This is a genomic window from Salibacter halophilus (assembly GCF_008806325.1).
Taxonomy (GTDB): Bacteria; Bacteroidota; Bacteroidia; order Flavobacteriales_G; family Salibacteraceae; genus Salibacter; species Salibacter halophilus.
In genome coordinates, this window is the sequence record NZ_WACR01000013.1 from 57356 (window position 1) to 102218 (window position 44863).

The window sequence follows — 44863 nt, forward strand, 5'->3', positions numbered from 1 at the left end:
AGCACTTCGCGTTTTAAAAGCTGCAAATCATAAACCCACGGTTCTGATCATGGGAATGATCGATAATGATGAGTTAGAATGGGCTTTGAGAGGAGGTGTCCACTTTTACGTTTTTGAACTCGACCGGCTTGAGCACGCCTTGCGACTGGCGAAAAAGATTGATATAAAAGCCAATATTCATATCGAGTTGGAAACCGGTATGAATCGCACCGGTTTTGAACCAGATGAATTGACATCTGTCGTAAAATTGCTAGAAGATTACGAAGGTCATTACGTTTTACAGGGAATGTGTACGCATTATGCCGGAGCAGAGAGTATAGCCAATCATGTTCGCGTGAAAGAACAGCATAAAACTTTCCTGAAAATGAAAAAATGGTTTTCACAGCAGGGAGTTGAAGCTGAGGAATATCATACGGCTTGCTCAGCAGCATCAATTCGTTATCCTAAAATGTTGATGGACCGCGTTCGGATTGGAATTTTGCAATATGGTTTTTGGCCCAGCCGAGAAACATTTATCCATTACGCAGCTCAACGCGATTTACAGTCAGATCCACTGAAACGCCTCATTTCGTGGCGCTCAAAGGTAATGGATATCAAGCATGTGAAGGCAGGCGAGTTTATAGGTTACGGGACGAGTTTTTTGGCTCAACGTGACATGAAAGTTGCGACAGTTCCGGTTGGTTATTTTCACGGTTTTAGTCGCTCGTTGAGTAATCGTGGTCGCGTTCTGATCAAAGGTGAAAGAATAAACGTTGTGGGAATGGTCAATATGAATGCATTGATGGTTGACGTGACTTTGGTCGATGGTGTTGAAAAAGGAGATGAGGTTGTGCTTATCGGTAAACAGGGAGATTTAGAGATCTCAGTATCGGCATTTGGAGAGATGAGCGTTCAGTTAAATTACGAGTTACTCACGCGTTTACCGGCAGATATTCCCAGAAATATTGTAAATTGAACCCCTAAGAAAGGATTACTTATGGCTTATTTGAAGCTATTTAGAGACAAGTTAAAACACAATTATCAATACCTAGATAAACTTTTTAAAGACAACGATATTGAATGGGCTGTTGTTACGAAAGTTTTATGCGGTAATCGCGATTACATTCATGAAGTTATCAATCTAGGAACTCACGAAATATGTGATTCACGGATTTCTAATCTGAAGGTTGTAAAAGAAATTGATCCTTCGGTTCAAACGATATACATCAAACCACCGGCTAAAAGAAGTATCAGTACGATTGTGCGCTATGCTGATGTCAGTTTCAATTCTGAGTACGAAACAATTAGAATGCTCAATGAAGAAGCAAAGAAGCAGGAGAAAACGCACAAAATCGTGATCATGATCGAGCTTGGAGATTTGCGCGAAGGAGTAATGGGTGCAGATTTGATGGACTTTTATGGCAGGATTTTCGAACTTTCAAATATTGAAGTGGCCGGAATTGGATCAAACCTGAATTGTTTACACGGAGTAATGCCTTCGCAGGATAAACTCGTTCAGTTGAGCTTGTATGAACAGTTGATTGAGGCGAAGTTTGATCAGAAAATTCCGTACGTTACAGGCGGAACTAGTGTTGTGATTCCGCTCCTGATGAAAGGTCAGGTTCCGCAGGGTATCAATCACTTTAGAGTGGGAGAGATGCTCTATTTTGGGAATGACCTTTTCTCTGAAGAGCCTGTGGAGGATATGTATCAGGATGTCATCAAGCTCTACGCTGAGATCATTGAATTGATGGAAAAGCCCAAAGTGCCAATCGGGACAATGGCAGCTAATCCGTCAGGCGAAATGACAGAGATCGATGAAGAGGATTACGGTAAAAAATCTTACCGCGCGATCATCGATTTGGGCTTACTCGATGTATCACCTGACTTCCTCGTTCCGGACGATCCCAACATTGAAATCACAGGAGCTAGCTCAGATATGCTCATTCTCGAATTAGGCGAAAACAAACAAGACTTTCAGGTAGGAGATATTGTTTCGTTTAATCTAAAATACATGGGAGCTTTGAGTCTGCTCAATTCTGATTATATCGATAAGTTGTTGGTTTGATGTATTTTGTAGGTGTTGAATATTTTAAAATGATTCTTGAAACTTTAACGTCTATAGGTACTCTTGGAGCAGTCTTAATAGGAGGCTTTGCAATTTACTATTCAAATAAAAATAGTAGACGCGAAATTAGAACCCATAAGCTCGAAGAGATTTTTGAACTGTCTGAATCTTTAAGTATAAATTACTATGTATTTAAAGATTTATATTTTGATATCGAAGAATTGAAAAACAGGAATAATATTGAAATCCAAACTTATAATGATTATTATAAGATTCGTGATAAGAGATTGACTTTAAATGATAAAAACAAAATCCAATCAGATTTAATAAGATTTGAAGTACTAGCAAGGTGCTATACTAGAGGCTATCTCTTGAAAGAATTATTAGATTATAAAGATCTAATGCACACTTTTTTAGAGTATGTCTTTGTAGGGGGAAGTTTGAGAAAAGAAATAAAATGGAAAGATGGATTCCCTAACTTTAAAGATTTTCATCAACACCAAAATGTTCTTAGAGAAGCTCTTATCAATCAAATCAATAATTAATAATCATTGTTTTTTTATTGTTTTTCACAAAACATCCTAAAATAAAACCGCTAATGTAAAAGCTGCTGTTTGAGCTTGCGAGTAGTGTATATTTGGCAAAATGCAAGAAATGCGCAAGACATACATTGCACTGCAACTCGGTGGTTGGTTGCTCTACATCATCCTGGCCATTGTGACCAACATGTTGCAGGGTCAGCTCGTGACAATCGCTATGCTCTTTCAATATCTCATCGCTTATTTGGTGGGAGTATTGAGCTCGCATTTATACAGGAACCTGATCATCAAACTCAGGTGGACAGAGCTTCGCCTTTTGCCTTTGATTCCACGGGTAATGGTCGGATCCGTGAGTTTTGCATTTCTGTTCCAGCTCCTTTACGTCATAGCGAACTGGCTATTCTTCGGATCTGAGAGTTACAACTTCGTAGAAATTGCGATTCAAATTCTCAATTGGACAGTGCTTTTTGTGTTGTGGAGTGTGATCTATTTTGCTTTTCACTTCTTCCAACGCTACAAAAGCGAAGAGATCAAGAACCTCACATGGGAGGCACACAAGAATGAAGTGGAGTTGAACAAACTCAAGTCACAACTCAATCCACACTTCATTTTCAATTCTATGAACACGATCAGAGCCCTCATCGATGAAGATCCAGTAAAAGCGAAGAAGTCTGTCACACAGCTTTCCAATCTTTTGCGAAACACCTTACTCATGGGACGCAAGAAAACAGTGCCTTTTTCAGAAGAATGGCAACTCGTTCAGGACTATGTGGATTTAGAGAAAAAGCGTTACGAAGAGCGGTTACATTTTGAAGCAGATATCGATCAAAGGGCAATGAAGTTTGAGGTTCCGGGAATGATCGTGCAAACGATGGTAGAGAACTCTATCAAACACGGAATTGCTCATTTGCCTGAAGGAGGTGAAATCAAGCTCAAAGTTGAGGTGAAAGATGGCGAACTACATGTTTGTATTGTGAATCCCGGTAAGCTGGGATCTGACCAAAAATATATAGATAAAAGGACTGGTTTTGGAGTGATCAATACCAGGCAGCGACTGAACTTGCTTTACGGTGAAGATGCTGATTTTCAATTGAGAAACGGAGAAAATGAAACTGTAGAAACCTATATCAAAATCCCCAATAAAACCCTAAGTATATGAAGTACAGAGCGATAATAATTGATGATGAGCGCCTTGCAAGGCAGGAGTTGAAATCGGTTCTCAAAAACCAGAAAAAGGTAGATGTTATCGATGAAGCGGCTAATGCAATTGAGGCTAAAGATAAAATTGAAAAGCTATCTCCTGATTTGATTTTCCTCGATATTCAAATGCCGGGAAAAAATGGTTTTGAATTACTGGAAAGTCTGGATTACACACCGGAGGTGATTTTCGTTACGGCTTATGATGAATTTGCTCTGCGCGCTTTTGAAGTGAGTGCTTTGGATTACATACTGAAACCAGTGGAGGAAGAGAAATTCTTGAAGTCTCTCGAGAACAAACTCGACCAGATGGAGCAAAAGGATGAAATCAAAACAAATGAAAATGAGTCTGAAACGCTCGGTGAAAATGATCAGGTTTTTGTGAAGGACGGGGATAAGTGTTGGTTTGTAACGTTAAAAGATATCAGGCTGTTTGAAAGTGAAGGAAATTACGTTCGTGTTTATTTTGACAATAACAAACCGCTTATTTTAAAATCGTTGAATGCACTCGACAAAAAATTGAGCGATAAAGTGTTCTTTCGGGCTAATCGCAAGCATATTATCAACCTCAAATGGATCGATAAAATTGAAACGTGGTTTAATGGCGGATTGCTCGTAATCCTCAAAGATGAGAAGCGTATTGAAATTTCGAGAAGGCAGGCAGCCAAGCTGAAAGAGAAGATGAGTTTGTAAGTTACTTTTCAGCATATGGGTCAAATAGTTTGAGGTTGTCAATATTCAGGTTTCTCACTATTCGGTCATTCCATTTTTCCATTGCCTCTTTGTCTTTTCCCAGATTCACATCATCCATGTATTCCTCTGTCGTTTCTTCAGCGATTTGTGAATGCTTTTGATAAATGCGTTCTACTTCATTGATTTCTTTTACATCTTCTAACTCTTTTTCCATCTCAATTCGTTGCATTTCATAAAGATCGAAGAACATATTTATGAAAGCCATCGCTTTGCTATCGAGTTTCATTTTGTAAAAGCTTTTGTATGGATCGAAGATAGTAGCTGTTCTAATTGACAGCGAATCAGCAACAGGGGTGACATCGACATAGAGTTGAGCAGTTAACTGATAGAGGTTTTCCAGAATAACTGGTTCGTAAGGATCCTGTTCATGAATTTCATCTGGTTTGCTTTTGAGCAAAATACGCTTTTGATTCCATTTGGTGTAATTGTGTTCAAAAAAGCCTGTTTTCCTCAATGCACTGTGAGGAGCATGGTTTTCCTTTGGTTTAAATAGTGTAATCGTATTGATGAAAGCACTGTCATTGATGAATTGCTCCACTTCTTCCTGATTACTCAATTCGAAGTCTCTCAACTCTGTCCAAAAAAGAGTATCATAACCGATAACACTCATTTTTCTGAAATCGTTGGTCTGGCTTTCAAAATTGAAAAAGGGTAAGTTGAATTGTTCATCGAGATCATAAGCGTATAGGACGGCATTCGTATTGACGATATATCTTCTTCCTTTTCTGTTTTTGTATAGCAGTTGATAATCAAAATCGATCGATTTTATGAATTGGCGATCGTTGACAGACTCAAATGTTTTGGCAATACGCATATCAATTTGCTCAATTTCATTATTCTTATGCAGCGGAATTAGTGGATGAGTTGATGCTTTGCTGATATTCAGATTTACTTTCTTGAGCACCATAGAAGTTGAATCGATCCAGGCTGTTCCTGAGAAAGAGCTCTTCTTATTTCTCTTCGGTTCGTAATCGATCACATAAACAATGTGCCCGTTTTCATCTTTGTATCGTTGTGATAAAGAAAAGCTGAAGTTCCTTCTCAGCAACCATTTGTGGTATTCGAACGGACTTGAAGGAAAGTAATTATCATCTTCAAAAAGTTTGTTGAGGTAAATGGCCTTTGATGTTTCTAATGAAACAAAATAGAGGTTATTAAAATGTCGCATCCCGATTCTGCCTGCTTTTAAATTCAGATTATCGACATCATAACCTTTGAAGTTTCCGTTGTAATACCCTTCAAATTGCTCGACTTTCCGGTTGTTGATTTTCGTTTGCAGAGCGAGATAAGTCTTACCAGTAAGCTCTTCGTTGTGTTCCTTTTTAGAAGCTTCTGCAATTAGTTCGATCAGAACCGCATCATCTGCTAAGATTGTGGCTTCCCTGAGCTTGGTCGATGTTCGTTTGAGTCTTAAAGTATCCCGATTAAGCAGTTCTTCGGCATTTCCGGTAAACCTGCTGTACCCGATAAAAGAAATAACAATTGAATCAGAACCACTGGAGACGGGGATTTCGAAGTATCCATTCATATTGGATATTGTTCCCGTATTGTTGGTTTCATTTACGATGTGGGCATAAGAGATGGGCTGATTATTCGTGCCATCGACAAGGAAACATCTAATCTTTTGACCGATCGATATGGATGGAATTAATAATAAGACTGCGATCACTACTTGCCTAAACATGTTGTGAACTTACTGATAAAAATGTTAGCGTGCATGTTTTAATGAAAAGTGTTACGAACTCTATACAAGAATCACAATCCCTGCACCTCCATTAAAGGAAAGCCTCTTTCACCTTTGTCGTTGTAAAAGTCGATAAAATGGAGTTTGTAATAATAACCTTCTGCATCCTGTACGATAAAATTCATCCAGTCGTAAATGATGTAAGAACTCGCTTCAAAATTGTAAAATTTCCAATCGTAGCCAATGGCATCTAATCTTGAAGAGAACTCATAAACGTTCACCATCTCCCGATTGATTTCACTAAAACTCGATGTTGTATCAATCGCCACACTCGTATTGTTTTCATTTATCAGTGTACCGGTTACGAGATAAGGCATATATTCCGGTTCATAGAAAATGTGTGTATATTGCGTAAACAATAAATCGTATTGTGAGGATTGAGGAGGTAACACGATATCTCCGGTTTTGAGGGATAGTAACTTTCTGTTGTAGCGGTTGTCTTTGTCAATTGTAACAGTTTGTCGGTCAGATCCATCAAGTTTGGCATACTTTATCGTGTACCTGTCATCTGTTTTACTCAATGAAACTTTTCTTTTACCTCTCATATTTCCCATTGCATCAACACCCAGATCAACAATCCATACTCCTTCTTTTGAGTCCCAGTTTGCGAGAGCTAAACTATCAGGGTTGCCGGATGGATGATCTGCGAATAACTCGGGTTCGTCAATGGAGTTCACTTCATCAAAAGTTTTGTTTTCAACTAATCCGGCTGTCATAGCCATTGATGAATTTAGTGTGATTTTCCAGGATGAGTCTGCACAGGAAAAGCCCAATTCCCAACTTGTTTTATCAGCTACCTTTATAACTGAGTTTGTCCCTAAATCATACCAAACCTGACTGTTGTAATCAGATCCGAGGGGAATTTGAACTGTCTCAACTCCGCCACGGTCATGAGGTTCTACAGGAACTTCTTCGCGTTCACACGAAAATAAAGCGATAATGCCGAGGAGTATGAAAAATAAGGATCTGACCATTACTTGCTGATATTTATTTTGATATTTCCCACGTAGTATCTTCCTGTGCTTACCTGCATTGCGTTTCCTCCGGTAGAGTGGGCTCCTCCAGAACTGGTAGCAGCTATGTTATCAACATCAAAAATGTTTTGAGCTCCAACACCAATTGTGATGCGGTTTTCCCAGAGCTTTTTCGTGAGCATAAAGTCTAACATACTGTAGCTTTTGATCTCAGTTTGGTAAACGTTATCGTTTTCATCAAGCGCTACACCCTGCATTGCACCGTTGTATTTGTAAAAGAGTGCCAGACTCAAATCCCATTTTGGTATCGTGTATTGCGTGTTTCCGGTAAACTCTGGATAGTAGTTGTATTCATCGGCTTCGTACTCTTCACTGAGTTGGTTGTACTGCCCGATTAGAGAAACAGTACCGTTAAATTTCCAGTGCTCGAGCATCAATGAGCCTGAAAAATTGAGTCCGTGAGTTTTGTATTCTCCAACGTTGACATAACTGTATTCTATGCTATTCACGTTGGCGAGCGTGATGCGCTCCTCGATGAGGTTATAGAATCCTTTAGCTTTAAGCTGCAGGATTTTTTGATCCCAGAGTGTTTTGTAACTGGCAGATGATGCAAAATTATGTGATCTTTCAGCTTTTAAATCATCGTTACCCACAATGTTGTGGTTGATATCTACAAAGTAGAAATACAGTTCTTTGAGTGAGGGAGCTCTGAATCCGCGGGCATATGAGCCGCGATAAGTGAATTTTCCACTGCTGTAACGAGCATTTACTGATGGCGTTACAGGTGACTCGTAAGCTGTGTTGTATGAATATCGGAGTCCGGGTCTTAAGGTCAATTCCGAATTCAATAAATGAATTTGAGAGGAAGCAAAAACTGCATAATCACCCATCTGCTCAGCATCCTCAAATCGCTGGCCGGTAGCCCATTCTTGACGAGCATCAAAACCTCCCTGGAATGATAGGTTTTGGTTCTGACTGTAAGTGAAAGTTCCTCGGCTCATTACAGCGTTAAAAGTTGAGGTGTCCTGAGAGCCGGGAGAAGCTACCAACTCTTTGTCGAGAGTGGTCAGATCCGTGACATAGGTGTTTTTTTGACGCTTGTAAATGTTCAGTGCCGAAATCCATTTGAGACTCAACTTATCTGAAATCTCTCCATTTAAAGCGATTGAGTTATCGAATCGGGTAGTGTAGTAGAAATCATCGAAAGCTGTTTCATTGTAGGGCTTCCTGGGCATTCCTTTGTTGATGATTTCCTCATCGAAATATTGAGAATTCACTCTTAAATTGAAGTTCCCAATTGGGTATTGAACAGCTACATTTCCAATGTATTGCTCGCGAGGATTCCAACTTTGCACTCTGCCTGCATCAGCTTTTATTTCACCAGTTTCAGGCATTACAGGGTCTTCTTTACTCCAACCGTCAAAGTAGTTTCGTCTTCCTGTCAATGATATTCGACCTTTCCCGATTTTTTGACTCACTTGTGCTGAAGCATTAAACGTTCCTATTGACTCTACCTGTGAGTTGATATTGATTTCAGTATTGTTTTGGTATTCTTTTTTTGTGATGAGGTTGATGGTTCCCGCAAGTGCATTAGTTCCGTAGTTAACGCTGAGCGGACCTTCCACAATTTCAATTCGCTCGATATTTTCCAAATTGATTTGAGAGAGATCGATATTACCATCCTGCCTGCCGATAATTGGAACACCGTCAATCATGATATTGACATTTTGGCCTGAAATTCCTTGCATACTCAGGCCTGACCCTAAAACAGGATCTTTTGAAATACGAATGTTGGGCTCGTTTTCCAGTACATCTTTGAGCGTGACAGCAGCCATTTTCTCCATTTTTTCTCTCGTCACAATTCTAACATTGTGAACAGTTTTTTCGGTACTTTCTTTTCCGTACTGACCTGTAACCACAAACTCGTTGAGAAGTTGACTTTCAGGGTTGAGCTCAATCGTGTAGTCTCCGGGATATGCAAGTGTGTCATTCACTTTTCCATAGCCGATATAAGAAACTGAAACTGCCACTTTTTGCAGTTTGGCCAGGCTCGAGTCTGAAATAACAGCTTTGCCGTCAACATCAGTGAGTACAGCTTTTTTCTTGTTGGCATAAATACCACTGTACAGAATGTGAGCGTTGGGCAATGGAGCCCCACTCTCAGCGTCAAGTATATGGAGAGATACCTGAGCCGACAGTGGAGCAGCCAACACAACAGCTGATAAAAAAGAGAAAACGAGTCGATTCAACATGATTAGCTGAGCTTGTGTTCTGATTCGACTTCACTTACAATTTCTCTCCAGGATTCTAATTCCGGAATACCCGGTTTACGCTTACCAAAGAACTGAACAACCTGGTCTTCGTCTTTATTGAAACATTCTATGGCTGTGACCATGCCGTCTTCAGTTGGCTTACGTACTACCCAGGCATCTACAATTCCATCCATGTTGATGTGCAGGTTGAAATCAGGATCCATTACGTTGTACCACGGGCCGCGTTCGAGCAGCTTTTTGACTTCGCCTGTATGTATTTGAATCATGCCTTTATTGCCAACAAAAACCATGATTGATACATTGTTTTTAACTGCTTTTTGTAAAATGGATTTGATTGCATCTTTGTCCATTTTAACTGCGTAGTTCCCTTCTGGAGCGAGGCGAAGTGCTTGTTTACGGGCCAGGTTATGTTTTTTGAGCAATCCAAAGAAATGATGAGTATCATTCAACTCAGTCCATCCTTTGCGGAAAGAGGCTAAATCTATTTCATTATCAGGTTTCTCAACTTCTTTTTCCTTTTTAGGCTCAACCACAATTGAGCTCTCCTGATCCTTTGCTCTATATTTTTCAACCAATTTTTGATAAGCGTTTTCATCGCTTTTATCAGTGAGGTAAATCTTGTGAACAGCTTCACCGTCATTAGCAAAAAACTGAATGCTTTGACGCTTCATGCGTCCATTGTCATCCGTTACGGCAAAAGCAAACTTCCACGATGCAAAGAAAATACGCAGGTCAATGTCATCTCCAACGAATAATCCAACATGCGGATTATCGAGTGTTGGATTCAGGTATTCACCTTTGCGTTCGTGGACTACTTCATTGTTGCGAGTAAGTGCCATTACCTTTCCAAGTGATTCAATTTCATTTAAAATATCCTGAAATTCAGGCTTCAAAAGAGTGACATCTTCTCCAACTCTCGTAGCGAGTAATTCAGCTTCAGTAACTCCCAGTTTTGAGGCCGCGTTACGGATGCGCAATCCCGGTTCAGTTTGAATTAATTCTTTCCATTGATCTTTCAATGTTGCTGTTGTGTTCATAATTGATATTGTTTTGAAGTTGAGTTATTTATTTTTTCATGAGCCGTTGCGGGACACCCGAAATAAACTGCAGGTGCATTGTGGTAAGGGTGGTGTTCAACCCGCACGGGAAAGTCGTAGGCCGTGAGTAAATTCTTTTCGGTCAGAGCCCTGACTGGCGTGTCAAAGGCAATGAGCTCTCCATTTTTTAAAACCGCAACTTTATCGGCATAAAGCGCGGCTAAATTGATGTCGTGAATTACGAGAAGCGTAGTATTTCCCTGTTTTGTAAATTCGGTAACACGATCTAAAAATCTATGCTGATGTTTAATGTCTAAGTTGTTGAGTGGTTCATCGAGCAAGAGTAGTCCGGGACCATTAATCTCGTGAAGTTGAGCAAACGCACGTGCTATTTGAACGCGCTGCTGTTCACCACCACTCAGCGAGTTGTATGATCGATCGATCAAATGTTCAACTTCTGCCTGACGTATAGCCCAGTCCACAGCTTCAAAATCGTGTTTTGATGGTTGTTTTTGAAAGTGCGGATAACGCCCCATCAACACAACTTCCCTAACTGGAAACTCCATTGTCATGTAGACTTGCTGAGCTACAACCGCGCGTTTTAAAGCCTGTTCCTGTGGCGACAGGTTTTTGAGGTTAGCTTCATTCCAAAAGACATCACCCGATGCATCGTGAAGTTGGTTACTCAACGATTTTAATAATGTTGATTTTCCAGCACCGTTCGGGCCAATGATAGCAATCAACTCACCGAGTCCAGCCTTGAAACTGGTGGGATGCAAAAGTTTTTTTCCGCCAGGAGTGGCAAAACTGATATTTTGTACATCAAGCATATTTCGCCTTTCTTTTTTGTTGGATGAGTAAATAGAGGAAAACAGGTGCTCCGGTCAGAGCCGTGATAACACCTATCGGAACTTCAGCCGGTTGGGCAATAGTTCGTGAAAGTGTATCGGCCCAGATGAGTAAAAGTGCTCCTCCCAGGGCAGAGGCAGGAAGAAGAAATCTGTTGTCGCTCGAAAAGCTGATGCGTAATATGTGTGGCACAGCCAACCCGATAAATCCGATGATTCCGCAAAATGCAACTGTGGCACTCACAGCAAGTGTTGTAAGTATAATCACCCTAACTTTTAAGCTTTGCACATTTATCCCGATATGCAGTGCTTCACTTTCTCCCAGGGCCATTGCGTTGAGCCCCTTACTAATCGGAATGAGGAAAATGAGACATACCGTAGTGATAGCAGCTACAATTCCTGCACTTTGCCAGGTTGCTCCACCAAGACTGCCGAGAGTCCAAAAAGTCAGTGAACGCAATTGCACATCATCGGCTAAAAAGGTCATTACTCCGGTTATTGCTCCGCCAAGAGCATTGATGGCAATTCCGGCAAGTAGCATTGTGGCTAAATCTGCACCGCGTTTTGTATGAGAAATAGTGAAAATCAACCAGGCTGTGATTGCTGCTCCAATAAAAGAGGCAATTGACAAAAGAGAAACGCCCCACATTGTGTACCATTGAGGCAAAATAGCTGATAGCACAACAATGAATACAGAAGCTGTGGAGGCAGCTCCTGATGAGATCCCTATGATTGAGGGATCAGCAAGTGGGTTTCGGAATATGCCCTGCATAGCCGTACCGCTGATGGCTAATCCGGCTCCCACAAATGCGCTCAGTAGCACACGTGGCAAGCGGATTATCCAAAAGACGGCTTCGTGCTGGCTTTGACCGTTACTGATACCTAATTTGGTGAGGAGGATATCAAGTATTTCAATAATGGTAATTTTAACGGCTCCCAATCCAGAAGCTACGAAGATAGAAGCCGTTACCAGCAAGGCTAAAATGGTGAGCAATATGGAGCGTTTGCCCGATGTCATTATATTTCACTTAGTTTTTGATTGAGTTCAAGAGCTGCTTTTCCAACGCGCGGACCAAAATTTGACAACAGTGCACCGTCCATCACGATAAAGTTTTTGTTCTTTCCGGCTGTTGTTGCCTTCATTCCCGGGAGTTTAAGAATACCTGCGCTGCCATTGAGACTTCCGGCCCCGCTGTTGAATAAGAGCACAGCATCAGGATTTGCTTCAACTAAAGCTTCTGATGTGAGGGGCTGATATTCCTCGATTTCAGTTATTGCATTTTCGCCACCGGCTATTTCAATGATCGTGTTCATGGGTGTTTTGGTACCACCGATCATTGTTGTCCCGGCTCCGCGAGCATAGATGAAAAGTACTTTAGGCTTTTCTTCAAAGTTGTTGAGCTTTGTCAAATCAGTTTTGATTGAACTGATGATTTCGCTACTCTTTTCAGGCTTATCAATTGCTTCACAAACATCTTTTACAAGTTTATTTGTCCCTTCAACTGAGTAGTCACGTTCAGGGAACATGATAAGTTCAACGCCTGACTGTTTAAGTTGCTCGCGAACCTCAGGTTTAATATTTCCTTCATTACCAAGTACGTGAGTTGGTTCTAACGAGAGAATCCCCTCAGCCTGGATTTTCATGTTATGTCCAACTTTGGGGAGTTTTTGTACTTCCTGTGGATAATTACTGGTGACGTCAACACCAACAATTTTATCTGTTTCTCCTGCAGCAGCAATGATTTCAGTAATGGCACCGTTGAGTGTTACGATACGCATTTCCTGCTTTTTAGGCTCTGATTGTTGTTTCTCTGTTGTTGATTTTTGGTCAGATCCATTCCCGGAGCCACATCCAAAAAGGATGAAGCTCAGGAATAGAGTGATTGATGTCAATACTCTCATTGTACAATTACTTTTTGTGTTCTTGTTTCGTTTCCGATTTTGATCTTAGCGAGGTATAATCCGCTGGTTAGTTGAGAAGTTGAGATGGTTGTATTTGGCTCAACTATCTTGTCGAGTACAATCTTTCCGGTCATATCAATTAGTGTAAGCTCAACCGGTTCTGACTGTGAATCAGTTTTTAAACGAAGTGATTGACCAGGTGCAACCGGGTTAGGGTAGAGCGTTGTTTCAGATTCACCAGCAAATGATTCAAATCCTGTTGCTCCCAGTTTTTCTTTAGTAAAGTAGAAATTACCATTTGACGATCCGCCAAAATCACTGAAGATGAGTTTCCAGTAATTTCCCATTTGATCTGTGCAGAAATAAACAGTACTATCAGCAATGACATAGCCTCCAGAATTGAAGTCATAGGATTTCCAGTCGTAGCCCATGATGTTCATCTCAGTTGAGAATTGTGCAGATTGGTAATCTTCGTATGATTCAGGATCATTAACTGGGTAAACTTCTGCTGCTTCAATTCCCTTGTTTTGCAGTACGCCAGTTACCGGATAAACACCAAACCCCTGTATTGGGGCTCCATATTTAGTAAATGTAATATCCCAATCGAATCGATTTGGTTCACGGTTGAGCGTTTCATCATTTGTTATTGAGTAGTAACCGAAGTTTCTCTCACTGAAAGCTTGTTTGTCAATCATGCGTGTGATTGAATTAGAACCATCGAGATCAGCAAGTTCAAAACTGTAAACACCGCCTGCTAGTTTCAGCATTTTGAAAGCCTTGAAGTTTCCTGCTGTATTCTGAATAACATAAATGCTATCTCCCGTAACGTGGTGAGTTGTCATGTTGTAAACTCCCCAACCCAGATCGAATTGATCATTAGGATCTGCCGAGTTGTTAAATGCTCCATGCGCCCAAGATGTGTCGCTGTTCAATAGAGCAGGCCAGTTAGAAATTCCGGTTGTGTCGAGGTTTGATCCCCATGCAGCTGTGTCAGCAGTTGGATAAATCCATAGTTGTGTACCGCCTGCGTGGTTGATGCGAATTGAAGAATTGTATCCATTAATTTCAAAAGCTAAATCCCAGTTATCAACTTGTTCAGATTTAACTTCTCCATTTTCAAAGCTGTACCAAACCTGATGGGTATAGCTGGCATTTACAGATACTGAATCTGTAATACTTTGAGCTTTGGTTCCCACTGTGAAGATGGTGAGTGCTGTTAATAATGTAAATATCGATTTCATGACGTGACTATTTGTTTTTATTTGGATTGATTCTAAACAGTCACAAAAGTGATTGCATTCGTAAATTGATGCAATACCTAAAACACGGTATTTAGACTAATTCTAAATAAATACCTAAAAGTTGGTATTGATAATGTTTAGATTTGAAAAAATCTGATATGTGTAATGGATCATGGTTTAACGCAGTTTACAATCGATAGGATAAGAGAAATACTTGGTAGGTATCCGCAAGTTCAAAAGGCAATTTTGTTTGGGGATAGAGCCAGAGGTGATTATGGAGACAAAACAGATATTGAACTAGCTCTGGAGGGAGATGATATTGATATTAGTCTCTTGTTCATGATCGACAATGATCTCGTTGATTTGCTGCTGCCCTATGAAGTTGATTTAATTAGGCTTTCAAGAGTTAAAAACACTGAACTTAAGGAGCATATTGAAGAGGAGGGTGTTTCACTATTTGAAAAATAAGCTTTTAAACAAACATCTTTAACGAAGACGGTTTAATTTTCACTTCAACAGGGCTTTCCGCTTCAATTGGTTCGCCATCGAGGTGAGCGTGATGAAAAGTGGTTTCAATTTTAAAGTATTGGCCTTTTAGCGTTACGGCATTTTTGCTCTTGTCAAAGCTTTTTCCAAATAGTCTCAAAACAGCTGTGAGTAACGTGATCTTTGGTGCATCTTTCACGATAACCAGGTTGAGCAATCCGTCCTGCATATTGGCTTTTGGTGCAATACGAGCATTGTTGCCAAATTGGTCACTATTTGCAATTACAGCCAAAAACCCTTTCACTTCTAATTGTTCATCCTCTGCTGTTACCTTAAACTTAGCCGGTTTAAATTTTAAAAAGTGCTTGCTAACAGCTCTTAAATATCCGGTTAAACCTCTTGAAGCATACCGGTCAAATTCATGACTGATCAATCCGTCAAAACCGATGCCAGCCAATCCTATGAATGGTCTATTATTGAGCAAAGCAGTATCAATTCGTTGGAAAGTAGCACTGTAATTCAAGTGTTCAATTGCCTTCTTGAATTTCACAGGAATCTGCAGGCATCGAGCAACACCATTTCCTGATCCTTTTGGTAGAATAGCCATAGCAGTTTCGGTATCGGTCAGAACCGAACCGATTTCGTTAACAGTGCCGTCACCGCCAACAGCTATTACAAGGTCGTAGTTGTTTTCTACAGCTTCTTTTGCCAACTCTGATGTGTGTCCGCGGTACTTTGATTCTACGATGTCGTATTTGAATCTGCTTTTATCAAGGTACCGATCAATGTCACGCTCAGATTGCAAAGCATCTTTATGTCCCGAGTTGGGATTCACGATTATTTTGGTTATGAATGTTGTCATCTCAGAACCAGGTTATTGGAAATTAGTCTGTCGTTGAATTGTTGAATGACAGATTTTAGCGTTTTTACCATCTCAGGTTTTTGTATGCCTTTTTTAACCAGGTTTTCCTGAAGGAGCGGATCGTTTTTGTAGTCGAAAATTGCTTTTACTTCTTTGCCGTCAAAACCAACGATGTAGCGGTTATCTATGATGTGGTAATTGTTATTGATGTACCCAAATGCATATCTGTTTTCCTCTTCAAAAACATTGTATCCAAAACGGATAATATCCCCTTGATAATTAGATAAATGAAGGATTGAAGGCATGATATCAGTGTGTTGGATGATTCCTTTTTTCTTTTTTCCTTCTTTTTTAGGATGGTAAAAAGCGATTGGGACACGGTACGAACCAACTCTTTTTCGGTAGAATTGTTCTTGCGGAATACTGGTGTGATCAGCAGTTAAGATGAACCAGGTATTTTCAAACCAGCTCGCTTTACGGGCTTTTTCAAAAAACTTTTTGAGAGCATGATCAGCATAACGAATACTGTTTTTTAGCGGTAAATCTTCTCCGTTGAATTTGGTTTTGTACTGCTCAGGGATTTTAAAAGGGTGATGACTGCTCAGGGTAAACATACAACTCATAAATGGCTGCTTTTCTTTTTCTAGCTCATCAGCGTAGAACTGGAGAAACGGTTCATCAAATATTCCCCAGTTTCCATCGTAGTCGCCTTCGTAAGGGTATTCATCTCTACCCACATATCGGTTAAATCCGGCTGCATAAGCAAATGCATCAAAACCCATTGTTCCATTATTGCCTCCGTGGAAAAAAGAAGTAGAATACCCCATTTCACCTAAAACTTCTGGAAGAGCAGTTACAGAATTCCCTCCGTAGGCAGATTGAATATAAGGTGTTGTCATCAAAGCCGGAACATTGGAGACTATAGCAGGCATTGCTTCAACCGATTTTCGCCCGTTGGCATATCCGGCTTCAAAGCGAATGGAGTTATTGATCAGCGAGTCTAAAAAAGGAGTGTAGGTAGGCAGGTTCCCGTTCAGGGCACCAACGTATTCTTCAGAAAAACTTTCGAGAATGAGTATGACGAAGTTAGGATTTTCGCCACTCGATTTGATGTGTAGTTTGGTATTGAAATATGAATCTGCCTGTTCTTCAGAAAAGTAATGTTGTGTTTCAACATTCGATTTGCCAACTGTTTTCATGATGGCAAAAGGAGTGTTCAGAACCAGCGGAATATTTTGTGTTGTAGCGTACTGACTGGCATCCATGATGTTAATCGGAACATATTGTGCGCCACCACGACCAATAAGGACACTAAACGCTATCCCGATTACGAAAATCACTGAGTGAATGATGTAGTAACGGATGCTTGCTTTTGGGTTATCTGCCGGCTTAAATCGGATCTGACCGTAAAGGAAATTCATCACCACGATCAGAACCACTAAGATCAGTGGGATGTACCAGTAATCAATCATGAATTGAGGAAGGAGGTTGACGACATCATCTCCCAGTGTCATGAGTTGGAGGAGGTCAGCGGTACTGCGTTTAAAAGTAAACTTGAAATATTCGAGATCGATGAGGTTGAAGGCGAGGAGTAGTGAATTGATGATGATAAATAACACCTTTAGGAACGTTTGATACCAATTCTTGGATCTAAACGGAAAGGGGATAAGGTGAAAAATAATGAGTGGAGAGTTGAGAATGAAAATTGCTGATAAATCGAACCGCAATCCACCCAAAAAGACACTTGCTGTGACATCCTGAAAATACGATGCGTTGAAAATCCAAAAAAGTACACGGCAAATTGTGAACAGGAGCAAAACAACAGCTAACCGCTTTGCTAATATGCCGATGTGCTTGAGGTATTCAGCCATGCGGCAAATGTAGCTTAATTTGATTTTTCGAGTTGCTCAAATTTGAATTAGAAATGGAGTATATGGCAATTAGTTAAAAATCATTATATTTAGGCGTGCAACTAATCCGCTTAATACCACTTAGCCGATGCATATTGCCATTTATTGGCGGTGTAATTTTGTGCTCATATTTTCCTAAAAACATTTCTACTCCCATTTCTATAGGGCTTGTTCTTTTTAGTTGTTTGCTCCTCTCAATTCTTAAAAAACAAAGACGAGTTTTTGGAATAATTGCGATTCCGGTTTTTGCTCTTTTTGGCTACTTGCTGGCTGAGTCGAGTATTTTGAGGTTTAAAGATAATCCGATTGGAGATCAATTGAGTGATAAAGATACTTTACTAATTGAAATAGTAGAGGAACCCCACATTAAGGAAAACTCCATTAAGGCTGAGGTAGAGGTTTTAGAGATTGTGAAAAATGATAGTTTTTTGCCCGTAACTGGCAAAGCCATTATTTACTTTGATGATACGCTTTCACTCAGCTACGGTGACAAAAGGTTGATCACAACTCAATTAAATGAAATTGAAGGTCCAAAGAATCCCGGACAATTTGACTATAAACGCTATTTGTTTCATCACCACATTTACCATAGCGGTTATGTTTCGGTTGAAAAGGACAGCTTGTTGAGCGAAGGAAATGGAAATCCCATTCAGGCATTTGCAATTTTTGCTCGCCAAAAGTTAATGGAGCAATTAAAAGAAGTCATACCGCAAAATGACGAACATGCCATTGCATCTGCACTTATTTTAGGTTACAAAGACGAACTGACTTCCCAAACACGATCTGCTTTTGCAAGTGCTGGCGCTATGCATGTTCTGGCAGTATCCGGACTTCACGTTGGTATTATCTATTTAGTAATAGAAAAGTTGCTAAAAATATTGCCGGTTCTGTATCGAAAGAAATGGTTGCGTGGATCTTTGTTGCTGGGCGGAATTTGGAGTTATGCAATTCTAACCGGATTATCCGCTTCTGTTATTAGAGCAGCAACAATGCTCACTTTTGTCGTTTTTGCTACAGTCTTTAACCGGCATACAAATATTTACAACACAATAGCCGCATCAGCCTTTTTCATTTTGCTGGTTTTTGGTCCGTTCAGGATAATGGAAGTTGGTATGCAGTTGAGCTATTTAGCAGTTTTGGGTATTATTTTGATTCAGCCGTGGCTGAGTAGTTTCCTCACAATTGAAAACCCAATTTTAAGATGGGTTTGGGAAATAAGTTGTGTCTCAGTAAGTGCACAATTAGCTACTGCTCCATTGGGCTTTTTGTATTTTCACCAGTTCCCTAATTATTTTTTGTTGTCAAACCTGGCCGTTATTCCGTGCGCATTTTTAATTCTCACAACCGGACTGATTTATCTTGCAATTTCATGGGTTTCGGTTATAGGCGGCCTTGTTGGTTTAGCTTTGAAGTATGAAGTTAGGTTTTTGAATTTTATTGTGAATTTAGTTGATCAATTGCCAAACTCTATTCTTGCAGGAATCGACATTACTGTTCTTGAGACCTATTTGATTTACTTCATAATTGCGTCTATGTTGTTTGCCTTTATGGCGCGCAAAAAGAAGGCTTTTTTCTATCTCACAGGACTTTTGATTGTGTTTTTAGGCTATCAAATTGTTGAAAAACACGCTCAATCCAATCAACAGCTTTTTACAGTTTACAGCACACGGTCAGATCCAGCTTTAGCTTTCATAAATGGAAGTAGCGGTAATGTTCATTCCACCGCTTCATTTTTGGGGAATGAAGACCAGTTGCTTTTTCATGTTGACCACCATCTTTGGAAACGCGGATTGCTGAGAGGTAAGTCTGTGAGCGAGAAAAAGGTAAAGCAAGATTCATCCGTTTACGAGTTTGATAATAAAGTGATCCTCCATCTTTTTGGTGAGAGAGAAACGTACCCACAAAATTTGAAGTTTGACTGGGTTGTTATTAGTGACGGAGGGTTTATTCCTGTTGAGTTTTTCACTTCAAACAAGATTGATAAAATCATTCTTGAAGCTACCAACTCGGCCGGCAGGAGCAAGGCTCTGACCGAAATAGCAAATGAAAACAATATTGAAGTTTACGATGTGGCTAAAGAAGGGGCTTTTGTTTATGAGAAAATATAACCAAAACGGATCGTAATCCCGAAAAGTTATAACCAAAATGGATTACGATCCTGTTTAGTTATAAAATCAATTCAATTCACGCATGAATTTGGCAAACTTTTGAACTGCTAGTCCGCGGTGGCTTATTTCGTTTTTTTCTGCTGAAGGCATCTCAGCAAAAGACACTGAATAATCGTCAGGGATAAAAATGGGATCGTAGCCAAAGCCTTCGTCACCTTGCCTGGAGTTGAGGATCTGACCATTACAAACTCCCTCGAAAAAATGGTTTTGCTTACCGGTGACAAAAGCAATGACCGTTTTGAAGCGTGCTTTTCGGTTAGTTTCACTTTCGAGCTCTTTGAGCAACTTGTCTATATTTTGATCTGATGTGGCTTTTTCGCCAGCATAGCGGGCTGAGTAGACTCCGGGAGCACCGTCTAATGCATCAACCTCAAGTCCGGTATCATCAGCAAAGCAGGGGAGGTTTGTTTTATTGTAAATGAATTCTGCTTTTTGGAGTGCATTTTCCCACAATGTTTCGTGATCCTCAGGAATGTCCGTTTCAATATTCACATCTTTAAGTGATAGAATCTCGAATTTATCTCCAAGAATACTCTGAACCTCTTTCAGTTTGTTGGGATTGTTTGTGGCGAATACAATTTTCATGATATCCACTTTGCCGATTTGTAAAATTGATCGATCATTTTAACAACCTGCAGTCCGTCATCTGCTGTAGTCATGATTTCGGCTTGTCCGTTTAAAGCTTCCACTACATTATCGATAACCTTGTCATGATTCGACATTGAGCCCTGGTAAAATCCGTAATTATTGGCCGGACTCGATTGCGGTAGGTGCTTGATGTCAAAACCATTTGTTTGCTGGTAGTCAATAGTGTTGAGGTATTTCCCGCCAATTTTAATGGTTCCGTTATCGCCAATCATTGTGATAGAACCTTCCATGTTTTGATTATAAGCACAGGTACTCACGCTCATATTTCCAACACCACCAGATTTCACTTTGAAATTAAACGATCCGGTATCTTCAAAGTCAATCAGGTTTTGATGACCAAAGTTTCCAATATAACCGTTTACTCCCTCAATATCACCAAAGAAGTAATAAAGGATATCAATGAAGTGACTGAATTGGGTATATAAAATACCACCATCGAGTTCCTTCGAGCCTTTCCAGTTAGAGTTTTTGTAATAAGCTTCGTTTCTATTCCAAAAGCAGTTAAGCGATACAAGTTGAAGATTACCTAAACTCTCGTTGTCGATTAGTTTTTTAACAGCTTGAACTGGAGGGTTGTAGCGGTTTTGTTTAACCACATATAAAAACCGGTTGAGTTCTTTAGCTATTTCTACCATTTTTTGAGCATCCTCAACTGAGGTAGCCATCGGTTTTTCAACTAAAACGTGTTTTCCGGCCTTCATCGATTTGATTGCCAGTTCAGCATGTGTGCCGTTTGGCGTACAAATTACAACTATATCACAGTCAGATCCGAGAAAATCATCGAGGTTTGTGTAGCAGGGAACCTGGTATTCGTTTTCGAGTGATTGGGCAGCATCAGCATAGCTGTCATAGAGTCCAACAGCTGTTGCACCGGGATGATCGATGATATGTTTGAGATGCCGTTGTGCGATATATCCGCATCCCATTATTCCAAAACGAATGGGCTGACTCATTTCTTCTTTTTAATTTCTACTAAATCACGCGTTTCATAAATGCGTTCAATGATTTCCACAACCTTAAGTCCTTCGAGCGCATTTGCTGTAATGGTGTCTTTACCGTTGAGAGTGTTGACAACGTTTTCAATTACGTAATGGTGATTAGCTGCAGACCCTTTGAAAGGACCATAGTCATTTGGCGGATTTGTTGGAGGCAATTCCGGTATATCCATTCCGTCAACATGACAATATTCAATTTCATTCATGTATTGCCCACCAATTTTGATAGATCCTTTGGATCCGACCACTGTTATTGAGCTTTCCATGTTTGTGTCCCAAACAGCAGTTGAGAAGTTGATACAACCAACTCCGCCATTCACAAAGTTGAAATTGACAACACCTGAATCTTCAAAATCTGTTAGGTCATGGTGATTGAAATCGGCAAAGTTGGCTTTGATATTCGTAATGTCACCAAATACCCAATACATTATATCAATGAAATGACTGAACTGAGTGTACAATGTTCCACCATCCAGTTCAAGGTTTCCTTTCCAGCCACCTTTTTTGTAATAGCGATCATCACGGTTCCAGTAGCAATTGATTTGAACCATGTGAATATCACCGAGTTTATCTTCTTCTACAATTTCCTTCAACCATTTTGATGGCGGACTGTAGCGATTTTGCTTCACTACAAACACCTGTTTTGAAACCTGTAGAGCTTTAAAGATTACCTCTTCAGCTTTTGCTTTGCTGAGGCCCATTGGTTTTTCAATCACCACATGGCGCTTGTGTTGAAGACATTCTAAAGCATAATCAGTATGTGAGCCATTAGGAGTGCAAATATTGATAACATCAGGATCTGTTTCTTTTATCATTTGTTCCAGATCTGTGTAAAAAGGCACTTTAGCGGGAACGAGCTCATGTTTGCTGGCCTCCTGGTTTTTATCCATTAATCCAACAAGCTGAGCATTGGGAAATTCATTTATTATAGTTGCATGTCTTCGACCAATGTGACCGAGACCTATTACGGCAAATTTGACTTTTTCCATCTTTTTTAAAGAGATCAATTATTGATGACGCAAATTTAACAAAGCACTAAACAAAAAACATTTTTAAACCACTTTTCTATTTTGGATAGTGAAATCTGTATAGATATTTTGTTATTTTTGAATTAATCATAGATTATTAAAGATTTCTAATAATTAAAACACAATAATAATGGCTCAGACTGATAATTTAACACCAGGTAAACTCGTAACAAAAATTAGAGAAAACCAGAATAAGAATGGTACAATTAAAGCTCTTTTCGCTAATCAGTTTTTAGCAAAGTTCACTTTAAAAGAATTGGAAGGAATAGTTAAAAGCTGTGAGAAAGAAATTGAAAAGAGAGAAGACCAAAAAGTTGATGAACTCACTAAGTTTCTAGAGCAAAAAGGTTATGAAGTGAAAAAGAAATAACTTATTGCTAAATAGATATTTGAAGGCTGCTTATTTAATTGAGCAGCCTTTTTTAATTCTCAGCTTTAAAGAAATCAATAACTGATAATTTTATCAAATGAATGTTGGAGTAATAATGATGAAGAATATCGCTGTAATTATAGCCGAGTTTTGCCATTTTCATCGCACCTTCCTGACTCAATCCAACTCCGTGTCCAAATCCTTTTCCAACGATTAAAATTGAATCATTTTGAGCATCGACACAGAAATGAGTTGATCTTAATTCAAAATGTTTTCTCAAATCATCTAATGCTACTATAGAATCCTGTTGAAATAAATGGGATTGTCTTTTCTCAGGACAAAAGTTTAGCAAGTAGCGTTTAATTGAAAAGGAGGTAGTATCAACACCTTTAAACTTATGTAGATAGGTAAGGTAGTCGCTTCTTGAAATTGTCTTTTCCCATTCAAAATGAGGCATGCAGAGACTAAATGAATCCTCAACACTTTTTAAGTAAGGTCGTGGATAAGTCCAGGTATCTTCAGAGTTGATTGTTTCTCCACCTGAGTTTGAATGAAAAGCTGCTGTCACCAGGTTAATTTCAGCATCAACCATTACGATATCCCTGGTTTCTTTTACCGCCTGCTTTATGGTGTCGTTGTAACCGTAGGTTTTGTAAACCTGAGAGTTTACTCGATCGCACAGATTAAATCCTAGTTTTTCATATTTATCAAAATGCTTGAGTGCGTAGGTTCTTGATATTATTGACTGAACTTTATAAAACTCAGGTTCGTGTCCATTACCTGATTCACTTTGAACAACACCGGCAACATAATTTGCCATTGTGGCTTCGTTGATGATTTTAAGCCTGTTTTGATAGATAGAAATTTCTAAATCATCTTCATAAATACGCTGGATTTGATCAGATGAAACAGGTTTGATTTTGAATCGGCTAAATGGATCGCGTTCTACAAGTTTTACCTGTTTAAAACGGCCGTAAGATTTCGAAAAGTTTTTGACTTCAATCAATCCGTTTTGGATACTGATTTGAAACAGTCCCATCCCATGTAGAGTGGTGACCAGTTTACCGTCACCGTAAACCTGGTAAGCACCGGCATCGGGTCTTACGATAACACTTGCTGGTCGTTCATTCCAAAACAAACCAACTCTAACACGGTCAGAGTGTTGCCCAAATGATCCCAGTGTTATCCAAAATAACAGCGATATAAGAATGAGTGCTCTCATGAAATTTCGAATTCAAAATTAATTTCAATTATCGAGCCGTTTTTAATGAGATCAAAGAGTTTTCAACACTTCGTTGGCTACATTTTCAGAAGCACCAGTACCGCCCAGTTTTTTGCGTAACTTTATGTAATCATCGAGCATTTTAGCTCTGCCAACACCAGTCAGAATACTGTCTAATTCGCTTTTCAGTTTTTTAGGATTGAGGTCACTCTGAATTAGTTCTTTAACTATTTCCTCGTCCATTATGAGGTTTACGAGTGATATGTAGTTGACTTTGATCAAACTGCGTGCAATCCAATAAGAAATTGAGCTTCCCTTGTAGCAAACAACTTGCGGAACATCAAAAAGTGCAGTTTCTAATGTAGCTGTTCCGGAGGTTACCAATGCAGCCTTTGATTGCTGTAGGAGTTCATAAGTTTTTCCGTATAGAACATTTACACCTTTTTTTCGTGTAAATGGTTCGTAGAACTCTGGCGATTGAGAGGGTGCTCCGGCAATGATAAACTGATAATCCGGATACTGTTCTTTTAGTTTGAGCATAATAGGGAGAACCGTTTTTATTTCCTGCTTTCGGCTTCCCGGTAATAAAGAGATAATCGGTTTGTCAGGTAGCTCATTGTGTTCACAAAATGTCTGGAATTTCGGCTTTTCCTCCTGGTATTGCTCGACAGCATCGAGTAGTGGGTGACCGACAAATGTTACATCGTAATCAAACTTTCCATAAAAGTCTTTCTCAAATGGTAAGATCACGAACATGTGATCGACACATTTTTTGATTTTGTGAACACGTGATTGCTTCCATGCCCAAATTTGCGGGGAGATGTAATAGATTGTTTTGTATCCTTTTTCTTTGGCCCATTCGGCAATGCGGAGGTTGAATCCAGGATAGTCGATGAATATTATAACATCGGGATTGAATTCCTCAATGTCTTTTTTGCAAAAGCTTATGTTTTTGAGAATCGTTCGCAGGTTGAGGAGCACTTCTACGAATCCCATGAACGCTAAATCGCGGTAGTGCTTGACGATGGTAGCTCCTTCGTTTTGCATACGATCACCGCCCCAGGCTCTGACCGTAGCATCAGGATCTTTTTTTCTAAGATGCTTGATGAGATTTCCGGCATGTAAATCACCCGATGCTTCACCTGCTATGATATAATACTTCATTTTTTCTTTTTAAACGATGGCTCCCGCGTAATAGTAGATAACGTAAACGATAGCTCCTAAAAAAGTGACCAGTAGAATTCCTTTCCCAATTTGATCCTGTTCGCGTTTTACCATGAAGTGTCTCATGAAAAATGCATTAATACCAATTAAAAAAAGTATGGTTTTTTCAGTAAGTGTATTTGTAATGTAAATGCCAGATGCCTGCATGATAAAGTAAAACAGGGCATAGAGCACAACAGGTAATAGAATACCAATGAGAACACCGGTAATCATTTTGTCTTTTTCAAGCATCTAAAAGTCGAGTTTACTCAGTTTTTTCAATGATGAATAAGCAGTTAAGTCGTATTGAACGGGCACTATGCTCACATAGTTCTGTTCCAGGGCACTGATATCCGTATCATCTTTTTCATCGTAGTTTTCAAAGTGCCCGGTAAGCCAGTAATAGGGTCTGCCAGATGGATCTTCTCTGCGATCAAACTCTTCAATCCAGTTGGCATTGGCTTGCCTGCAAACTCTAATTCCCGCAATTTCATTGATCCCCATATCAGGAATATTAACATTGAGACAAACGCCTTTTTCGAGTCCGTTTTCTAGTATTTGCGGGACAATTTTTTTAGCGTAGTGCTTAGCCGATGTAAAATCAGCATCAATACTGTGATTGGTGAGTGAAAAGCCAATTGACGGGATTCCTTCTAAACAACCCTCAATAGCAGCAGACATAGTACCGGAATAAATGACATTGATACTGGCATTTGTACCGTGATTTATCCCTGATAAGATCAAATCTGGCTTGCGGTCCAGGATTTCATTAACAGCGAGTTTCACGCAGTCAACCGGTGTTCCTGTTGTACTGTAAACAGGAACATCATTTTTACTTTTCAACTCCTGAACTCGAAGTGTAGCATTGATTGTGATGGCATGGCCCATCCCACTTTGAGGTTTATCGGGAGCAACTACTACCACGTCACCAAACTCTTTTGCAACTTCGGTCAGAGCCTGGATTCCGGGAGCTGTTACTCCATCGTCATTGGTTACCAGTATTAGAGGTTTGCTCATACAGCTTACATTATTTTGCTGGCGAAATTAACACAATTAAATGTCCTTTTATATTCGGAGGTTGTTACGATGAGGTTTTATTTCTTTGTCTTCAAAATTATAGGGAATGCGTTTCAAGGTTGGAGATGAAGTACGCTTTTTAAATGAGACCGGAGAAGGAGAAATCACGCGGATTGAAGGAGGTAAGCTCTATGTTGATGTCGATGGTTTTGAATATCCATATTCTCCGGCTGATGTAATCCTTGTAGATGGAGAAAATACGGTTTTTGAGACACGAGAATTCGGATCTGATCGTGGCGGTAACAACACTCATGAATCATCAGAAAAACATGCTGAAACTCCCATAAACATTGCTTTGAAAGGAGCATTGAGCCAGGTTTTTGAACGTGTTAATCCAAAAGGAATTCCCGAGTGTGATTTGCACATTGAAAAGCTTGTTCAAAAACATGAGCACCTCACAAATGGTGAAATCGTTTCACTACAACTCGAATATTTAAAACACATCCTCGACAGTGCCGAGCGCGAAAAAGTACGCGAATTGATTGTTATTCATGGAGTTGGAGAAGGAGTTTTAAAAATCGAAGTAAGGCAATACCTGAGCTCCTTTGCTCACATCACTTATGAGGATGCATCCTTTCAGCGATACGGAAGAGGAGCAACCTATGTAAGATTATACGGCTTGTAGAGAAGGAAATGCGTATTTTTGTATCGCAATCCGAGCCATCGATCTTATAAGATAGGAAAGTCCGGACAGTACAGGGCGGCTCGCTGCTTGTTAAAGGCAGGTGCGTTTTACGTAACGGCAAGTGCAACAGAAAACAAACCAGCCGTGACCTTTGCGTCACTGGTGATGGGTGCAATGGTGAGGTAAGAGCTCACCGGCAATGCAAGTGATTGTGTTGGCCAGGTAAACCCCGGGCACTGAAAGACCATGTAAACCCCGGCTTGAAGGCTGCCCGCCTAAACGGGGAGGGTAGGTCGAGAAGATAAATGATGGCATAGAACAGAATCCGGCTTACGGGATTGCAACATGAAGCCTCACAGTTACTGTGGGGCTTCGCCATTTTGGTAGAGCAGATTTTTAATTCGCTCTGTTTGTTCTTTGTTGTAATCTGAATAAATGGCTGATTTAATTCTCAATTTTTCCTTTTTGGTTAGATGCCAGGACAGTGATATTTCATCACTTGTATTGCGCAGAAGATTGAACTCGACAACGTGTATTTGTTTCTTTAACTCAGGCGAAAGATACCCAAACATTTCATCGTGTTGGAAGTTTTGAATATTGAGATAGTTTTTTGAAACAGCTTCAATCGGCCTCAAAAATGACTGGAAAAGACTTCTAACCGGTTTTTCGTCAATCTCGGTTTCTTTGAATCGGTCGCGAATTTGCACGATGACTATTCCGCTCGTATTTTCTAAGATCCAATCTTCAAAAGTGTTGATATAATGAAGCGTATTCGTGAAGCCGTAGTTATCGCGAATACCAGCATCTATGACTTCAGTCATGGGCTCTGTTGGTAAGGCCACATTGGGGAGTATGTAGAAGAAAGTGGCATTCATTCTAAGAGCACTCAAAAAACTGAGGTTGTCAGGGTTCTGATTGTGAAATAGCTGGCGATAATCCACTGAACCGATCAACTTTTGGGAGGTCGATCCGGATAACGGCTGACTCAAATACGAAACGGGCTGACTCGCAATGTTCAACTTTCGGCCGTCATTTGTAATTGTGGGGGAGAGCAGGAACATCGGTATTTTAGCGAGCTTTTCTTCAGCATTGTAGTCGCCAATTGTCCTGTCCAGTACTCCATTTGTATTTTCATTTAATTGTTGCTCAAAGGCATAACCTCTATCCTTTGTATAAAACTCGCCTTTGTAAGAAAACTTTCTCAATCTCAACAACCAATCGTGAAGTGAAAGATTGAGAATAACGGTGTTGAGTAAATCGGTACTGATTTTATTGACGTACTTTTCATCGTTTAGATCGATTGACGAATCAGAAAAACGTTGCCTGTATAGCTCTCTGTAATAAGCAGCCCCCAGCATACCACCACTTGATCCTGTTATAAATTGTGTTTGGTTGAAGAACTCATCATTTGAAATGCTATCGAGATGTTGAAGCACTCTAAATGTCCACATTGTAGCTCTCAATCCACCACCTGAACAATTGAGTAAAACCAGTTTTGGTTTGTTTTGGTCAGATCCGGAATTATGGATTTTCCAGTTTTCAAGAATTTTACGTGTATTTTCTTTATCCTCATCAATTTTAGTTGAGTCGTAAGCGTACTTTTCAATTTCTTCATTAGAGTATTTGGCAGGCTCCCTGTCATAAGAAAGGCCATAGGCATAACTCTTAAAAGTGAAATCTGGATTTTGAGAGAGATAATTATAGCTGAAGAGAATGATGATGAAAAGTAAAGTTGACCATCCTTTAAGCCAACTGTAAATAGCACTGGCTAACATGAGAATCATTGTGAGAATAAGAATAACACTGGCGGCTGCCGGAAGCATGAAAATAGCCGTTTCACGGTAAAAGCTGAAAAAGATAATCGAAAGTATGAGGAGTATTTCGAAGATTGATGCATTCACATGGTTTTGAGCGAAAACTGTTTTGAGCATTTTAGTATCGTAATGCGCAATGTCTCTGGCCAGCTTAATTTTGGTAGGAGAGTGGAGGTAAGTTACAACGTTCCATTCTTTAGCTCTGCTTAGGTAGCTATACCAACGCTCGGGCTTCGAATATACATTTTGCATTGGTCGCTCACCCTGTGGACGTTTCTTTAGCTGAAAATCACCAAATAGCTTTTGGAAACTTTTGTTTGTATTGAGGAAATAGGCAAGTGTGAGAAAGATGAACAAAAATACTCCCCCAAATAATCCAATTAGTCTAGTGATAACTTCCAGTGGAGTATCCAATTGTTGGAGAACCTGGTAGTTGTAAAGTGTTATGGTGTAGTACGTGAAAAAGGAGAGCGGTATAATAAAAGAATTGAGGCAATATTTGGCAAAAGGTTTACCTAATGTAGCAAGAATTGGGAAACGGTCTCCATTGAGAATGTAACTGGAGATAAAATAGGCCATAGTAAACCCACCAAATGCAAAACCGGTAACGAAGTGAGATAAGAAGTTTACTTCTCCCAGGTATTCAGGATAGAGGAATAAGTTGTGGGCTCCGTATTTTTTGAGAATATTTCCAGAAATACTTCCAAATAGAAAAAGCCAAAAAAGCAGTAAGGCCTGATTCTTTTTGAGGTGGATAAGAACCAGTTGAGAGGGAAAAAAGAATACGACTCTTTTCCAAATATCTTTAAAAAAATTTGGGGAAGCTGCCATTCAAGCAATTTCCCCAAATATAAATAGGATTCATGTACTCAGGAGTACAATGATGTATTTTAATCGTCTAATTTCACATTAGCCCAGTTAGCACCTGATTCAATGCGATTGAGTTGTGTATGTGAAATTAAGAATTTACGTGCTATAACAGATTTTCTAAGTTTCCCCTCTTTTAACATCCGTTTGATCTCAATAACCTGATTTTTGCTCAGTTTTGAGTTTGTCACTAACCCCTTTCTGTGATTTGGCCCCTTAACCTTGTGGTCAATTTGCTCTTTACGAGTAGCCCATTGAAGGTTATCAGCTCGATTATTTGTTTTGTCATAATCGAGGTGAAGAATCAGGCGTTGACCTTCTTTAGGTTTTGGTAGAAAAGTTTTAGCAACTAATCTATGAACGTATTGATTGATAAGTTTTTCCTCTTTTGTTCTAAAACGAACAGCAGGATAGCCTTCAATTAATGTTCCTTTTAAAATTTTACCGCGGCCGTATGCGTAACTTTTTATTCGGCCGAGGTTAGATACCTCATACTTCGATTTTAAATCGATGCCTTTGAGGTTTACCTCTTTCCAAATTTCTCCTTTGAAATCTTTCATAATTGTTTTCCTCCTTAACTTTATAAAGAATCAGATTGTTGAGAGTAGCTGGAGAGAGGGGAAATTCTATTAAAGTTTCGCAAATATAGCTTGGTGAGAGCTTATCAGGTTGTAAATTTTAGTCAGATGTTTTGAATTGATTTTCAATATAATTAATAAATATTTATTTTAAAACATAATTTCACATTAAAAGTTTATAGTTTCAAAAAATCACAAACAAGATATGAAATACTCTTACCTGTAACTTTTTGATTTATATCATTTTGCAAAGGTGCTCCTTCGCAAATATGCAAATATTTATAATTAGAACCGGTACGAACTTTTGAAATATATTGCCTTGCATTAATAATTGATATACCACAAGGTGTAAATGCACTAACCGGCATTCTTTCTATTGAATCCAAATCTAGTTCAATTCCTGTCTCCAACTCTCCTATAAAACTTACGGCATTAAATATTGTTTCGTTCCAACTTAATTTTCCCCTAATAAAAATGTCCTCAAAGTAGGACGTATATATGCTATCATTTTCTCGAAGGTCTGCAATGTTTGTTTCGCTGTTGTAACCTTCGTGTAGGCCAATTACCGCATACTTTTTAAGGAATCCATTTTCCATAGCGTAGCTGAAGCCATTGCCGCTGTGGCGACCTTCTAACTTTCTAAAATCGCTGTGTGGATCGCAATTGATAGTACCAATTGGTTTGTTGAGAGCTGTAGAAACTCCTTTGATGATGGGGTAAGCGTTGTTGTGACCGCCTCCAATTACGATTGGAATTTTTCCGTGCTCAACAATTTCCCGTATTATTTCTGATACAACATCATCGATTTTCTCAGTTTCTGATCGAAACACTCCAACATCATCTGGGCGAGATGTCGACAGAGCTTGCAAACTTTTCAACTCAGATTCAAAATCGATGTGGCCCAGCAATAAAACGTTGTCACCTTTCAGAAATTGATTGCTCTGCACGTTTAAGAAAGCGTTGAGAAATGCATCCCAGGCTGAGTAAGCTCCGCCTTTGCCAAGGTTTCCGCGTACCCCAATATCCTCAGGAATGCCTAGAAGGACGTAATCAACACGGTCAGAACCGAGAAGCTCTGGTTCTGACCGAATGACTTCGCCAATTTTCGTTTCTCCGTCTCTTTTTGAAACGTATTTTAAAATATCAGCTTTGGAGTATGTTTTGAGTTTTTGGTGCATCATTATGTTTGAATAACTCCTACGTTGTAGCGTTTTTCAATTGGTGCGTGATCAGCAGCTTCAATACCCATTGAGATCCATTTTCGGGTATCCATTGGGTCTATGATGTTATCGACCCAAAGCCTGCTGGCAGCGTAGTAAGGTGAAACCTGCTCGTCATAACTGTTCTTGATTTTATCGTACAGTTCTTTCTCTTTTTCCTCAGTGATTTTTTCACCTTTTGCTTTTAGCCTTGAAACTTCGATGGAGAGTAAAACCTTTGCAGCTTGAGAACCGCCCATAACGGCAAGTTCAGCAGTTGGCCACGCTGCGATTAATCGCGGGTCGTATGCTTTACCGCACATGGCGTAATTTCCGGCTCCGTATGAATTACCCATCACGATAGTGAATTTAGGCACAACGGAGTTAGCCATTGCGTTTACCATTTTGGCGCCATCCTTGATAATACCACCGTGTTCTGATCGAGAACCAACCATAAATCCTGTTACGTCTTGCAAGAAGACGAGCGGAATTTTCTTTTGGTTGCAATTCATGATGAAGCGAGCAGCTTTATCGGCACTATCGCTGTAAATTACTCCGCCAAATTGCATTCCGTCTTTGCGCGATTTGACCATTCCTCGCTGGTTGGCAACGATTCCAACACTCCAGCCATCTATGCGAGCGTAGCAGGTTACGATGGTTTTACCGTAGTCTTTTTTGTATTCGTCAAACTCTGAGTTATCCACCAATCGCTCGATGACATCTCTTACTTCGTATGGTTTTGAACGATCGTATGGCATGATGCCGTAAAGATCGCTTTCGTCTTCTTTTGGCTTTGCCGGCTCTGACCGATTAAATCCTGCAGGTGTATGATTACCTACTTTATCCATGATGTTTTTGATGCGGTCTAAGCAGGCTTCATCATTTTCACACTTGTAGTCTGTAACACCGCTAATTTCATTGTGAGTTGTGGCACCGCCAAGTGTTTCGTTATCGATATCTTCTCCAATGGCAGCTTTGACAAGATAGGAGCCAGCCAAAAAGATGGTTCCGGTTTTGTCAACGATCATGGCTTCGTCACTCATGATGGGGAGGTAAGCTCCTCCGGCAACACAACTTCCCATTACAGCTGCGATTTGTAAAATACCTTCGCTCGACATTTTAGCGTTGTTGCGGAAAATGCGACCAAAGTGCTCTTTATCGGGGAATATTTCGTCTTGCATGGGAAGGAAAACTCCGGCACTATCCACGAGGTAGATGATAGGGAGTTTGTTTTCCATGGCTATTTCCTGCGCTCTGAGATTCTTTTTACCGGTGATTGGGAACCAGGCACCTGCTTTCACCGTGGCATCGTTAGCCACAACAATACATTGTTCGCCTTTGACGTAGCCAATTTTCACGACAACGCCACCAGAGGGACAGCCACCGTATTCCTCGTACATTCCATCTCCGGCAAATGCGCCAATTTCTATGCTCGGCTTTTTAGCATCGAGCAGGTAGTCAACACGTTCTCGGGCTGTTAACTTGCCTTGTTTGTGTTGTTTATCTATTCGTTTTTGGCCTCCACCAAGCGAAACTTTTTCAAATTTCTTTTGCAACTCAGATAATTTGAGTCGCATTTTATCGTCATTTTTATTGAATTCGAGTTCTTTCTTAGATGCCATAGTTTTTTCTTTTGCGGTTGTCAAATATACAAAAGGAGTAGCGTCAATCTTTGTTGAGATAATTTTCCTTTACATTGAGCAAATATGTCCTGCTCTCTGGACCAAGGTTAAAAATCAAATCTAAAATACTGAGGTTTTTTCTAAAATCATGACGGTCATCAAAGACCTGAAAATATTCAGGTAATTCTTCACTGAACCTGTGTTGTTTCACGTTGAATTTTAATCGGTAATCTGATTCATTTTCAATTGACTGAAACGTTGAGGTTAGGGAATATTCAATGTTGAAATTCAAACATTTCATGATTATTTGGTGAAGTGCCAGATTGAAATCGATGAGTTTTTTCGGCTCTGACCGATAGACGTTTTCAAATAAATAATCGTAGAATTCAAAGTACGGTGAAGTTCCGTAAGCTGATTGAATGGCCTGCCAGTGATTGTGTTGCCAGTTTTCTTCATAGACAATTTCTACATCGCTCATCTTCATTTTAGAAGCTGTCTTTTTGATGGGAATGACGAGGTTTGTCACGTCATTGGGGCCGTCAATGGTGCAACGGTTGCGGGGTGTTTGTTTGGTGAAGTTTTCCCAAATTTCAAATGAAATGTTTTCCTGCCCGATCAAATGAGCGTAATAATAAACAGGTCCAGCGTAAAATATTGGAAAAATCATTCGGTTAAACTTTTAAGTGTTCTTTGCCAATTTACTCCTTCATCATTCACTGAAAAAAGGACTCTGCTCGTGATGGCAACAATATGACTTTCAGGTAATAATCCCCAGTACCGGGAATCACTGGAGTTATCGCGGTTGTCACCTAAAATGAAATAGTAATTCTGCTCAAAGGTGTAATATTCCGTTTCTTTTCCATCGATATAAAATTGATCATCAATGCGCTCGATATTGTGGTTTTCGTGATCTCTTATGGTTGAGCTGTAAAGCTCGAAGTTTGTTTTATTGAGCCTTAACCTCCAACCTTCAAAAGGAATTTCGAGCGGACCAAAATTGTCTTTCGTCCATTTTAGATCGGGCGAGGAGGGAAATGTAAGTCCCGTGTTTTGGTAACGGTCAGAGCCGGTTTTGCGAACACTTTTAACACCTTTCTGGCTTTTGAGTTTTTCAGCCTGTTCTTCAGTGATGTTTACAGAGAATTTTCCGTCAAACTTTTTTGGGAAATTGATAGTTGAATGACCTTCAATCTGCTCGAATAGATCGCGATCGATTTCAATTGAGTATTCAAATTGCAGCTCAGCTCCTCTAAAATGAATTTTTTCGTTGTTGACGAAGATCTCTTTGTCTTCAATATTCAATTCATCACCGGGAAGTGCCACACATCGCTTGATGAAAAACGTACGCTGATCAATGGGGTGATGAGACTCATTGGGATAATTAAAAATTAGAATATCTCCGCGCGAAACGGTATCGTATCCCGGAATTCTCAAATAGGGGAGTTGGATAATTGTGGAATATGGTTGAAATCCCAGCCATTTTTGATGAGTAAACGGGATTGAGAGTGGCGTAATGGGTAACCTTGGTCCAACAGCAAGCTTATTCCCGATGATGAAATCACCTTTTTGAATGGTTGCATTCATGCTTCTCGAAGAAACGAGGTAAAGGTCGAAAAAACCGGATTTGAAAATCCAAAGAATCAGTAATGCGAGTAAAAAAGCACGACCCCATTGAAGAATGGAGTTTGACTTATGCTTTTTGCGTTGCTTGTACTTCTTCTTTTTCATTTACTACATTTCCTTGCGCTTCAAAGTTGCCTATTTTATCGAAAACGGTACATGCCGTTAAATCACCAGTGACGTTGACCGCGGTTCTGAGCATTCCCAAAATTCGATCGACACCAATCAGGATTACAATACCGCTCGCGGGAACACCAAAATTACTCACAATCGTTCCCAGGATGATCATTCCGCCACCCGGAATTGATGGTGTACCCACTGATGCCGCAACAATTGTAAAGGTGATGATGAGGAGATCTGACAATTCTAGCGGAATTCCATAAACCTGAGTAAGGAAGATGAGCGCAACTGCCTGGTTGAGTGCTGTACCGTCCATGTTGACAGTGGCTCCAACCGGAATTAAGAAATTGGAAACTGCAGGTTTTACTTTTAATTTTTCATCGGCTGTTTTCATGGTGAGTGGCATCACAGCGGCTGAACTAGCTGTTGAAAAGGCGAGCAGTTGGGCATCACGCATATTTGATAATGCACGAAATGGATTTTGCCTACCCAGCAGAAAGATCAAAATGGCGTAAACACATATAAGAACTATAAGTCCGGAAGCTACAGTTCCCATGTAAATACTCAGCCCGGTAAGACTCGACCAGCCTAGATTTGCGATGAGCTGAACCATCAGCCCAAAAACAGCATAGGGGACAAGCTTCATGGCAAAGTTCACGATTGTCATGCAAACTTGCTGAACGCTGCTCAACAAGTCCACAACCGGCTGTGCTTTTTTAGAAGAAAGTGATGCAAGAGCAATTCCCACCACAATAGCCACGATGACAACTGCCAGCATATCACCGGCAACCATACTGGCCAAAGGATTATCTGGAATTAACTGACCAACTAATGAAGGAATATCGGTATCAATATTGCTTTTTTCTCCTACTGGAGCATCTGATGGCGATTGGCTTGCGCCTAGCTTAGTAAGTCTTGAGCCGGGCTTTATGATATAAGAAAGAGAGATTCCAATTGTAATGGCTACTGTTGTCGTAAAAAGGAAATAGACCAAAACAGACCCGCCCATTTTGCGCAATTGTTCAAGACTTCCTGATCCTAAAATTCCCTGAACAATGGATGTGAGAATAAGCGGAATCATGATCATTTGTACCATTTGTAAGAAAATAGTACCCGGCAAACCGGCCCAACTTCCAATTTTCGAGGAAAATGATTCAGGAATAATTCCCGCTGCCGGGCTTATGATTGCACCTCCGGCAATTCCCAATATCATCCCGATGATGACTTTCACCCATAGTTTTTGTTCTACGAGTGACTGTATTTCAGAGTAAAAGGTTTTTAGGGAAGCAACTTGTAGTTTAAATGATCTCATCTTGTGAGGCGATTGGTTTTAATTCTTCGTCTCAAATTTAGCGAAACCAGAAAAAATCCACTCAAATTATTCGAGCAGGAGAATTTCTACACGCCTGTTTTTTGCACGATTCTGCCTTGTATTGTTCAGGTGTAACGGATCAGATTCTCCCTTTCCTTCATACTCGAGTCTGTCTGGCCTTATTTGATTATCAGTAAAGTAATCGTAAACACGTTTAGCCCGTTTAATCGATAAACGCATATTATCGCGCTTGTCTCCTACGTTATCTGTGTGACCAACAATTTTGAGACGGGCTTCCCTGTTGGCGTTCAAATATTCCAAAACCAACTCGAGGTCACGGTAAGATGTAGGAATGAGCTCATCACTTCCAAATTCAAACCTGATATTTTCCAAAACGAGCTGTCGTTTTTCATCGATCGTGTAAATGTAATTTTCATCTTCAATCGAATAAGGAAGTGTATCGGGAATGTGGACAGTTGTATCGATCAGAGCCAGCGGTTGTAAATCCTCTTTGTCTTCAGGTTCTTCATCACGAATCTTGTAGAGCGCAATGTTATCGATGAAGTAATAGGCCTTGAATTTCCAATAATCAGGAACGTACCATTTTTTCTTTTTGAACTTATCCCTGATGCGTTTTTTACTGAAGTTCCCCACTGAGATATACTTTTCAGTTCCGTTAGATTTGAATGTCCCGGAAACTCTCACCCAGCCGTCCTGAGCTGTATCTGCAGCAAATATTCCTTCATGCCTGTATTCTTCAACTTGAGGAGGGTTTTTATAAATGTAATATTCACTCGTGTAGTAAGGTCTGCGGTGGTAAAAGCTGGCACCTATACTCCTCAAATATGAATTGTAGCGCTCACTGGGGTGAACATACATTTCAAATAAATAACGTTCTCCTTTTTCGAGTTCATCTGTAAGACGGATTTGCAAAAACTCACGATACTTGGCATAAACACGAATGCCTACATAAACATTTCCTGATTGCGGTTGAGGAAGAGCCCAGTCTTCTGTTCCGTATGGTCTGCGAGTATCTCCATCGAGGACAAATCTGTCAACCGTGTTGATGAAACGCCATGGCCGGTGCGTGTATCTCCTTCCACGTTTTTTCTCGAAATCGCCATTGGGGATTAGGTTCTGACCGAAACCTATACTGGCGAAGAGCAATAGCTGTAAAAACAAAATGGTTCTCATTACTCACAAAGAAAGCTATTGTTACGTTATTTTAAATCTGAAAATGGAGTTGTTATTAACAGCAATTGTTGAATAGATCAGTATTTAACGGGTTTTGCCGAGATGCCAAAATTGAAAAACCAGATTAGTGAAATCATTTCCAGTAATATGATTGAACTGGATAATAGAGTGGGGAACATGGAGCTGACAGAAACAGTTAACGTGAAAATGAGCGTGACAAAGAGCCTGAGCAATTCGAGATTCGATCCGGTTTTTGATTGATCGAGCAATTTACCAATCGCCATGACTGAAAAAAGGATGAACGCGAGGAATGAGACCTGTGTAACAATTTCAAAAGTGGAAAACTGGAACAGGAAAAATGCTGTGATGCCTAAAATAATGGCGTACTGAAAAAGAATGTAATATCCACGGTCAGATCCAATTGTGCTGTTGTATTTTTCAACTGGGTGGGTAGGCAGATCGACCTGCGGCTGTTTAGCTAACCATGCCGGACTTTTATAAAGCACACGAAGTTTATCAGTACTTTTCTCAAAAGCATTCATATTTTTCCACAATGCTTTAATCGGGTCGATGTGAGCCTTGATTGGGTCAAATGTTGCCGTTTGTGAAGTGACGCCATAATCGGGTTTTTCCTCTTCCTTTTGAAACGTGCCAAACATCCTGTCCCAAATAATCAATGTACCAGCGTGATTTTTGTCGAGGTATTTCTCATTTCTCCCGTGGTGAACGCGGTGGTGTGATGGCGTGTTGAAAATATACTCAAACCAGCGCGGTAGTTTGTCGATCATCTCGGTGTGAATCCAAAACTGGTAAAGTGTTGTAAACGCTCCGATAAACAGAAACCACTCTGTCTTGAAACCAATGACAGCGAGCGGGATATAAAACACCGAGGTAAAAACTTTTTGTAGAGCTCCCTGTCTCAGGGCGACAGAAAAGTTGTAATCTTCACTTTGGTGATGCACAATATGCCCGATCCAAAAGAGATTAATTTCATGGCTCATTCTGTGAGCCCAGTAATAGAAAAAGTCAACACCCAGGAATAATACCACTGTCCAGAAAACAGTTTCGGGAACGGAGAAAATAGCGAAGTTCACAAAGAAAAAGTGGTAAAAAGCAACGGTAAACACTTTCACAAAAACACCCGTTGCCTGCTCCGTAATACCGCAACTGATGTTGGTAATGGCATCGTTGAGGCGGTACCGCTTCTTGTTTTTCAACCGGTCGTAAAGGACTTCAATTCCAATGAGAATGAAGTAAACCGGAATCGCTAATATGATGGGATTGATATCCATTTGCGATCATAAAGGTATGTACTTTTAAATTGACTATAACTTACTAGAATTGAATTTTGCGAAAAATACATTTCACTAAGTAGAGATTAAGTAATTTATCTCGATGAATCTCAAGTGAGTCGTTAAAATCATTTGAATTACAGAGTTTAATTGTTTTATTTTTATTACCGGGTTTCAAAATTTTTACAGTAAACAAATCTTGAGTTACAATAAAATAAACTGAACCATATAGAATAATTGATGGGTCTGTAATTTTCTTGCAGACTATTACATCGCTAGGATTTAAGGTTGGAGTCATTGACCTTTCAACAATATTTATTGCAAAATCACAATCTTGTACTCCTGGTAGCTGAATGTAACTTTCAGGGGAGTTTAAATTTTTGATAAACCATTCAATTGAGTTTTCACTAGCACTATTATTAAAGTAAGGAATCCCTTTATTATTTTTATTGGTTATACTTTCCTCCTTTAACATACTTTCTTTTCCGGTTAATAACCAAGTAGGATTTATTTCAGGAAAGGTGTCTAATATTTTGTTTAACGTTTTGTCTTTTAAATTTGATTTTCGTTTTATAGCCGTTTGAATTGAGTTATTTGAGAGGTTACAAGCTTTTTCAAAGTTGCTTATATTCATCCCTTTATACTCTTTTAGCTGAATAATTCTTTCAATTGGTTTGATCATACTTAACAATAGAATGTTGTTATTTTAGATTCCCTTCTACGTATACTTTCCAAAATGAGTCAATATCGTTTTTTAACCTTGAAAGATGTTCTATGTAACCTTCAAGTGAATCAGTCGGTTTAATTTTATTGCCAAATAAGTCTTCATCAGTTCCTTGTTTACGGCTCATCTCAATAAGAGACAAACAATATCTATTTAAGCCATTAGATATGTTTTTTATTTCATTTGCAACCCCGGCTAAGTGGTCCAGTGAATAAGACTTGATATCTAATGAATTCTCAATTGAGGGCTCAAATTCGGGATTAACTCTTGAAATAAAAAGTTCTAATTTGTCAATTATACTATAACCTGCTTTTTCTTTTTTGCCTTCAATTATTTGTCTGATATAGGTGTCAGAAACTCTGCTTTTTCGACTATATTCTTTTGACTCTCGATAACCTACCATTTTAGAAAGTTCTTTTTTTATTCGGTAAGTTTTTTCAATTCTGTCTTTTTCAATAGCATCATATACTCTATTTACCTCGTCTGGCTCAGGGATAGAATACATGTATGTATTCCATTTTTCATAAGGTATGTTTACTGTGTAAGCAAGAAGAGGTCGCTGCCTTAAAACCTTTTTTATGTCTCTCCAACGATTGTAAATCTGCTTCTTTGATAGTTGACTCATTTTTTATGATATTGAGTTTTTACTAAATATATTAATATGATGAAAAAGGTATGACAATATTAATTTTTTGTAAATAAAATAGACTTAGTTCCTCATTTAGGAAGTGTAAAGCTAAAAATTTCATTTCAATAACTCTTCTCAACACCTCCATTAACAAAGCCAATACAAGCTCCTTCTGAATTGAAATCAAACGCATAATACTTGCAGTATTTTGCTTCGCTTATAGGGTAACATGCATCAAACATGAAGTAATAGTATTGTGTTACATTAGATCGTGTTACCACAATTTCATGAGGCTTGCCGAATATTCGTTTAATATCCTTTTCAGACATCTTTTTAACACAGCCATCTATTTTTTTACTGTTTGCTGCTCTAAAAAGTTCGATACTTTCAACTAATAGAGTGTCTTTGAATTTCCAATGCTCATCAGCAAAATCCTTTAACGTACTGTAGCACTGCCGCTTTTCTGCTGGCATCAACAAGGTGCAGGAAGCGGAGATAAAGGCCAGCAATATCAGGAGTGTTTTTGATAGTTGTAGCATTTTTGAATTAATTAGCTATCGGTACTTAATGTGGCGACATTAATCTTTTCACAATATTCTCTTTCGTTGAAATGGAACGAATAGAACTTACAAAACCTTGATTTTTCAAGTGAAGGATAACATGATTCAGATGAGAAATAATAAAAAACAGTTTTATTATTAACCGTGTCTATTTGATGAGGTAAACCAAAAATTTTCTTTATTTCAGATGTATTCATCTTGTAGGCACACCGTTTTATTTCTACATCTTTTTCTATAAATGCCGATAAAGTACCTTTCGATTCTATGAGTAAACTATCGTGATTCAAAAGCTTCCAATGCTCATCAGCAAAGTCTTTCAATTTACGATAGCACTTTCTTTTTTCCTCAGGCATCAATAGCGCACACGAAGCAAGAAGCAAAACAAGACTGAGTAGTGAAAAGAAGGTTTTTAAATTCATTTTAATGACTGGTTTGTTTGCCTGAAACCCCAATATCTGTACAAATTCCATTATTATTAAAGTAAAAAGCATAATAAGAACAAAAACGAGATTCTTCTAATGATGGATAGCAAGACATGAGACTGAAGTAATAGTATCTTCTAATTTGGTTTTTCTTGTAAACTATTTGGTGAGGAGTCCCAAATAAACGTTTTATATCATTAGTGTCCATTTTTTTTACACAATTTGGAATATCACCATCTACTTCAACAGTTTTATTGAACATTTTTTTTGTTTCTAATAGAATACTGTCATGACTAGTAAAAGACCAATACTCATCAGCAAAATCCTTTAACGTACTGTAACACTGCCGTTTTTCCTCCGGCATCAACAGGGTGCATGAAGCAAAAAGCAAAACAAGGCTCAGCAATGAAAAATAAGTCTTGAAGTTCATTTCAGTGGCTTTTTTGAACACCTCCTGCTCCAAAGGACATGCACTCACCGTTCTCATTAAAATCAAAGTAATAATAATTACAAGCTTTTACCTCTGAAACGGAGGGGTAGCAGAACATTGTGTAGTAGTAAAACTGGGTTACATTTTTAGTCGATCTATAGTCAAGTTTAACAATTTCATGTGGTGTCCCAAAAATTCTTTTAATCTCTTTTGGTTGCATGCCAACTGCACAATCACTTATCCCTCCCTTTTTTATTACCGAATGAAAAAGTGTAGAGTCTTCAACTAGTATGCTGTCGTGATTTGAGAATTTCCAATTCTCCTTGGCAAAATCCTTCAGCTTACGGTAGCACTGACGTTTTTCTTGTGGCATCAACAGCGCACACGAAGCAAAAAGAAAGACAAGGCTTAGTAGTGAAAAGCGAGCTGTTAAGTTCATTTTCAGTGACTGGTTTGCTTGCCTGAAGCCCCAATATCTGTACAAACTCCTTCATCATTGAAGTGGAAGTAAAAGTACTCGCAATAGCGTGATTCTTCTAATGAAGGGTAACAGGAAAGCGTAGTGAAATAATAGAATTTTTTGACTTTGTGACCATCGTAAACGATTTGGTGAGGAGTTCCGAATATTCTCTTTATATCAGGGAAGCTCATTTTATAACAACAATTTGGGATGTTGCCGTCTTTTTCAACGAACTTAGAGACCATTTCATTTCTCATAGTTCCAGCTAAGACGCTGTCATGATTCGAAAATTTCCAGTGCTCCTTAGCAAAATCTTTCAAGGTGCGGTAACACTGCCGTTTTTCCTCCGGCTTCAACAGCGCACACGAAGCAAAAAGTAAAACAAGACTGGGCAGTGATAAATAAGTTTTAGAGTTCATTGTCAATTTTCTGTAGCAACAGTGCCGGTTGATATATCAGTGCATTGATTTTCACTGTTAAATTCAAAAGCATAGTAAATACAGTATTTAGCTTTACTAATAGGTTTGCAGTCCTCCATCATGAAGTATAAGTAATGTCCTGTACCTGATTTTTTTAAACTTACTTCATGAGGTTTTCCAAATAATCGTTTAATGTCCTTTTTAGACATTTTTTTTAGACAGTTATTTATTTTACCTTCTCCTCCTCGTCCTACTTTGAAAAGCTCTTCATTTTCAATTAATAGGCTATCTTTAAATTTCCAGTATTTATCAGCAAAGTCTTTCAACGTACGGTAGCATTGCCGTTTTTCCTTAGGCATCAACAGGGTGCAGGAAGCGGAGATAAAGGCCAGCAGCACCAGGAGTGCTGCCGGCCGTGGCTTGGATAGTTGTAGCATTTTTAACATTATCGTTTGATTAGTTTCACGGGATATTCGTTGCTGCCAATGGCTAAGATAGCAATATAGAGGCCACTGTGCAAATCGTTCCCGTTTATCTCCATCCGGTGTTGACCTGGAGTGTACTGCCTGGCCGGGGTAGACCGCACCAAACGCCCATCGAGGCTGTACAGTTTTAAGCCCACGTTGGCCTGTCGTTCCAGTTCAAACTCGAGTTTGGCAAATCGCTCAAAGGGATTGGGGTAGGCTGTGAGGTCGGTTTCCCGGGGCTCTTTGAGCTTGTCGGTATAGAGCGAAACACTGCAGTTGTCTTTTTGAAGAGGAGTCATTGGATAATCATGCTTTGTGCAATTACTGAAATCAACAGGCTGACTTTGATTTACAATGGCTTGTCCGCCATCGAGATTAGCGAGTGAAAAGTAGGTCATCCGCTCGTTCCAGGGAATGGGATTGTTTTGATCAATTTTCGCATGATAATACATCAGGTCATCGGTTTGGTTGACGTGTTTCAGCAAGTGGCCGTGGCCCAGTTCGTGAAGGATCACGGAATAAAAGTCATACGTTCCGGCCGGCTGTGGTTGTGTGCCGGTACTGTCGTAAAACCAGTTTTGATTGGGAGCATTGGACAGGGTGATGTCAATATCGGGGTTAAACGCCATCGTGTTGTTATTTGGATCATTACAGACTCTATGCCATACATGTGTCTGCCCTAAAATATTAGAAGCTCCAGTATTTCCGAATCGTATAGTTGAATTTTTATCTGAAGTATCTGATATAACAGCCACACTATCATCTAGTTGCCAACGTATTTCGGTGGCGCACACCCAATCATCAATCGCTTTCCGAATACACCCCAGGGCATTGCTGTTGTTGGCAATGTTAGGGTTCGGAATAAAGGAATAGCCCAGTTGTTGGTTGGTGCTGTTTTCATCGTACACGCTGTCCACACCGGCTAAGAAAATTTTAGATTTACTTAAATTCTGACGAAAATCATTTCGCCATGAATAATAGACTTCAAGTGTCGTGTCGGTTTGTTGAGTCGAACCCGATTGCGTGATGACTTTTATTTTGCCTGAGCCCGGTACCTTTAACTGATTAGGGTTTGTGGCATTGATGGGCAATGTTGAGGGAACGCGGATCTTGATCTCGTTGTCGGTCCACTGCGTGATATCGTAATCATCGAGTGGAATCCAGGATGCGCCTCCGTCATCGGCATTTCTCATCATGATTGTTCCTTTTGTGGAGCCGAAAAAATTCCCCATGATGGTGACGATGTCGCCAGTTCCGCCATTCACCTGTAAAGGTGCCATGCCCGTGATGTTCATGGTACACAGGTCCCGGTTTTCCGTATCGGTTGCTGTGATATTGTCAAACGTGAGGAGGTTTGAACCGCCCGCTGTGTTGGTGTACATAGAGAGTGTGAGCATCGTGGATTGATCGGTGAATTGCAAATCAGGCAGCTCACTGCAGTCACTGATCTCCATTTTTACGTGGAGCAGTTGTGTAGGAGTAGAAGTGAGGTAGTATCTGTTGTACGTATTCAGCTCAGCTCCTACACCCACGGCAAATACATCAGTCGAAATGTCGCCCGGTGAAGGGGCGTAGTAATCGCCCATCGAGGCGGTCACGGTTCCGCGCTGGGCCGTTACCTTGTTGTTGCCCACCACGTTTTGCCCGAATGCATCAGTGTTGTATTGGATGCGAACTAAACCGTTGTCAAAGTAAACATCAGTAGAAGATGAAACATAAATATCGTATTCAAAATAACTGGTACCGTTTGATGAAGTAGTTGCGGCATTTTCAATCGTGTAGGTAATGTCAGCAGTTCCTGAGCTGGCTCCCTGCACCTTTTGATTACTGGCAGAGATGAACTCGCTGTATTTTTGGTTTTGTAGAATTCCATTGGGATACACTTGCAGACACTCGGCCACGTAACTGGAATCGATGGTTTCGTACAGCATCTCTACACACTCGAAATTGACCTCTGAAAAGCGAGCCGAGATGTAGTGCTTGGAA

The 44863-nt window shown here is 39.7% G+C and carries 44 protein-coding genes and 1 other RNA gene (1 of these 45 only partly in view); 10 read left to right on the top strand and 35 right to left on the bottom strand.

What is annotated here, in order from left to right; translation table 11 throughout:
- The 5 genes from alr to F3059_RS13120 form a co-directional block, all read left to right on the top strand.
- On the top strand, positions 1-955 hold the 3' portion of the coding sequence (gene alr, locus F3059_RS13100; RefSeq protein WP_151170021.1) for an alanine racemase. 197 nt of this gene lie to the left of the window's left edge; the window shows 955 of its 1152 coding nt (coding positions 198-1152); the start codon falls outside the window, past its left edge; its stop codon occupies positions 953-955.
- Positions 956-976: 21 nt separating this feature from the next.
- The gene (locus F3059_RS13105) at positions 977-2047 is read left to right on the top strand and encodes an alanine racemase (RefSeq protein ID WP_151170023.1); all 1071 of its coding nucleotides are present in this window, start codon (positions 977-979) and stop codon (positions 2045-2047) included.
- Entirely contained in the window at positions 2047-2592 is a 546-nt protein-coding gene (locus F3059_RS13110; RefSeq protein ID WP_170265181.1) for a hypothetical protein, read from the top strand. Before F3059_RS13105 ends, F3059_RS13110 begins: the two co-directional genes overlap by 1 nt.
- Before the next feature lie 109 nt (positions 2593-2701).
- Positions 2702-3745, top strand: a complete 1044-nt coding sequence (locus tag F3059_RS13115; RefSeq protein WP_170265182.1) for a sensor histidine kinase — start codon at positions 2702-2704, stop codon at positions 3743-3745.
- A complete protein-coding gene (locus F3059_RS13120; protein ID WP_151170029.1) occupies positions 3742-4476 on the top strand; it encodes a LytR/AlgR family response regulator transcription factor in 735 nt (244 codons plus the stop codon). The genes F3059_RS13115 and F3059_RS13120 overlap by 4 nt, the downstream gene beginning before the upstream one ends.
- A 1-nt stretch (position 4477) precedes the next feature.
- On the opposite strand, the gene F3059_RS13125 is transcribed toward F3059_RS13120, so the two are convergent.
- The 8 genes from F3059_RS13125 to F3059_RS13160 form a co-directional block, all read right to left on the bottom strand.
- Positions 4478-6220, bottom strand: coding sequence for a carboxypeptidase-like regulatory domain-containing protein (locus F3059_RS13125; protein WP_151170031.1), 1743 nt, complete (start codon positions 6218-6220; stop codon positions 4478-4480).
- A gap of 71 nt (positions 6221-6291) precedes the next feature.
- Complete coding sequence (locus F3059_RS13130) at positions 6292-7254, bottom strand: HmuY family protein (protein WP_151170033.1); 963 nt, start codon at positions 7252-7254, stop codon at positions 6292-6294.
- On the bottom strand, positions 7254-9506 hold the full coding sequence (locus F3059_RS13135; RefSeq protein WP_151170035.1) for a TonB-dependent receptor plug domain-containing protein: 2253 nt from the start codon (positions 9504-9506) through the stop codon (positions 7254-7256). The genes F3059_RS13130 and F3059_RS13135 overlap by 1 nt, the downstream gene beginning before the upstream one ends.
- A 2-nt stretch (positions 9507-9508) precedes the next feature.
- Entirely contained in the window at positions 9509-10564 is a 1056-nt protein-coding gene (locus F3059_RS13140) for a hemin-degrading factor (protein ID WP_151170037.1), read from the bottom strand.
- Positions 10561-11394, bottom strand: coding sequence for a heme ABC transporter ATP-binding protein (locus F3059_RS13145; protein WP_151170039.1), 834 nt, complete (start codon positions 11392-11394; stop codon positions 10561-10563). Before F3059_RS13145 ends, F3059_RS13140 begins: the two co-directional genes overlap by 4 nt.
- Positions 11387-12430 (bottom strand): FecCD family ABC transporter permease, encoded by a 1044-nt coding sequence (locus F3059_RS13150; RefSeq protein ID WP_151170041.1) that lies wholly within the window; start codon positions 12428-12430, stop codon positions 11387-11389. Before F3059_RS13150 ends, F3059_RS13145 begins: the two co-directional genes overlap by 8 nt.
- Positions 12430-13314 (bottom strand): heme/hemin ABC transporter substrate-binding protein, encoded by an 885-nt coding sequence (locus F3059_RS13155; protein WP_151170043.1) that lies wholly within the window; start codon positions 13312-13314, stop codon positions 12430-12432. Before F3059_RS13155 ends, F3059_RS13150 begins: the two co-directional genes overlap by 1 nt.
- Positions 13311-14555, bottom strand: coding sequence for a T9SS type A sorting domain-containing protein (locus F3059_RS13160; protein ID WP_151170045.1), 1245 nt, complete (start codon positions 14553-14555; stop codon positions 13311-13313). The genes F3059_RS13155 and F3059_RS13160 overlap by 4 nt, the downstream gene beginning before the upstream one ends.
- 165 nt (positions 14556-14720) lie before the next feature.
- Between F3059_RS13160 and F3059_RS13165 the strand changes: the two genes are divergently transcribed.
- Complete coding sequence (locus tag F3059_RS13165; protein WP_151170047.1) at positions 14721-15023, top strand: nucleotidyltransferase domain-containing protein; 303 nt, start codon at positions 14721-14723, stop codon at positions 15021-15023.
- Between the two features lie 4 nt (positions 15024-15027).
- On the opposite strand, the gene F3059_RS13170 is transcribed toward F3059_RS13165, so the two are convergent.
- A complete protein-coding gene (locus tag F3059_RS13170; RefSeq protein ID WP_151170049.1) occupies positions 15028-15903 on the bottom strand; it encodes a diacylglycerol/lipid kinase family protein in 876 nt (291 codons plus the stop codon).
- Positions 15900-17774: an LTA synthase family protein gene (locus F3059_RS13175; RefSeq protein WP_151170051.1), complete on the bottom strand. Its 1875-nt coding sequence runs from the start codon at positions 17772-17774 to the stop codon at positions 15900-15902. Before F3059_RS13175 ends, F3059_RS13170 begins: the two co-directional genes overlap by 4 nt.
- A 95-nt stretch (positions 17775-17869) precedes the next feature.
- Here F3059_RS13175 and F3059_RS13180 point away from each other — a divergent pair, with 95 nt between their 5' ends.
- A complete protein-coding gene (locus tag F3059_RS13180; protein WP_151170053.1) occupies positions 17870-19921 on the top strand; it encodes a ComEC/Rec2 family competence protein in 2052 nt (683 codons plus the stop codon).
- Between the two features lie 66 nt (positions 19922-19987).
- Here F3059_RS13180 and F3059_RS13185 read toward each other — a convergent pair whose 3' ends face one another.
- The 3 genes from F3059_RS13185 to F3059_RS13195 are packed head-to-tail and all read right to left on the bottom strand — an operon-like array spanning position 19988 to position 22613.
- Positions 19988-20566, bottom strand: a complete 579-nt coding sequence (locus F3059_RS13185) for a non-canonical purine NTP diphosphatase (RefSeq protein WP_151170055.1) — start codon at positions 20564-20566, stop codon at positions 19988-19990.
- Positions 20563-21582 (bottom strand): Gfo/Idh/MocA family protein, encoded by a 1020-nt coding sequence (locus F3059_RS13190; protein WP_151170057.1) that lies wholly within the window; start codon positions 21580-21582, stop codon positions 20563-20565. Before F3059_RS13190 ends, F3059_RS13185 begins: the two co-directional genes overlap by 4 nt.
- Positions 21579-22613, bottom strand: coding sequence for a Gfo/Idh/MocA family protein (locus F3059_RS13195; RefSeq protein ID WP_151170059.1), 1035 nt, complete (start codon positions 22611-22613; stop codon positions 21579-21581). Before F3059_RS13195 ends, F3059_RS13190 begins: the two co-directional genes overlap by 4 nt.
- 169 nt (positions 22614-22782) lie before the next feature.
- Between F3059_RS13195 and F3059_RS13200 the strand changes: the two genes are divergently transcribed.
- On the top strand, positions 22783-23022 hold the full coding sequence (locus F3059_RS13200) for a hypothetical protein (RefSeq protein WP_151170061.1): 240 nt from the start codon (positions 22783-22785) through the stop codon (positions 23020-23022).
- A gap of 52 nt (positions 23023-23074) precedes the next feature.
- Here F3059_RS13200 and F3059_RS13205 read toward each other — a convergent pair whose 3' ends face one another.
- The 4 genes from F3059_RS13205 to surE are packed head-to-tail and all read right to left on the bottom strand — an operon-like array spanning position 23075 to position 26464.
- Positions 23075-24244, bottom strand: coding sequence for a SpoIID/LytB domain-containing protein (locus F3059_RS13205; RefSeq protein WP_151170063.1), 1170 nt, complete (start codon positions 24242-24244; stop codon positions 23075-23077).
- A 51-nt stretch (positions 24245-24295) separates the two neighbouring features.
- Positions 24296-25408, bottom strand: a complete 1113-nt coding sequence (gene lpxB / locus F3059_RS13210) for a lipid-A-disaccharide synthase (protein WP_151170065.1) — start codon at positions 25406-25408, stop codon at positions 24296-24298.
- A 9-nt stretch (positions 25409-25417) separates the two neighbouring features.
- Positions 25418-25699, bottom strand: coding sequence for a hypothetical protein (locus tag F3059_RS13215; RefSeq protein WP_151170068.1), 282 nt, complete (start codon positions 25697-25699; stop codon positions 25418-25420).
- Positions 25700-26464, bottom strand: coding sequence for a 5'/3'-nucleotidase SurE (surE, locus tag F3059_RS13220; protein WP_151170070.1), 765 nt, complete (start codon positions 26462-26464; stop codon positions 25700-25702).
- A 106-nt stretch (positions 26465-26570) separates the two neighbouring features.
- On the opposite strand from surE, the gene F3059_RS13225 reads away from it, so the two are divergent.
- Positions 26571-27149 carry a Smr/MutS family protein gene (locus F3059_RS13225; RefSeq protein WP_151170072.1) on the top strand — a complete coding sequence of 193 codons (579 nt, stop codon included), beginning with the start codon at positions 26571-26573 and terminating at the stop codon, positions 27147-27149.
- Positions 27150-27171: 22 nt separating this feature from the next.
- Positions 27172-27498, top strand: an RNA gene (gene rnpB / locus F3059_RS13230) — RNase P RNA component class A.
- Positions 27499-27508: 10 nt separating this feature from the next.
- Here rnpB and F3059_RS13235 read toward each other — a convergent pair.
- From F3059_RS13235 to F3059_RS13320, 18 genes are all read right to left on the bottom strand, one after another.
- The gene (locus F3059_RS13235; protein ID WP_151170074.1) at positions 27509-29794 is read right to left on the bottom strand and encodes a patatin-like phospholipase family protein; all 2286 of its coding nucleotides are present in this window, start codon (positions 29792-29794) and stop codon (positions 27509-27511) included.
- 59 nt (positions 29795-29853) lie between these two features.
- Positions 29854-30390 carry an NUMOD4 domain-containing protein gene (locus tag F3059_RS13240; RefSeq protein ID WP_151170076.1) on the bottom strand — a complete coding sequence of 179 codons (537 nt, stop codon included), beginning with the start codon at positions 30388-30390 and terminating at the stop codon, positions 29854-29856.
- Between the two features lie 194 nt (positions 30391-30584).
- On the bottom strand, positions 30585-31589 hold the full coding sequence (locus tag F3059_RS13245; RefSeq protein ID WP_151170078.1) for a formimidoylglutamase: 1005 nt from the start codon (positions 31587-31589) through the stop codon (positions 30585-30587).
- Entirely contained in the window at positions 31589-33229 is a 1641-nt protein-coding gene (locus F3059_RS13250; protein WP_151170080.1) for an acyl-CoA carboxylase subunit beta, read from the bottom strand. Before F3059_RS13250 ends, F3059_RS13245 begins: the two co-directional genes overlap by 1 nt.
- 43 nt (positions 33230-33272) lie before the next feature.
- Entirely contained in the window at positions 33273-33896 is a 624-nt protein-coding gene (locus tag F3059_RS13255; protein ID WP_151170082.1) for a WbqC family protein, read from the bottom strand.
- Complete coding sequence (gene lepB, locus F3059_RS13260) at positions 33893-34957, bottom strand: signal peptidase I (protein ID WP_151170084.1); 1065 nt, start codon at positions 34955-34957, stop codon at positions 33893-33895. The genes F3059_RS13255 and lepB overlap by 4 nt, the downstream gene beginning before the upstream one ends.
- Positions 34920-36281 (bottom strand): dicarboxylate/amino acid:cation symporter, encoded by a 1362-nt coding sequence (locus tag F3059_RS13265; protein WP_151170086.1) that lies wholly within the window; start codon positions 36279-36281, stop codon positions 34920-34922. Before F3059_RS13265 ends, lepB begins: the two co-directional genes overlap by 38 nt.
- Positions 36282-36347: 66 nt before the next feature.
- Positions 36348-37475, bottom strand: coding sequence for an OmpA family protein (locus F3059_RS13270; RefSeq protein WP_151170088.1), 1128 nt, complete (start codon positions 37473-37475; stop codon positions 36348-36350).
- 77 nt (positions 37476-37552) lie between these two features.
- Positions 37553-38767 carry a sterol desaturase family protein gene (locus F3059_RS13275; protein ID WP_151170090.1) on the bottom strand — a complete coding sequence of 405 codons (1215 nt, stop codon included), beginning with the start codon at positions 38765-38767 and terminating at the stop codon, positions 37553-37555.
- 43 nt (positions 38768-38810) lie between these two features.
- Positions 38811-39449 (bottom strand): S24 family peptidase, encoded by a 639-nt coding sequence (locus F3059_RS13280; protein WP_151170092.1) that lies wholly within the window; start codon positions 39447-39449, stop codon positions 38811-38813.
- A 19-nt stretch (positions 39450-39468) separates the two neighbouring features.
- Positions 39469-40116: a hypothetical protein gene (locus tag F3059_RS13285; protein ID WP_151170094.1), complete on the bottom strand. Its 648-nt coding sequence runs from the start codon at positions 40114-40116 to the stop codon at positions 39469-39471.
- A gap of 125 nt (positions 40117-40241) precedes the next feature.
- Entirely contained in the window at positions 40242-40658 is a 417-nt protein-coding gene (locus tag F3059_RS13290; protein WP_151170096.1) for a hypothetical protein, read from the bottom strand.
- Between the two features lie 11 nt (positions 40659-40669).
- The gene (locus tag F3059_RS13295) at positions 40670-41098 is read right to left on the bottom strand and encodes a hypothetical protein (protein ID WP_151170098.1); all 429 of its coding nucleotides are present in this window, start codon (positions 41096-41098) and stop codon (positions 40670-40672) included.
- A 1-nt stretch (position 41099) separates the two neighbouring features.
- Complete coding sequence (locus tag F3059_RS13300) at positions 41100-41531, bottom strand: hypothetical protein (RefSeq protein WP_151170100.1); 432 nt, start codon at positions 41529-41531, stop codon at positions 41100-41102.
- Between the two features lies 1 nt (position 41532).
- A complete protein-coding gene (locus tag F3059_RS13305) occupies positions 41533-41970 on the bottom strand; it encodes a hypothetical protein (protein WP_151170102.1) in 438 nt (145 codons plus the stop codon).
- 2 nt (positions 41971-41972) lie between these two features.
- A complete protein-coding gene (locus F3059_RS13710) occupies positions 41973-42410 on the bottom strand; it encodes a hypothetical protein (protein WP_170265184.1) in 438 nt (145 codons plus the stop codon).
- A gap of 2 nt (positions 42411-42412) precedes the next feature.
- Positions 42413-42856: a hypothetical protein gene (locus F3059_RS13315; RefSeq protein ID WP_151170106.1), complete on the bottom strand. Its 444-nt coding sequence runs from the start codon at positions 42854-42856 to the stop codon at positions 42413-42415.
- Positions 42856-44863, bottom strand: a 2008-nt coding sequence (locus F3059_RS13320; protein ID WP_170265185.1) for a T9SS type A sorting domain-containing protein, incomplete at its 5' end; no start/stop codon positions are given. The genes F3059_RS13320 and F3059_RS13315, both read right to left, overlap by 1 nt.

Bases quoted from the DNA above. Each gene is read 5' to 3' on its own strand.
- F3059_RS13105 (WP_151170023.1), top strand. From the start codon at position 977: ATGGCTTATTTGAAGCTATTTAGAGACAAGTTAAAACACAATTATCAA.
- F3059_RS13110 (WP_170265181.1), top strand. From the start codon at position 2,047: ATGTATTTTGTAGGTGTTGAATATTTTAAAATGATTCTTGAAACTTTA.
- F3059_RS13115 (WP_170265182.1), top strand. From the start codon at position 2,702: ATGCGCAAGACATACATTGCACTGCAACTCGGTGGTTGGTTGCTCTAC.
- F3059_RS13120 (WP_151170029.1), top strand. From the start codon at position 3,742: ATGAAGTACAGAGCGATAATAATTGATGATGAGCGCCTTGCAAGGCAG.
- F3059_RS13125 (WP_151170031.1), bottom strand. From the start codon at position 6,220: ATGTTTAGGCAAGTAGTGATCGCAGTCTTATTATTAATTCCATCCATA.
- F3059_RS13130 (WP_151170033.1), bottom strand. From the start codon at position 7,254: ATGGTCAGATCCTTATTTTTCATACTCCTCGGCATTATCGCTTTATTT.
- F3059_RS13135 (WP_151170035.1), bottom strand. From the start codon at position 9,506: ATGTTGAATCGACTCGTTTTCTCTTTTTTATCAGCTGTTGTGTTGGCT.
- F3059_RS13140 (WP_151170037.1), bottom strand. From the start codon at position 10,564: ATGAACACAACAGCAACATTGAAAGATCAATGGAAAGAATTAATTCAA.
- F3059_RS13145 (WP_151170039.1), bottom strand. From the start codon at position 11,394: ATGCTTGATGTACAAAATATCAGTTTTGCCACTCCTGGCGGAAAAAAA.
- F3059_RS13150 (WP_151170041.1), bottom strand. From the start codon at position 12,430: ATGACATCGGGCAAACGCTCCATATTGCTCACCATTTTAGCCTTGCTG.
- F3059_RS13155 (WP_151170043.1), bottom strand. From the start codon at position 13,314: ATGAGAGTATTGACATCAATCACTCTATTCCTGAGCTTCATCCTTTTT.
- F3059_RS13160 (WP_151170045.1), bottom strand. From the start codon at position 14,555: ATGAAATCGATATTTACATTATTAACAGCACTCACCATCTTCACAGTG.
- F3059_RS13165 (WP_151170047.1), top strand. From the start codon at position 14,721: ATGGATCATGGTTTAACGCAGTTTACAATCGATAGGATAAGAGAAATA.
- F3059_RS13170 (WP_151170049.1), bottom strand. From the start codon at position 15,903: ATGACAACATTCATAACCAAAATAATCGTGAATCCCAACTCGGGACAT.
- F3059_RS13175 (WP_151170051.1), bottom strand. From the start codon at position 17,774: ATGGCTGAATACCTCAAGCACATCGGCATATTAGCAAAGCGGTTAGCT.
- F3059_RS13185 (WP_151170055.1), bottom strand. From the start codon at position 20,566: ATGAAAATTGTATTCGCCACAAACAATCCCAACAAACTGAAAGAGGTT.
- F3059_RS13190 (WP_151170057.1), bottom strand. From the start codon at position 21,582: ATGAGTCAGCCCATTCGTTTTGGAATAATGGGATGCGGATATATCGCA.
- F3059_RS13195 (WP_151170059.1), bottom strand. From the start codon at position 22,613: ATGGAAAAAGTCAAATTTGCCGTAATAGGTCTCGGTCACATTGGTCGA.
- F3059_RS13200 (WP_151170061.1), top strand. From the start codon at position 22,783: ATGGCTCAGACTGATAATTTAACACCAGGTAAACTCGTAACAAAAATT.
- F3059_RS13205 (WP_151170063.1), bottom strand. From the start codon at position 24,244: ATGAGAGCACTCATTCTTATATCGCTGTTATTTTGGATAACACTGGGA.
- lpxB (WP_151170065.1), bottom strand. From the start codon at position 25,408: ATGAAGTATTATATCATAGCAGGTGAAGCATCGGGTGATTTACATGCC.
- F3059_RS13215 (WP_151170068.1), bottom strand. From the start codon at position 25,699: ATGCTTGAAAAAGACAAAATGATTACCGGTGTTCTCATTGGTATTCTA.
- surE (WP_151170070.1), bottom strand. From the start codon at position 26,464: ATGAGCAAACCTCTAATACTGGTAACCAATGACGATGGAGTAACAGCT.
- F3059_RS13225 (WP_151170072.1), top strand. From the start codon at position 26,571: ATGCGTTTCAAGGTTGGAGATGAAGTACGCTTTTTAAATGAGACCGGA.
- F3059_RS13235 (WP_151170074.1), bottom strand. From the start codon at position 29,794: ATGGCAGCTTCCCCAAATTTTTTTAAAGATATTTGGAAAAGAGTCGTA.
- F3059_RS13240 (WP_151170076.1), bottom strand. From the start codon at position 30,390: ATGAAAGATTTCAAAGGAGAAATTTGGAAAGAGGTAAACCTCAAAGGC.
- F3059_RS13245 (WP_151170078.1), bottom strand. From the start codon at position 31,589: ATGATGCACCAAAAACTCAAAACATACTCCAAAGCTGATATTTTAAAA.
- F3059_RS13250 (WP_151170080.1), bottom strand. From the start codon at position 33,229: ATGGCATCTAAGAAAGAACTCGAATTCAATAAAAATGACGATAAAATG.
- F3059_RS13255 (WP_151170082.1), bottom strand. From the start codon at position 33,896: ATGATTTTTCCAATATTTTACGCTGGACCTGTTTATTATTACGCTCAT.
- lepB (WP_151170084.1), bottom strand. From the start codon at position 34,957: ATGAAAAAGAAGAAGTACAAGCAACGCAAAAAGCATAAGTCAAACTCC.
- F3059_RS13265 (WP_151170086.1), bottom strand. From the start codon at position 36,281: ATGAGATCATTTAAACTACAAGTTGCTTCCCTAAAAACCTTTTACTCT.
- F3059_RS13270 (WP_151170088.1), bottom strand. From the start codon at position 37,475: ATGAGAACCATTTTGTTTTTACAGCTATTGCTCTTCGCCAGTATAGGT.
- F3059_RS13275 (WP_151170090.1), bottom strand. From the start codon at position 38,767: ATGGATATCAATCCCATCATATTAGCGATTCCGGTTTACTTCATTCTC.
- F3059_RS13280 (WP_151170092.1), bottom strand. From the start codon at position 39,449: ATGATCAAACCAATTGAAAGAATTATTCAGCTAAAAGAGTATAAAGGG.
- F3059_RS13285 (WP_151170094.1), bottom strand. From the start codon at position 40,116: ATGAGTCAACTATCAAAGAAGCAGATTTACAATCGTTGGAGAGACATA.
- F3059_RS13290 (WP_151170096.1), bottom strand. From the start codon at position 40,658: ATGCTACAACTATCAAAAACACTCCTGATATTGCTGGCCTTTATCTCC.
- F3059_RS13295 (WP_151170098.1), bottom strand. From the start codon at position 41,098: ATGAATTTAAAAACCTTCTTTTCACTACTCAGTCTTGTTTTGCTTCTT.
- F3059_RS13300 (WP_151170100.1), bottom strand. From the start codon at position 41,531: ATGAACTTCAAGACTTATTTTTCATTGCTGAGCCTTGTTTTGCTTTTT.
- F3059_RS13305 (WP_151170102.1), bottom strand. From the start codon at position 41,970: ATGAACTTAACAGCTCGCTTTTCACTACTAAGCCTTGTCTTTCTTTTT.
- F3059_RS13710 (WP_170265184.1), bottom strand. From the start codon at position 42,410: ATGAACTCTAAAACTTATTTATCACTGCCCAGTCTTGTTTTACTTTTT.
- F3059_RS13315 (WP_151170106.1), bottom strand. From the start codon at position 42,856: ATGTTAAAAATGCTACAACTATCCAAGCCACGGCCGGCAGCACTCCTG.